The organism is Streptococcus suis, from assembly GCA_022354845.1.
In the GTDB taxonomy this organism is placed as follows: domain Bacteria; phylum Bacillota; class Bacilli; order Lactobacillales; family Streptococcaceae; genus Streptococcus; species Streptococcus suis_AA.
This window is the reverse complement of the sequence record CP031970.1, coordinates 865074-922744: the sequence shown is the minus strand read 5'-3', so window position 1 is coordinate 922744 and position 57671 is coordinate 865074. Positions and strand designations below refer to the sequence as shown.

Here is a 57671-nt window from a genome sequence, read left to right as displayed (position 1 = left end):
TTAGAAGCTGTTTTACCAACACCTTATCCGTCCGAATTGGTTGATCAATCAAATTATTAACCCTGACTGTTTTACCATTTTCATCTGCAATCATCATGTAATTCTCAAAGATTTCATCAAAATAGCTAGGTGGGACTTCAGCGATATCTAATTTGAAACCATCATCTCGACGAGCTAAATTCAGTAAATTCGTAGTTAACATACGCATATTACGAACTTCCTCTAGGCTTGATCCTATACTCTCACTACTTTCCAAAATGGTTGCATTTGGATGTCTAAAAAGACCTTCCAAACGATTCTGTAACACAGCTAAAGGCGTTCTCAATTCATGACTAGCATTCTCAACGAAATCCTTTTGTTTTTGATAGCTAATTAAGATAGGTCGCATACTCAAATTTGACAGATAAATACTAGCCAAGATGGAAATAAGCCAAGCAGATACCATGACAATAGCTACAGCAGTTTCATACGTCTCAATAGATGATTTTATCTGACTCACATTCACGAAAATTGTCGCGTATTTAATATCATAGGAAGAATAATAGCCAAGGTCATCTGGCGCCAATTCAATAGTAACATAACGATAATCTTCTGAACCCCCGAATGTAGAATCAACCGTTGCTTCCTTTATTTCGCCTAAATTTTTCTTGTCTAAGGATAAATCAGAAAGTCCTGTAAAGTTATCTGGATTAACGACTACACCATCATTTGAATAGAGTAATACATGTGTATTGTAACCAAGTTTCAACTGATCGTCTTTCTGATTTTTAGGAGAGTTTGGTGTATCTGAATTAGATTCTGCAGAATCACTTTCATCAGCAATATTTCCATCTTGAATAATGAATTCTGAATTTGGTTCATAGGTCCGTGCAATGGCAAAACCAACCACCAAAGCAGGGGCATCTTTGATACGAGCCAGTGTTGAATCAGAAGTCTGATACATAGTTGAGCGCATTAACTGGAAGATAATGGCGGTCATTAATCCGAAAATGAGTGTAAAAACAGCAAAATATCTGATAAAAAAGGAAAATTTATCTGTTGAAATGATTTTTTTAAATCGCTTAGACATTTTTCAAAATGTAACCGACACTACGAAGAGTTTGAAGATTTTCTCCAAATGCGGTTCCTTTCAATTTTTTCCTTACTTTCGATACGTAAACTTCAACAACTGAAATGGTTGTATCACTATCAAATCCCCAAATACGATCAAAAATCTGTGTTTTAGGTAAAATCACATTCTGATTCTGTAAGAAATATACCAACAAATCGAACTCTTTCCCTAACAATTCTACTTCTTGACCATTGACTGTCGTAGTATTTGTAGATAAGTCGACAGTAACATCTCCGTATGTTAGAGTATTTTCATTGAACTTCCCTGCTCGTTTTAACAAGGCTTGAATACGCATTTTGAGTTCTTCTAAATAGAATGGTTTTGTGAGATAGTCATCTGCACCCAATTCAAACCCATGTCCTTTATCCTCTAGGCCTTCCTTGGCTGTCGTAATCAGAACAGGAGTTGAGATCCCTTTTTCACGCAATTCTTTTAATACTTGAAAACCATCTTTCTCAGGTAACATTAAATCTAAAAGAATTAAATCATAAACCCCTGTTTCCGCTTCGTAAATACCTTCTTCACCATCAAAAACTTGCATAACGTCTGCAAAATCATCTAAAAAATCAAAGACTGAATTAGAAAGGCTTAAATCGTCTTCTACCAACAGTATCTTAATCATATACTACTCCTTTACTCTATCTAAGACCATTTATTACATGGAAATTATCAACATCATTATAACACGGAATTTTAAAAACCAAAATAATTTATTATTCTACTCGCTTGAGCTTTCCTCGTTTTCTATTTGTGCTTTTATTTCTTCATTCCGTTTCTTCAACTCATTCACTTCATCCGATGAGCTAGAATTTTCACTTGTAGTTGAATCCGATTGTGATGCCCCAATCGTTGCATCCGGTGGAGTCATACCTTGACCACCTCGACCGCCACCTTGCCTGGGCATTTGTGATTTATCAAAACCTTCAGGAGATTGATTTTGTACAGTAGTTGATTGACTTTGGGTAGAAGTAGAATTGGATAATTTGCCTACCCCCATTCCTCCAGCAAAGCCAAGGCTTGCTGCAGTAATCCCCACGGTCGCTAGTAAAATTAGTGGCTGTTCTTTTAGTTTACATAAGAGTGACATACAATTCCTCACATTTTAATTTTTTGGTAATTTTCCTCACACTTTCGCATTTACTGTGATTCTCTTTCCATACGATCATTATAAGTCCCTTTGCTTAAGGTTTGCTAAAATAAAGCCCAAAAAAAGAGATTTTCCTATGAAAACCTCTATCTTTTGAAATTTTTTATTACATTTACATGACAAACTTTGTCAAAGTGTAAAACAATTGAAATGATTTTGAAACAAAACAAAAGTCGTACTTTAACTAATAACCGCCTTACTTCTTAGTTTCAATAGCTATATATTGAATAAGATCTTTCAGTTTGAGTTCTAATTTGGCTTGCTTTAATGCAATACGGTACTGATTAACTATTAGTAAAAAAATAATAGCTAAAAACACGAAATTAGCAGGAGATTCGACCCCAATCCAATCCGATAATTGGCCAATGGCTTGGGGTACAAGTGCAAAAATAACTAGAATACCTGAAAAAAAGAACCAAAAGATACTATCTTCTATTTGAATATTGGATTTTCGAATATTCAATAGAATAACTGCCGAAGTCAAAACGGCTGTCACAATAAGTAATAATTGAAATTGAAGAGCCATCATTTCCTCCTAAAATTTTGTATCAACAAAATTGATGTGAACATATGAATCATATACTTAATTGAACGAGATAAAGTTAAATAGGATTGACCCGCTTGTCTTTCAAGCATTTTTACTTGGACTTCTTTTATCTTATAGCCTTGGCGAATCAGAAAAGAAATGGTATCAGGTTCCGGAGTATAGTTAACATTTAATGCAAAGTCCTTAATCAACTCTTGATTAAACATTCGCATTCCAGATGTTGGATCGGTAATCGTTTGACCTGTTGTTAATTTTATTGACCAACTGATTAGACGATTACCTAACATACGTAAAGAATTATTTTTAGGTTCAGATACGAACCGCGAACCAATGACACAATCTTGACCTTTTTGAATTTCGGCTACTAAGTCCCCAACATATTCTGGAAGGTGTTGACCATCGCCATCAAACTGAACTGCCTGTCTATACCCCATCTTGTAGGCATATTTAAAACCAGTCTGAACGGCACCTGTTAAACCTAGATTCACTGGCAAATCAATAATATTATATCGATTTCGGTGGCAAATTTCAGAAGTCGTATCTTTAGAACCATCGTTCACAACAACGTAATCAAATTCCTGAAAGTTCTTTTCTAGATTTCGCACAACCGCTTCTATTGAACCTTCTTCATTGTAAGCTGGAATAATAATCAGTGTATCTGATTTCTTATTAAACATATTCTCCCCTATCCATTAGACTCTTGACTTTTTTCATAGAAATAAATCAGAATTTTAACCATGAATTCCGGCCAAAATAGTCTATACATTTCCAAATCTTCTTTTGTCCTGACATTATCTCTAATTGTGTTTGATGTTTCAGAATCCTGATGAATACGGTGGCACATCAGTTTATCAGAAACATAACCAAAACTTCCGCGATAATGCGAACTAATATCGTACCACGCATACCAATCTAAATTTGTTCTCATTTTAGTTTCGAACTGAAAACCATTTAGTTTATCCATATCATAGGTCACGGCTGGGCAACAAATAGCATTGCCAAAAGCTAGAATTCTATTTCTCCAAAACATCCAATTTGGAAACAAGGACAGCACATTCAACATTAAAGTTTTAATCTTTAAATTTGTATTCGCTTCTATTTCTCGACCATCACGATACTCAACATAGTCAGAATACACAATTGTATGCTTTAAATCCCGACGGAACTCAGACAAAATTTTCTCAGCATAATTTTCTTTATACAAGTCGTCTTGATGTGCAATCGTAACAAAGCGAGTATTGGCAAATGATAGAGCATTATTCCAATCAATACCAATCCCACCACCTTGCTTCACATGATAAGGAATTGAATATTCCTGACACAAGTGTTCAATGTGCTCACTAGGTGTCGAGGTATAAAGAATAATAGTTGATTTTACTGTTTGATTTCTCAATGAAAGAATACATTCTTCTAAATATGGACTATCACCATAAGCACAAATCACAAAAGTGTGATTATTTTCCATAAATTTCTCTCCATACTACAATATAAATTTAAGTTTCAATAAAACTCAGTATCCACGTTCTACTTTATGTTTATTTCCATTTTCACTATCTTCCTATTAACAATATGATAAACCAGCAAACTTGACATGAAATAAACCAACATTGTCAAAGTAAAACTAATAGATGCACCTAAAATAGCAAACTTACTAATAAGCACTTTAGTTATTGCACTAGAAAATATGAACGCCAGTATAGTCGAGAATAGTAGATAATATTGCTTGCGATGAATTGTTAGTACATTATCAATCATCACCGAATAAACATTAAATCCAGCACCAACAAGTAAAATAATAAATGATAATAGATATGGTGACAAGTTTACTCCAAAAATAAAACTTAGTATTGGAATTCCTAGTAAATAGCCTCCAACTAAAACTAATAGATGTAAACCTATTAACGCACCAAAAATCTTTTTAACCTGTCTGTTATATGCACTAATTTGACCGTTATGCAAAAAGATTGATATTTCTGTTAACATTGGTCTTAAAAGCATTAGTAAAAGATTAAGGACAAATGTTGGCATAAATAATATATTGAAATCTCGTTGCAAACCTTCTCCAAGTTGTCCTACAGTTATAAAACTATCAATAATAATTTTTGGTAAATTAAAAATGTAATTGATGATAAAACTACTAATAAATAGAGACAAACATAATTTTAGGATATTCAAACTGCCTTGCCAACTAGAGTTAATTTTGAAGCTACTTCTGGAGAAGTTTAATTGATAATACCTAATATCTAAGAAATAGGACAATATTAAGTTGGTAAGAAAAAGTGAAATTGTAGCTACTAAAAGATTACCAGTAACTAACAAAACTAGAATAAACACAACAATAGTAGACAAGCTACGGTAGAATAAAACTTTCCCTGCTAGATCCGAACGCTGTTTTTGTTGAAATTCTCCTTGATAAACATCTGAAATGGCATCACACGCTCGATAAAGAACCATGAAAACGATTATCCAATATTTTTCATTAGTAAAGCCTGTCGCATTCAAATAAAGCATTAAACTAACTAACATTAGTAATATGCTCATTACTCTAGAAATAAAGTACGCACTAAATGAATAGCTCTCATTAACATCTGTTGCTTGAAAGTTTCTAACTCCAAATAAGCCTATCACTAAAAATTGTTGTCCCAGCGTAAAAGCAATACTAAAAGAATCTGCAATACTCGGAGATGTTAATCTTGATACGATTAAAAGTAGAACTATAGAAACAGCTGTCGAACTAATTGTCCCAAGCATATTCCAAAAATATTGATACTTAATATCTACTATTGGTTTAGTTTCTCCTCTCAAGTTATCTCCTTCTCGCCTTGTTAAATTTGAGTATAGAACCCAACACTTACTGTAAAGATTACTAAAAATGACAAAAGATATTGAATAGCAACCGTCAATTTACGATCCACTTCCTCACTTGGTTGGATAATCGGTATAAAAGAGTTCAACCAATTTCCCAAAAACAATGGGATTAGACAGATCATAAAATAATAGTATCTTCCTTGCACTCCACCGACAGAAATATTGCCAGGATTATATACACGAGGATCTCCTGTAATTGCATATACCATCAAAAAGGTAATCCCTAACATAAGCAACACTGTATATGTTCCCCATATCTTAGGTACTGTAATGCGTGTACAAAGAATAAGTACAAATAGTAACGATAACACAATTAGTGTTATAGCTGTAATTAGTAGCCCCGAATCATGACTAATATATTGAAGAGGACGTCGAATAAAGTTCTCTAAAATTGCCTCTGGTGCGCTAAGCATAGTTCTAATAATTGGTAACGGATGCTTCAAAAAGTAACCTAATCCAGGACTCTCTCCCGTCACAGAACCAGAAAAATTAAATATGTTTAAGATCCCTGAATAAATTACAGCAAATAGAATGACTGGAAAGAACGATACTACTCCTTGTATCCTTGCTTTCTTAGAGGCAAAGTATTCTTTTGGTAAGAAGGTTAATAAGGTTCCTAACAGAACAAAAGGAAACTTAGAAAAAACGAATAAAAGCACTAAACTTTGAAATTTGACAACAAACTTGGAGGTAATTTTTTCTTCTCGAGCCAAAACATTCGTAAGCAAAGCAACCAAAATAAGTGAAGCACCATAATATAAATAATCATAGTGGTAGCCAGAAACCACATAAAGAGCAGATGGTAGTGTCCCCATTAAATAAAGCATTTTTTGATATACTTTACTAATCTTAATAGAAAGGAACACTAATAGCGCATAGGTTAATACATGGACTATTCTCCCTATGTAGTACGAGATATAAACCTTATTTGAAACCAAACGACCAATATTCCAGCCTATTGCCCCTGGTAAAAAAGAAGGATTATCAAAAGATTTCGGAACACCTGCAATTTTGCTCGGTTGATGTTCTACATTATACCAGTAATCATCTCCCCTAAAGTTTGCTTGATTACGAATACCGTCATGTAAAAAGACAGAATCATAATCAGAAATTGTTTCATCACTGTATTCAAATAGAAAACTGTCAGAAATCCCAATTGTATTTTCTAAATGGGATTCTTCATCCAAAGCATATTGAACTGGTCGAATCAAAGCAATAACTATTCCAAAAGACAAAATGAGAAGAAAAGCATTTCGAGCTATTTTTTCAGGATTTTTGAAATCTACTAATAAAAAATAGAGAACAATAGCAATTACAATGTACCAAAAATTCAAATTGATTTTCCACTCAAATAGAATTGGCAAAGTAAGTTGTGCGAAAAAGACTAAGAAAATTCCAATGAAGATATTACGTAATTTCTCCATCACTATTTTTTGTATTTGCATACCACTTCTACCCTTTCTTCTTTTCTAAAGAATATTGCGAAATATCCTGGTTTAAATCAACACGATTCGCTAGACGAATACCTCGCCATTTTTCAATATGAAAGAGTGGATTAACCAAAAGCCAATATATTCTTCTTTTCCAATTATAATCTTTATCAGAAATAATTTTTACACTATCTTTCAAACTTGCTTTGAATACATTTGTAACAACCGAGAAAATAGAAACCTTATTTGTTAAGCCACTATTCAAACGAACATTATATGTTTCATCGAATATACGTTGTCTATACTCCGATAGTCGCACATCGTTCGAATGCTCAACAATTGCATTTGCATTATAAACCTTGATATAGCCTGCGTCTAATATATCCTTCCCGTATTCATAATCTTCTGAATAAGCTACAGGGCGATAACCAATTTTTTCAGTTAGAAATCGACGTGGTGCAGCAGAACACACATCACTATAAAAAGATTCTTTCGTATATTTTCCTCTTCGGCTCTCGTCTAATCTCTGCCAGAAAGTCAATGAATCAGATACGCCCTGTTCATTAAATACCTCTAGAATATCGTACTTCATGGCAGGAAAACAGTAATGACGTGGTTTTTGATTTCCTAATACGGCCACGATATCCGAGTGCATCGCAAAGGGTCTTACCATTTCCGCTAACCACTGCTCATTATGAGGAACTGCGTCTTGAGTAAGATAGACCATTATTTCACCTTGACTAATCTCAGCAGCCATTTGGCGAGTTTTCCCATGCGAAAATTCTTCCTTTGATAAATGAAGAAGACGGAGATTACCGTATTTTTCAGAAAAATGATTGATAATTGCAACCGAATTATCAGAAGAACCTGAATCTGTTATTAGAACATCCCACTTAAAATCTGTGACTTGACGGTATAAAGCAGATAATGTTTCTTCTAAATGGTCCCGTTCTCCGTTATAAACTGGAATAAATACCGTCGCTTTCAATTTATCAGCCATTCAAAACCTCTCGACGAATAATCATTTCAACTTTTTTATAACTCTCTTCCCAAGATAGACCCGTATATTTATCGCTCATTTCTTTAGCATGTTCATTGACATCGGAACGCTCAACAGCCTGGCAAAGTTTTTCCGCTAGGGCCACAGGATAGGCTTCTGTATAGAGAATATCATCAATTTCACCAAGTACCATACGATTATTATCCCCATCATTCATGACTGGTACACAACCAGCCACCAAAAGTTCCAATGGTAATAATGAAACATTTGTTAAAGAGAGAACAAGACAAGCTACACTTTCGTGATAAACCTCTGCTAATTGCGCCTTATTTAAAATACCGCGGTCAAGGAATTCAAAAGGAATATCATAATTAGACATATCTTGACCAAAGAATTCGATTTCGTATTCCGGATGACGTTCTTTAAAAATCTTTAAAGCCATTACTCCGATTTCAAATCCCCTACGCTCCGTATGGGCACGAGCATAAAAGGCAATTTTCTTCTTTTTAACGATAGGGGATTTTGGCTTATAAATATCAATATCCGCACCAAAATCAAAGTAGTCAGATTGCATCCCATATTGTCCAACTTTATTTACAAGCCATTTTCCAGCGGTAATACCATAAAAACCAAATTTATAGGTTGCTTCAGCCAACATATATCGCGACCCTACACCAAAGAAAACTGGTTCAAAATCTTGAACAAAGTAAAACTTATGAAGGCGTTCCCCTTGAAGATTGAAGACTGCATAAGCAGTTTCCCAACTTGTTGCAAACACAAGGTCTTGATTTTTAAAATCCTCTAACTCTTCAACATCAACATCAATACCATAAGAACGCGAAAAAATATCTTGTGCTTCTTTGGCTGATTGAGGAATTGTATTGTTATGATAGATATAAAATGTTATATGATGTCCTTGACTTTGTAAATATTTTACAAAACGTGAAATAGTCGTATGCCCACCTCCGCCTGGTCCAACTGGAGGAGATACCCAAGCAATATTTAGAAATTCTTTATCTAATTTTTCTGGTTTTATATATGGATAATTGATATAGTCTGCAGTAGCTAGATCGACAAATTGTGGCATTTGAGGCAGAGTATTCATATCAATTTTTGAAGGTACGCTTACTCCAACTTGGATGTTCTGTCCAGTTGAGGTCAACTGTTGATAAACTTTTCGACTAACAGCGCGCAAGCCTTCATTCTTATATGTCCTAAAGACTTTTCCGAAAATGTTCATATTTTCACCTATCTTTTTATATTTTTTTTCAATACACTCTTCATTTCTCTAAGAGGCTTAGTTAATTTCCATGAAAGTGAGTTTTCTATTTTTTTAATTTCATTTGTAAGATAGTCAATTTCAGTGGCTTTGCTAACAATCACATTATTCAAAGATTTAATATCCTGATGCAACTCCTGTTTCGTAGTATTCAAAATTGAAATTTCTTCTGCCTGCTCAGCTACTATCCGTTCAAAATCTGCTATTCTTTCCTCATCCCAAGCAACATCACCTTCTAATAAAGCTTTCTTAAAGGTGGAGGACCAAGTAAATGCGAAAATACGAATAGCCGAAATACTTAGTGGAAACTCACTCAATGGTAATGTTCGAAAAGTTGCATTATTTGAATAACCTGTAAACCCCTGAATCCGTTCTATCATTTCCTCACGAATAGTTTGAAATTCTGTAGGATTTGGAAAAGGGTTATCAAGTGGATACTTCTCAGGATGTTCAATATATTCTTTATCAGTCAAACTATGTGGCAAAGTATCTAAACCACCATAACGTGCAGGTTCATATTTTTCTGAATCCTTGATTAGAAGAACAGGTGTTTCAAATGCTAATGATGGCATAAAGCAATGCAACCTTGTCGTTACAACTGCATGGGCTGATTGGTAAAGAGCTAGTATGTACTCCGCCACTTTAAAACGTTCCTCATTTTCTAGAAATGGGTAATGGTATACCGATAATTCGATGACTTCACGTTTAGTTGATTCTCGCATTTTTTTAACGACATCTTTAGGAACATCTACAGCTAAAATGAAGTCTTGTTTCTTAATGTCCGGATCACGTTGCAAAGTTAAAGTGACACATCCGGAAAAATAGGTTTCTAATCCCTGTTGCTTGAAAAACTCTAGCGTTTGTTCATCACGCGCCCCAACAGGACCATTTTTTTTAAGAAAATCTAAACTTTCAGTCGTTTCAAATGCCTCTCTAACCGCATCATCCTTCACACTAACATGTATAGAAGTCAGAAGAGGTTTAAAAAGGTCACTATTCTTAGGTGGCCATCCCTTCGGATCTCTATTATACCAACCATTCATAATTAACTTTGTTGGTTGATTTGGTTCCCACTCCGCCAACTTATCCCTATCAACATACTCATCAATGCGTGGTAGGAAACGTCTAGCGGCGATGCTTTGAACTTCATCACCAATATTCTCTGTTGAATAATTTAATAGTGCGAACTTATATTCCATACTATCTCCTAAATTTCACTCCAAGTGCCTTGAGCATTAAATTGACCACTGCGAGCAACATTTGCTTCTACAATATTTATCTTAGGCGGATTTCCTTCCATTGTGATATCTTCATATCCAAGAAGTTCACGTGTATCACTCCAAAATGAAACATTTACAGAATATTCACCCTTGATAAATTGTGATGCTGGAATTCTGCACTCAGCTAGATATTCACCTTCTTCTTTATTCAGAAGAGCCATATCTGCTATACTTCCTATTCCTGCAACCAGATTATCACCATAATCTCTAAAAGAAGTTCCTATAGTAAAGGTTAAAGGCTTATTTACTTTATATTTCACCTCGACCAAAATATCATCCGTAAGATAAAAAGTATCGGTTGCTTTGCTCGAATTTTTGGTTCGAATTGATAAAACATCAATACTATTCTTCCGCTTTTCACCTTTTTCTACAGTTTCTCCTTCAACTTTCTTACTATCAGTTCGGTGCTCTACATTACGTAAGGTATATTTTCCAGCTACCATATTGGGATCGCCAATGATAGAAATTTCTCCCGAATCAATCATCATGGCCTTTGTACAAAAACGTTGCACAGATGCCATATCATGAGTGACCAAAATAACTGTTTTCTTTTGTTTTTTTAGACTGGCAAAATACTCAAAACATTTTCTCTGAAAAGCTTCATCCCCTACAGCCAAGACTTCATCAAGTACCAAGATGTCACCTTCTGCCTTTATAGCAATTGAAAAAGCCAAACGTACCTGCATACCGCTCGAATAATTCTTTAATTTCTGATCCATGAATTCTTCAAGTTCAGCAAACTCTACGATGTCATCATACATGGTGTCAATTTCAGACCGAGTAAAACCAAGAAGGGCTCCGTTCAAATAAATATTCTCTCTCCCTGTTAGCTCCGGATTGAAACCAACTCCTAGTTCTATAAAGGGAACAAGTGTACCATTTACGCTTACTTTTCCTTTTTCAGGAACATAGATTTGTGAAATAATCTTCAACAGTGTAGATTTCCCTGAACCATTTCTACCAACAATTCCAAAAAAATCCCCTTTTTCTACTTCAAAAGATATATCTTTCAGCACCTGCTGCTCTTTATAGCCTTTGATTCCTCTAAAATAGTTTACCAATGTTGTTCTCAAACTTTGAGTTGATTCGGTTGGTAGTTTAAAAGTCTTGCTTACTGACTCAACTTTCAATGCAATTTCTTTGTTTGACATTATAGAATCTCCGCAAATTTCTTAGAATTCTTTTTAAAGATTGTAAATCCAATAATAAATACTACAATAGATATGAGATATGGAACAGCTACCATCCATTTATTGTCATAAATATCCCATGAAATTGTTGCCCCATCAAAGACAATATGATGTCGAAGATCTTGTACAACTTGAGCAATAGGATTCATCATCATAATTTTGGCTACCCCAGTATGCCCTCTTTGTATGATATAGGTGATGGAGTAAATAATTGGTGTCGAGTACATCCCTGCTTGCAAGACTAGTTCCCAAATCGGTCCCATATCACGATATTTTACAAAAAAGCTAGACAAAATGAATGCCAGTCCAGTTGCAAAAGTAATTAACTCTACAAATGCTGGCAATAACATCAACACACCAAAATCAAGCTGTACACCATTGATAATGGCGAAAAGCATAACTACTGCAATATTTATTCCATAGTTGATTGCCGCACCAATAATTGATGAAATAACGATAATTTCTTTAGGAAAGCTAATTTTACGCAATAAGTCACCGCGCGCTGCAATGGAAAGCATCCCCATATTTGTAGCTTCTGTAAAAAAGTTCCAAGTCACCATTCCAAGTAATAAACTGACAGCATAATGGGGGGTTCCATCATCAAATTTTAGAAACTGCACAAAAACCAAATACATTATTGTAAACATCATAAATGGTTTTAAAATTGACCACAGGTGTCCAATGATAGACCCTTGGTAACGTAATTTAAAATCAGTTTTAACCATCTCTCTTAAGAGAATTTGGTTTTCTTTATTAAATAAATTCATAACTATTCCTTATATGCAAATTTTGTCACAATCAGTGTTGTGAATACTAATGTATGGAAGGCTTTGTTTTTTTTCAATCCATATTTTCTCAAAATCCTGAATCGTTCAAGCATTGGTTTGTCCATAATGGTTACAAATGCTTCAATTAACTCTCTATTTGACTGAGATAGAGGCATTTGTAGTAAATGACGGGCTTGTTTTTGACTATTTTTAATCAAGTCCCAATAAACCGCAAATAAAATATGAGGACGAATCCATTTTTTAAAGCGTTTTGAGAGAGTACGAGCCCCTAAAACATTATCAGAATGCTGGCGGTACAGTTCCGCTGGTTGATCAATAAACACCAAATTCCCAAAGGCTGAAGCAAGTAAGGCTAAGTACCAATCGTGCATGAGTATATCATCCGTCTCTTGCCACATTTCAGCGAGAGCATGATTGATCATGGCGACCCCACCTGTAACCGTGTTTTCGGTCAACTCTTGCACCAATTCTGTATTGGCATGGTGAGATTGAGATTTAACCATGCTTTCAGTCATAATCTCTAAATCTTGATTAACCACTTTTAAATCCATATAAACCATTAAGGGAAGGTCAGCTAGATAGTTTTGAGCTTCCTTTAGACTAAGTTCCAATTTATTTGGCAACCAAACATCATCCTGATCACTAAAAAAATAATAGTCAGCCCTATCATGGTTCACGAGTTTGTGAAAACTTTTTATAACTCCAAGATTGTCACTCTTATCACTATCAATAAGATGAATTCGACTATCTTGATGCTCAAAATCCTTAAGGATTTCTTTTGTATTGTCACTGGAACCATCATCACGGATGAAGAGAGTCCAGTCTGTGTATGACTGTTCTTGAATAGAACGAATTTGCTCAGCCAAGAACTGTTGACCATTATAGGTCGACATCAAAATATTGACTTTCATAGTAAAAATAATTCCTCGTACTCACGTGCGATTTTTTCCCATGTATAGGCTTCTTGCATGTGTTCTTTTGCAGTTTTTCCAAGCTCGATGAATTCTGCTTGTCCATCTATTTGATCAATCAAATGAGCCAAATTTCCTCCATCTTTGCTCCAATAATGAGCACCTTTCAGGGCAACTTTTTTATTAAAATCAACACCTAAAACCAAATTTTCATTGGTTTGTGCCAAGGCCTCGAGTAGACCAGGATTTGTTCCACCAACTTCATGTCCATGGATATAGGCACGACACTCCTGTCGAAGATACTTTAGTAGTTCTTGATCGTACACTGTTCCAACAAATTTGATACGTGGATCAGATGCAAAATCCGTCTCCTCTTTGAGCTTTTGGAAATAAGCAGAGCCTTCATGATTGGCTACAATGACCAAGTCACGTTTTGTCTTGCTGGCCATAAATTCCTTGATAGCTGTTACATAATTATTTTCTGGGACAAAGCGACCAACTATCAGGTAATATTCTTTCTCTTTTATTTTCCATTTTTCAAAATAGTGACGAACCTTCTCTGATTCGTTCGTCAGAGTTGTCGGTATTAAATCTGTACCATATGCTATAAAAGTTGTATTTGTAGCTGAGTATTCAGACTGAAGGTAATCTTCGATACCTTCATTGTCAGCGACAATCAAATCCGCATTACGAACCATCATTTTCTCAGAAAATTTTAGATAACGTTGAACTGGTTTAGCCCATTTTGCACGTTTCCACTCCAAACCATCTGGATTGACAAACAAGGTACCTCCAACAGAGTGAATCATTTTTGCAAAAGGCACTATGAAGCCACCTATGGTATTTCCCAAGATATAGAAAATTGGTCGCTCTATCTGCTGTTCCTTTATGATTTTAAGGGCATAAGTAATCGCCATCATATCATAAGCAATCACACGAGCAGGTCCAAGTTTTGGTGGATTAATGGTAAAGCAATCTGCACCCAGGTAGGTGGAATGCTGATGATGACTTGTATCAGACAAGCACGCTACATGGTACTGAATCTCCTCAGATTCCTGATGGCTCACCAATTGTTGGACAAAGGTCTCAAAGCCACCATATTTTGCAGGCAGTCCACGACTACCGATAATAAAAACGTGTTTCATGAATCCTCTCCATCAAATAGCAGTTCTTTTCATTATACCATTTTTTGAAATAATTTCCTAATTCTATCAGTAGTTTTGGTTTCAGTATCATTTAGGCTTCACACACATGCTTATTTTTTCCATATTCAACTTTTAAATTTAAAAAACAAATTTTGAGTAAATTAGAAAAATTTGTTATAATGTGTACTGGCTTTCACATAAAAATATAAAACTTAGAATTGTTAGTAAATATGAAATTAATCAAGCTTTTTTTTCATTGGATTATTGTTATACTCCTAGGCTGCTCGTTTATTAAATATATTGATTTGATTAAAAACGAGCTAGGAGTTGCGAATAACAATGGAAATGTTCGTATAATTGCAGAAGAAACTCAACAATATATCGATGGAATACAAATTAACGGAAAATACAATCTGGGTGAATTTGTTGTTAGGAATGATTGGTATACTGTATCTCAAAATGTTGTAAATACTTTTTATATTTCAGAAATTGAAGATAATGTGATGGAGTTCAATCTGCCAACACCTATTCAATCCATATCCTTTGAGTATAGAGTTAGTGATGAACCTAAAATAATCCATATATACATTGACGATAAACTTATAAAAACACTTGATACTTCTATTGGAAAAGACTCGAAAAATCTATTTTTTCTTGAGACGGCTCACTCAACTAAACTAAGCTCAGAAAATCATTTTTGGTACATTCATATTATAATTTTATTTATGGGCCTAATATTTTATACTCTGGGAAATGCCACTTGGAGGATTAGATTCAGAGACATAATTCTTATTTTATGTCTTATCGGAATTCAAAATTTTTTAACTTCAAAATTTTTTCCATTATTGTATCGAGATGAGTTAGCACTTTTTAATTCAAGTTTTAACAAAGCAGAGATAAACCTATTATTGACCACTTTTACGCTAATATTGTATGCGAGTTTTATCGGATATCGCCAATTGAATAATAAGCTATTTGTAGCATGTAAAAATCTATTCATTCTTTTTAATTTTGCATCTATTCCAATATTCTCCCTGTTTATTATAGAAAATAGTTATTCACAATTTTCTACATTATCAATTGAAAATATTCGTTATAATTTACTTATTATTAGTATACTATTCTTTATAGTTTTTCTTATGACTAATTTCAGGTTTGCAAGTATTTTTATACTTTCTATTTCTGCAATAATTGGAATAAGTAATCAAATTTTGATTACTAGCAGAGGAACACCACTTCTGTTCTATAATATTTTCCAAATTAAAGATGCTTTAAATGTTGCTTCTAGTATCACAATAACTCTCAATAATCGGATGTTACAAAGCATATTTTTTACATTATTTTTAAATACTTACTTTTCAATTCTTCCAAAATTAACACTTCCCAATTTTTTTCCCAAGGCAATAAATAAAACAATATTTGATTTTAAATGGTTTAAACGATTTATCCGCATAACAATCGGATATTTAGCGATAACACTTGTATTACCTACATCAATTCAATCTTTAGTTCACAATGCTGAAATTACTTTAGACTACTGGAAAATGCAAGTTACCTACGGTCAATATGGACTCCCACTCTCGCTTGTATCGTTCTACGAAGATAGCAAAATATCAAAACCAGAGGGATACTCGACATCAAACCTTGAGCAACTACTTGAGACATACTCCTCAGATACATATACAAGCACAACCAAACCAAATATTATTTTTATACAAAATGAATCTCAGAGTGATTTTTCAACTTTACAAAACTTAAGTATCTCACCGGATCCATTATTAAATCAACATGCTTTATTAGATAATGCTGTACATGGAACGCTTAACGTCTCGGTTTACGGTGGTGGTACAGCAAATACAGAATATGAAGTTTTAACAAGTAATGCAATAAGTTTATTATCATCAAATCTATTTCCTTACCAGCAGATAATCACGCAAGAACGCCCAAGTTTTGCTTCTTATTTAAAAGATAAAAATTATGACACTGTGGCACTTCATCCACAAACTGGAATAAATTATAATCGAAAGATTGTTTATCCTTTATTAGGTTTTGATCAAAGTTATTTTTCTGACTCTAATCCTGCTATTAATACTTTAGCAGATTTTACATCCGATAGAAGTTGGCCATCTGATCAATTTCTATTCAACGGAATAAAAGAACTCTATGAGCAAAAAGGAGATACTCCGTTATTTAGCTTTGTAGTTACCATGCAAGGTCATGGTGGGTATCTAAATTCAGAAGAAACCTATCCTCGCGAAGTTAGCATTAATGGTTCAACATCCGAATACTTAGCTGAAACAGAATTCCTGACAAGTCTAAAGAAAACAGATGAAGCTTTTGCAGATTTAATTACTTATTTCAGTTCTTATAAAGAACCAACAGTCATCGTTATGTACGGTGATCACCAACCAAGTTTAAGTCAAGAATTTTATTCACAGTTTGTGGATGAAAGTAATCCCGCCTCCAAATATTCTACTCCATTTGTGATTTGGGCGAATTTTGATATCAATGAACGGGAAGCTATAACGATAAGCCCAAACTATCTCGTTCCATATTTAATGAATATACTTTCCGAATCCGAGTATGCACTTCCTCGATCACCTTATCAGCAGTTTGTGAGTGATATGCAACTCGAGCTACCTATCATTACTAGCTGGGGTAATTTAGATGGTAGTGGCCAACAAATTGAGGACTTATCAAACCTATCGCTCTACCAAACATATTTACAGCTCGAATACAACAGTGCCGTTGATAAAAGACCTTTAGAGGACTTATTTGAATGATAAAACCTATTCTTTATAAACTGTAATGGGTTGATGAAAATCTGACACCTAGAGAGGACGAACTTCGTCCTCTCTTTCTTTATCTCTTTCTTGTTTTTAGGAGATAAGCTGAAAAGGGCTCTCCCCAGCCCTTTTCACTGTTCAATGCAATCAAAATCCGTTTTTTAAAGTTTTCAAAGTTCCTGAAACCAAAGACATTTCTCTTAATGACTTTGATGAGATTATTGGTAGCTTCCAGTTTGGCGTTGGAATAAGGCAATTCCATGGCGTTTACAACCTTGTCTTTATCCTTTAGAAATGTCTTCAATACCATCTGGAAAATAGGATTAACGATGGCTATTTCCTGTTCGATGAGGTCAAAGAAATGGTCTGAGTTCTTCTCTTGAAAATGAAATAAGAGAAGCTTATAGAGTTCATAGTGTTGTCGTAGTTCCTCGGAGAAAGACAGGATTTTTTCGAGTGTTTCCTTGTTAGTCAAGTGCATTCGAAACATAGGTCGATAAAATCGTTTATCGCTGAGTTTACGGCTATCTTGTTGTATCAATTTCCAGTAACGTTTCAAGGCTCGGTATTCCTGCGATTTTCTGTTGAACTGATTCATAATTTGAATACGGACACGGTTCATAGCACGACTAAGGTGTTGCACGATATGAAAGCGGTCGAGTACAATTTTTGCATTGGGGAGTGAAACAGTCTGGGAATAGACTGTTTCAGCCTGAGCTCAGAAATAGAAGAGCGAAGGGGTTAGCAAGTTGATAATAGGGACTAAACATATCCATGGTAATCACTTTGACCCGATTTCTAACCTTTCTAGGATAGCGTAGAAAGTGGTTTCGGATAGTTGCTTGAGTTCTTCCGTCGAGAATGGTTATGACATTTAGGGAATTGAAATCTTGTGCAATAAAGCTCATCTTCCCCTTTTTGAAGGCATACTCGTCCCAGCTCATCACCTCAGGTAAGGTATTCCAATCCGTTTCAAACTTGAACTCATTGAGCTTTCTCATAACTGATGATGTTGAGATTGATAGCCTGTGTGCAATATGTTTCATTGCTTGATTTTCGATGAGTAATTGTGCGATTTTCTGGTTAACAGCGACAGAGATTTGGTGGTTCTTCTTGACAAGAGGAGTTTCAGCGACCGCCATTTTTCCGCAATCTTTACACTTGAAACGACGCTTTCGAAGACGGATAAGTAAAGGGTAGCCAGCAGTTTCTAGGTAGGGGATTTTAGAAGTTTTCTGGTAGTCGTACTTAGCCATTTGCCCCTTGCATTTTGGGCATTTAGGGGCTGTGTAGTCCAAGTGACCGTGGAGTTCTAAGTGAGTCCCCATATCATATTCATCAGTGATAGTGATATTTTTGTCTTTAATTCTGAGAAAATTTGTGATGAGATTTAGTTGTTCCATATGAACCCTTTCTAATGTGAGTTTCGTCGCTTTTCGTTATAGGTCATATGGGACTTTTTTTCTACACTAAAAAAAGGCTCCATAATCTCTACAGTGGATTTACCCACTACAGAAATTATAGAGCCGGATTTACCCACTACAGAAATTACGGAGCCAAATTATGTCGCTTTTTTATGCACACTAATTTAAATCATATTGATCCAATCCATATCGCTGAATTAATGACTTTAATTTTTCAGCATATGCTGGATCTGTTGCATAACCTGATGCTAACAAGCTAGTTAATGCTGTTTCATAATTTGTTGCTTGCAAGAAACTTGCGTAGTTCTTTATTCTCCAAGCCGTTGAAGTAAAGAAACTACCATAATCAGAAATACTTTCTAAAAGAGACTTGTAAGCTCGGAATTGTTTTTCAACAGTTATTGTTTTTCCATTCACGACTTCTTTTGTTTGAACAGTATATGTATTCCCCTTCCAACTAGAATCTGCCTTGATGCCGAATATATTATAAGCATTTTTTGCCAGCTGAGAGGTACCCCAACCGCTTTCTAGAATGGATTGGGCTAACATTACACTCGTTACTATACCTTTTTTTTGAGAAACTTGCTGAATTGCAGGCAATATATTCTTGAAAAATGATTGTTCACTAGTTGTCAACTGACTTTGTTCAGTAGACTTTTTCTGTGTAGAAGTTCCTGATGTGGGTTTACTTCCAACAGCACCATACCAGTTATCAATACCCTGTGCTAGAGCTTTAGCCAATTTCGTTTGATAAGAATCCTGATTTATCTTCTGCAAATCAGATGGATTGTCCATAAATCCAAGTTCGACAAGAATAGCTGGAATTGCAGTTTCGCGCAATACAGCAAAAGTATCACGTCGTACACCTCTATTGACTGCACCAGTTCCGCTTATGAGACTTGTTTGAACTTGATTAGCTAAGATTTCACTTTCAGCTAATCTAGTTGGATCGTTATGCATCGCGGCATTAATTTTGGGTTGATATTCTGGATCATATTGATACCAATAAGTTTCAATACCAGTGGCATTCGAAGAAGCTAAACCTGTCGCATTAAAGTGAATACTGATAAATAAGTCTGCATTACTTTGGTTGGCCATTTTTGAGCGCTCTGTTTTGAAATCAACATTATAATCAGCTGTTCTGGTCATTAGAACCTGATATCCCAACTGAATTAAATTTGCTTTCAATTTATTTGCAACAGATAAGGCCAAATTCTTTTCATAAACTCCACCATAAGAGGCTCCGGAATCTACCCCCCCATGACCTGGGTCAATATAAACTGTATAGGAACGTGTTGATGGAACATCTACTGTCGTAGAGCCGATTAAATCTCTAGTATTTGCATATCGATAATACACTTCTATGTGGTACGTACCTGTATCGTTTCTATGTAGTCCTTTGGCTACCTCTACATGGTATGTTCCATCACTTTTACGATTTGCGCTATAAGATTTCAAATCATCTTGATTATTCTTTTCTGACCAAACTGCTACCTCTACATCTTTGATAGGCTCCGCACCAACAATATTAGAAACAGATACAGAAAATGTTCCCTTTGTTGCATCAACTAATTCAGCTGAAATTGTCCCCTTAGCTGATGATTGTGGTAGATTAGTGGTCGTTTGAGCAACATAGGTCATACTGCCATCGGTGCCACGATAATACAAGTGAATATTGTACTTACCTGTGCCATACTTATGCTTGCTATTAGGAACCGTTACTTTGTAACTTCCATCTGATTGACGATCTGCAGTATGGTAAATGATGTCATCTTGTCCATCGCTTTCCGTCCAAGTAGGAATCAAGACTTTGCTCAAACCTCGAGGAGCTGATACATTAGTAACATGGACATCAAAGCTACCTGATTGGGCATTGACATTCGAAACCGAAACATTACCACTTGTCTTTAATTCTGGTAAGGTAGTGGTCGTTTGAGCAACATAGGTCATACTGCCATCAGTGCCACGATAATACAAGTGAATATTGTACTTACCTGTGCCATACTTATGCTTGCTATTAGGAACCGTTACTTTGTAACTTCCATCTGATTGACGATCTGCAGTATGGTAAATGATGTCATCTTGTCCATCGCTTTCCGTCCAAGTAGGAACCAAGACTTTGCTCAAACCTCGAGGAGCTGATACATTAGTAACATGGACATCAAAGCTACCTGATTGGGCATTGACATTCGAAACCGAAACATTACCACTTGTCTTTAATTCTGGTAAGGTAGTGGTCGTTTGAGCAACATAGGTCATACTGCCATCGGTGCCACGATAATACAAGTGAATATTGTACTTACCTGTGCCATACTTATGCTTGCTATTAGGAACCGTTACTTTGTAACTTCCATCTGATTGACGATCTGCAGTATGGTAAATGATGTCATCTTGTCCATCGCTTTCCGTCCAAGTAGGAACCAAGACTTTGCTCAAACCTCGAGGAGCTGATACATTAGTAACATGGACATCAAAGCTACCTGATTGGGCATTGACATTCGAAACCGAAACATTACCACTTGTCTTTGATTCTGGTAAGGTAGTGGTCGTTTGAGCAACATAGGTCATACTGCCATCGGTGCCACGATAATACAAGTGAATATTGTACTTACCTGTGCCATACTTATGCTTGCTATTAGGAACCGTTACTTTGTAACTTCCATCTGATTGACGATCTGCAGTATGGTAAATGATGTCATCTTGTCCATCGCTTTCCGTCCAAGTAGGAACCAAGACTTTGCTCAAACCTCGAGGAGCTGATACATTAGTAACATGGACATCAAAGCTACCTGATTGGGCATTGACATTCGAAACCGAAACATTACCACTTGTCTTTAATTCTGGTAAGGTAGTGGTCGTTTGAGCAACATAGGTCATACTGCCATCGGTGCCACGATAATACAAGTGAATATTGTACTTACCTGTGCCATACTTATGCTTGCTATTAGGAACCGTTACTTTGTAACTTCCATCTGATTGACGATCTGCAGTATGGTAAATGATGTCATCTTGTCCATTGCTTTCCGTCCAAGTAGGAACCAAGACTTTGCTTAAACCTCGAGGAGCTGATACATTAGTAACATGGACATCAAAGCTACCTGATTGGGCATTGACATTCGAAACCGAAACATTACCTGAAAGACTAGTTGTCCTTGGCATCGAACGTAAACTGGTTCCAACCTGTGTCGATGAAGTTGATGAACTTGTTTCAGTTACACTGGAAATTACAGATTTAGTACTTGCTCTAGTGGACGGATTTGGAATACTAGCTTTAGTAGAAGACGCCGTAAAACTGGACGTGCTAGTGTCAGTGGATAGTTCAGAAACACCGGATGTCCCAGTGCCGTCGGATAGGTCAGAAAGATTGAATGTGCTAGCATGATTAGAACTATCAGCTTCCTCTGAATTACTCCTTACCTCTTCCTCCACCTGTAAATCAATGGAAGATGACGAACTTACTACTGTAGAGCTAGTCGAGTTAAGCTGTTCTGAACCTGATTCGGTTTCCTCTGTTACATTCTCCAAAGTAGTCGAGTAACTATTTTCTTGCTCGACCGATAGCTGTCCGCTAGTATTGGCTACAACTCCCACAATAGCATTCTGAGGCGTTACATTTTCAGCATCTGCATGAACAACATATCCCTTTAAAGCGACAGCGCATACGGATAAGAAAAATAATGTCCTTTTTTTCACTTTCTCCTCCTCAAATCTCATATTCAAATCTATATTCAAAACACAACCAAACGATAACTGGATCATTAGGAAAACCATAAAAATACTAAATCTGTAAAATAAATTATAGCACAATCTGGAGCATTTAAACAATATTGCAATTTTTCATTTTTGTGACAATTTATCCCAACTATAAAAAAGAAGACGACTTTTTGAAAAATCGTCTCGTTGGGAGTGGGAAAGAACTCGACTAAAATAAAAAGAGTTCGTCAACAATTTTTCGTTTCGAGTTGTTGAGCTGAAACAGTCTATCCCCAGACTTCAATTTATGTGAGCTGACTGCCGTCAGCTTATATCTCCCACTTTAAAAGGTCTCCCAGACCTTTTAAACTCCCACCCCCGCACAGCTCCAACAGTCAGAGTAGTGACTGTTGGAGGTTAGAAATGAAGCGAACTCGTTCCCATCAGCCGTAGTGGTTAGATTTGGAGTGTAAAACACGAACCTCAGAGATTTGTTTCACAAATCCTATCTCCAACCTTTAACAGTCCACTGGACTGTTAAAGCCAATCAACCACTGCGCTGAGATGTTGACACGAACTCTGAGAAGCGACCCTGGGCTTTATGCCCAGCCTCTATCCTATTTCTTCCCTTGCTTATAAAACTCTTCCAAGGCTTCTTGCCATGTCGGGATGACAAATCCTGTTGCCTTTGCCTTATCCAAGCTCATGGTTGAGTTGAAAGGACGCTTAGCCTTGGCTGGGAACTGGCTAGAGTCCACTGGCAATACCTTGGTGTTGGTATCCTTGAGGATCTCTGTTGCAAAGTCAAACCAAGTTGTGTCATCAGTCGCATCGTTTGACAAATGGTAGTAGCCAAATGCTTGCTTTGTATCCACCAAATAAACCATAAATTCGGCAAGAGTACGTGTCCAGGTTGGACGGCCATGTTGGTCATTGACTACTGTTAATGTGTCTCGAGTTTGAGCAAGATTTTGCATGGTAAAGACAAAGTTTTTGCCATAGTTACCAAAGACCCAAGCCGTACGCACTGTGTAGAACTTGTCTGCAAATTTCTCAACCGCTTCCTCACCCAAACGCTTGGTACGACCGTATTCAGATTGCGGATCTGGTTGGTCATCTACTTGCCATTCTTGACCGACTGGCAACTCACCGTTGAAGACATAGTCTGTTGAGATATAGACAAGGGTTGCACCGTATTTAGCTGCTGCCTTGGCAACATTTTCAGAGCCTGTTACATTAATTTTGTAGTTAAGCTCCTTGCCTTCATCTTCAGCCATATCAACAGCTGTGTAGGCTGCACAGTGGTAAACAACACTTGGCTTTACTTCCGCAAAAAATGCATCAACCTTTTCCGCATCCGTGATGTCCATTTCTGCTACGTCGGCAGCCACATACTCAACACCACGTTCATCTAATAAGTAACGCAATTCTGTACCCAACTGACCATTCGCACCTGTAATTAATATCATGTCTACTCCTTATTTTAAGAAAGGCTTGGACAAAAGCCCAGCCTTCCATTTCTTATTTAAGCACTTCTTGTGTCTTCGCGTAGTTAGCTTCAACAGCTTCTTTTTCAGCCTTCCACCAGTCTTGGTTGTTAGTATACCACTGGATCGTTTCTTCCAATCCTTCAGAGAAGTCTGTAAATTGTGGTGTCCAACCAAGCTCGTCACGAAGTTTGCTTGCGTCAATAGCATAGCGCAAATCGTGTCCTGCACGGTCAGTCACGTGGTCGTAAGCATCTTTTGGTTGACCCATTTTTTCAAGAATCAATTCAAGCACTTCTTTGTTGTTCTTCTCACCGTCAGCACCGATCAGGTAAGTTTCACCCATACGGCCTTTCGTCAAGATAGCCCAAACACCAGTCGAGTGATCGTTGGTATGAATCCAGTCACGGACGTTTTTACCTTCACCGTAAAGCTTTGGCTTGATGCCTGCCAAGATGTTGGTGATTTGGCGTGGGATAAATTTCTCGATGTGCTGGTATGGACCGTAGTTGTTTGAACAGTTGGAAATCGTTGCTTTGACACCAAATGAACGCACCCATGCTTTGACAATCAAGTCTGATGCAGCCTTGGTTGATGAATAAGGAGATGATGGGTTGTATTTTGTTTCTGATGTGAATTTCTCTCCTGGACCTTCCCCATGACCTGGTAAGTCTTCACGCAATGGGAGATCACCATAAACCTCATCTGTTGATACATGGTGGAAACGGATGTCGTATTTACGAGCCGCTTCAAGAAGAGTATAGGTACCGATAAAGTTGGTATGGATGAATGGGCTTGGATCGTTGAGAGAGTTGTCGTTGTGGCTTTCTGCCGCATAGTGAACAATGGCATCTGCCTTAGCAGCCAATTTGTCAACCAACTCAGCATCAGCAATATCACCAACAACAAGCTCAACTCGGTCACCAAGGATAGCTTCAATATTAGCCCTGTTTCCTGCATAAGTTAATTTATCCAACACAGTCACATGGACTTCTGGATGGTTGTTGTAAACATAGTGTACGAAGTTGGAACCGATAAAACCAGCTCCACCAGTTACGATAATATTTTTAAATTGAGACATTTTTTTCTCCGAAAAGTTTTTTCTTTTTTGTGTGTCATCTTATGTAGTGGGGTCGTAAGCAACCACCAAGGTGTTTCATTACTAAACCATGAGCCTAAGGTCTCATGGTTTCCCCCGCTCCTTAGCAAAGCAAAGGAGCTTCTCACTACGGCGATGACACACGGAGCGACTCGCTTTGCTCGCCCTCTTGCATTACCAGACTACTTCAATACTTCTTCCAAGTAAGCAATCTTGGCAAAGTCTTTTTGATTGTTATTTTCTGCTCGGTAGGAATCTTTTGAAGAGGCTTGGTAGATTTTCAGGTATTGTTCAAGTGTCGGTAGGTAATAGCGAACACCTGCTGTTTCTATCTCTTCCAAATCTTCTAGCTCTACACCAGCAAATTCAGGCAGTGAATGTAGGCCTCCGAACTCAACAGATAAGCCATCTTTATGAAATTCATGTTCGTGACGGTCAACTAGGACATAACCTACTTGGTTCATCATAACAATCAGCTCATCAGCACGATAGATCCGTTCGTCATCTGTGGCTTCCCAGCCACGTGGATCACTTGGAACATGAATATCTAAATCTCCTGCCTGCCAGTCCTTCCCTGTGCGCCTTTCCAAACCAACTGAGCCCATTAACAAGGGGGTAATTCCTAGCTTGTTTAACTGCTCTGCTATTTCCAAAAAGGTTTGAAACATTAGAGGTCCTCTTTTCTCAAAGGCTTAACGTCCTTGAGGAGTGGGTGGTTTTTATCTGCTTCTGAGACTTCTGCTTCTTCTAGGTTTTCCCATTTAATGTCGAGACTAGGGTCAGCGTAGTTGACAAAGGCATATTTAGGCTTAAGTTCCAAAGCCCAATAGTCATTAACTAAGTAACTGTATGATACAAAGTCTGATAAGACTTGGAAACCATTGGCTACGCCACGTGGAACAAAGATCCCTTTAGAAGCGTCTATAATAGTTTGATAGGCATTCCCAAAAGTCTCACCCTCTCGAAGATCGACCCATGTTCCCAAGACCTTACCACCGTCCGCCACAGAGATGTATTTATCCCAAGGCTCTGCGTGAAGACCACGAAGAACGTTTTTGCGAGAGAAGGAAACGTTATTTTGTAATTTTCCTTCTGCAAAAAAGCTTTCTGGGAAGCCGAGTGGCAACATTTTTTCCTTTTGGAAGTTCTCCTTGAACCAGCCACGGTTGTCGCCATGAACTGGAATGTCAAATTCTAACATCCCTGGAATGCCTTCAACTGGACGGGCTGCGAGTGTTTTTCCGAAAAAGTTTTCTGTCATTAAGCTTCTCCAATCAAACGGAGCAAGTATTGTCCGTATTCATTTTTCTTGAGTGGCTGTGCCAATTCGTACACTTGTTCTTTTGTGATGTAGCCCATGCGGTAGGCAATTTCTTCCAAGTTTGCCACTTGAACGTTTTGCAAACGTTGAACTGTTTCGATGTACTGTGCAGCTTCTAAGAGACTTTCATGTGTACCAGTGTCCAGCCATGCAAATCCACGTCCCATGAGCTCTACTGACAAATCACCACGATCTAGGTAAGCCTTATTAACATCAGTGATTTCCAACTCACCTCGAGGAGATGGTTTAATATTTTTCGCAATCTCAACGACATCATTGTCATAGAAATACAAACCTGTAACAGCAAAATTTGATTTTGGATTCTCTGGTTTTTCTTCGATAGAGATCGCATTCATATCTGCGTCAAACTCAACAACACCAAAGCGTTCTGGGTCTTTTACTTGGTAACCGAAGACAGTTGCTCCTTTATCTTTGCTTGCTGCACGTTGCAACATCTTGGTCAATCCATTTCCATGGTAAATGTTATCCCCCAAGATAAGAGCTACATGGTCATCACCGATGAATTCTTCACCGATAATGAAGGCTTGGGCCAATCCATCTGGGCTTGGTTGCTCTGCATAAGAAAGAGAAATTCCAAATTCAGAACCATCACCCAACATATCCTTAAATCGAGGTAGATCCTGAGGAGTAGAAATAATTAAGATTTCTTTAATCCCAGCCAACATGAGTGTTGACAGTGGGTAATAAATCATTGGTTTGTCATAAATTGGCATCAGCTGCTTAGAAGCTGCGCGTGTCAATGGGTAGAGACGAGTCCCAGACCCACCTGCCAGAATAATACCTTTCATATAAGAGTACCTTCCATCAATTAATATCAGTTCATTATACCATATTTTTCACTATGATGTCATAAGAAAAAAGTCTGGCAAGCAGACTCATTCATCATTTGTTGTATTTTACCCCAAAGCAACATCTAGAATCATCATGATAATAAAACCAGCCATGAGTCCCAATGTTGCAATATCCGTATTGCCATTTGTCTGTGATTCTGGAATAAGCTCCTCTACGACAACGAAGATCATTGCACCAGCTGCAAAGGAAAGGGCGTAAGGTAAAATAGGGGTCATAAAGGTAACTGCAAAGGCGCCAAGTATAGCTGCGATTGGTTCAACAATAGCAGACATTGAACCCCAATAAAAGGCCTTCCAACGCGATGCACCGTCTGTACGAATCGGAATAGCCAAAGCTGCTCCCTCCGGAATATTTTGTATACCAATACCAAGAGCCAATCCCAAAGCTCCAATTAATGCTGCTGAGCTATTATTAGTAGCAAGGGCACCAAAGGTGACACCAACAGCTAAGCCTTCTGGGATATTATGAATGGTAATGGCCAAAAATAAGAGGGCAGTCTTTGATAATTTTTTTCGCTCACGCTCATCTCCACCCTCAGCTTCCTCTTTGTCATTACCTAAATGCAAATGTGGAACACCTGCGTCAACCAAACGTAAAAAGATTCCACCTGCTGCAAATCCAACTGCCGCAGGAATCCATGCAAGATTGCCATAAGACTGCTCTGCATAACTAATTGAGGGAGCAAGCAAAGACCAAAATGACGCAGCAATCATAACACCTGCTGCAAAGCCTAGCATGATATCCAACAAACGCCGACTGACCGTTCTAAAGAAAAAGACAACTGCAGAACCGACAATCGTGCAAAACCAAGTAAATAGACCTGCCAAGAGAGCCTGTAAAACCACAGGCTGGTGTGTAAACCAATTCATAACGACTTCCATTCTAAATTAACCTAACATATTACAATAATTAGGATACCCTAATTATCAAAAAAAAACAAGCTTTTTTTCAAAAAAAGCCACGCAAAAACGTAGCTTGACTGTTTATTTTTGATGTAAGCTAAAGTCAAGACACTGATTATAAATGTCTGAATGGATTGGTCGAAACTGTCGATGCAAAAATCTCCACTTCCCAACCTTCTTCCTTTTTCCAAGTTTCCAATAAATCAGCAACTCGCTTGATAAATAATGCTTCGATATGATGCCCTGGATCAATAGCCAGCAACCCTTTTGTTAACATGTCTTGACCTGTGTGGTAATAGATATCACCGGTGATATAGACCTCAGCACCCTTATCAAGAGCTGTCTGATAATAAGAGCCTCCGCTCCCACCACAGATTGCAACTCGACTGACATATTGTTGTGCCTGATGGCCATAAGTCACTAGACGTACAGCATCAAGACCAAAGACAGATTTAACTTTCAAGGCCAATTCTTCTAGTGTCTGCTCTACTATAGTTCCAACACGACCAAGTCCTTGACCCACTGATGTCTCCAGTAAATAAGTTGTATCATGGATACCTAACAACTCGCAAAACCAATCGTTAAGCCCACCATTCACTACATCAATATCAGTGTGGCTAACATAGACCGCAATATCATGTTTAATCAAGTCCAGATACATCTTCGTCTGTGGATTGTCAGCCACTAAATCCTTTATTGGACGAAAAATTGGAGCATGCTTGACGATAATCAGGTCTATCTGTTTATCAATAGCCTCTGCCACAGTCGTCTCACGGATATCCAAGGTGACCATTACTCGCTGGATTTCCTTGTTCAATGTTCCAATCTGCAAACCAGTTACGTCACCCTCCATGGCAAAAAATGGCGGACAAAAGGATTGGTAACGCTCAATGACGTTCTTTGCTAACATGAAGAACCTCCTTTATTTGATCCATTTTTTGGGAAATAGCGGAGCGATCACCCTGGCGTTCATGAGGTACTTGTTCCAAAGCCATACTCAGCTTATCCAACTCCTTAAGCCACTTTTTCTGAAAAACAGGGGAATGTTTAATTGATAAGAAAGGACCAAAGCGCAATTGAGTAGCTGTCAAGTCCATTGAACCTTTTTGTGCTACCAGAATCTCATAAATCTTATCGTTCTCTTCTACAATCTCCTCAGCAATGAGCTTAAATTGATTCTGAACCAACCAATTCCGAACATCATCTTCTCGATTGTTCGGTTGTAAAATGAGCCGCTCAACCGAACCCAACTTTTCTTTTCCAGCTTCTAAAATATCGGCAATTAAACGCCCTCCCATACCAGCTATTGTCACCGCTGAAATCTGATCTTGTTCTTCTACGGCAGCAAGCCCATTGGCCAGTCGAACCTGAATCATATCAGACCGACCTGCCAACTCAACATTCTGGAGTGCTGACTGGTAGGGACCTTGGACGACCTCACCAGCAATGGCAAAATCAATGCGCTTCTGCTCTACCAAAAAAAGAGGGAGATAAGCATGGTCACTCCCTACATCAACTAATCGTGCCCCTTGTGGCACAAAATCTGCGACTGTTTCTAGTCTTTTTGATAATTTTGTTTCCATATTACTCTTTCCAGAGGTTCATTGCATCAAGAAAATCACTGGAGACAGTTACATTCTTAGGATTCTGGATGTCTCTTTCTATATTTTTAGCTTCTACCTGTGCCACTGTTGTTATTCCTTCACGTCGCCAGTTTCGCAAAATAGCCTGGATATATTTCCAATTGGTTTTGTTGTTAAAAACAGCTTCTTTCAAAGCAGCTCGAACCAAGTCAACAGAAGTTTTATCATCTTCAACCGTTTTTTGTAAATCTTCAATTTCAAATGGGGATAGGAAACGACCCAACTCCCTTTCAAAATCTCCAACCAAAGTTTTCAAATCATTTTCAGTCCGAACCATTTCAACAGGTTGTTTTGGTTCTAATAGTACATCTAATTTCTCAAGTGCAGGTAGTGCATCAAAAATCATTTCGATTTCTCCTGCGATACTGATCGTTTTAAATTCTAATAGCCCAGATTCTTGCAGGTTTTCAATTGCTTGATTGACTTGTGCCACTGTTTTTCCTGTGGCCTGAGCAACTTCACTAGGGGCTAAAGATTCCAAATGTGAGGTATTTTGATAAAAGAAAAACTGCCAGATGAGAAAATCATCTGCTGATGAAAATAATTCTTTGTAGTGAAACAAAAGAGCTGCAGGAATGACTACATTCCCTTGTCGAAATTGCTGTGAATAATTCATATATCCTCTTTATAGACTCGCTGAAAGGGCAGAATCTTCAAATAGTTTCCAGTCATACGGTGTTTCTTGATAGACCGCGTAGTTTATCCAATTAGTAAAAAATTGAGCAGCAGGCAAATTCCATGAAAGAGCAGGTCTGGTTGATGGGTCATCATTTCTGAAATAATTCTCAGGGATATGTGGATTTTTTCCAGCTAAACAGTCTCGCTGGTATTCTTTTGCAAGGGTATCGCGATCGTATTCCAGATGACCAAAACTATAGACTTCACGCAAGTTCTTACTTGCCAAAATCGATAAGCCGACTTCCTCACCACATGAAAGAATTTCAAGGTCATTCAAATGAGAAATATCAGCAGCTTTCACCTCTGTGTATCGCGAATGCGGCGATTGAAAATCATCGTCAAATCCACGCATCAATGGATTTGTATTTTTGACAACATCCTGTCTATAAATACCTGAAAGCTTGCGATTCATATTATGTTTTTGTACTCCGTATCGAGCATAGAGTCCAGCCTGCGCTCCCCAACAGATATGCAAGGTTGAAAAAACATGATTATTCGACCATTCTAATACAGATACAAGTTCAGACCAATAATCAACTGCTTCGAATGGCAGATTTTCTACTGGTGCTCCAGTTACAATCAAGCCATCAAAATAGGAATCCTTGACCTGCTCAAACGTTTTGTAAAATTGTTCTAAATGGTCTGAATGTGTATTTTTTGACTCATGACTCGCCATGTAGAGGAATTCCACTTCCAATTGCAATGGCGTATTAGCCAAAAGACGGAGCAACTGAGTCTCCGTCACAATTTTCTGAGGCATGAGATTTAGAATCAATATCTTTATGGGACGGATATCCTGATGGCTAGCACGATCGCTATCCATTACAAAAATATTCTCTTTCTTTAAAATATCTACTGCCGGTAATGATTTTTCAATTTTAATTGGCATACTCTAACCTCCTGAACGATCTTATCTCTATTATAGAACAGGAAGAACAGCATTTCAATTAGAATAAAACTAGGCTTAGTTATAAGTTTTAACTATAAGGTCTTAAAAATATTCAATCAAACTATGTTAATGACTTAGTAGTGCATCAAGACCTTGTAGTCGTAATTTCCGATGGCTTCACGACCTTTAAGATCATCAAGTTCAATCAAGAAGGCACAACCAGCAACAATCCCACCAAGTCTTTCAATCATTTCAATCGTTGCTTTAACAGTACCACCAGTGGCCAACAAATCATCTACGATCAACACGCGTTGACCTGGTTTGATGGCGTCAGCATGCATGGTCAATGTATCTACACCATACTCTTTTTCATAATCAGCTGAGATAACTTCGCGTGGTAACTTACCTGGTTTACGAACCGGTGCAAAACCAATTCCCAATTCAAAGGCAACTGGACAACCAACGATAAAGCCACGCGCCTCTGGACCAACTATCATATCAATTTGTTTATCCGTTGCGTATTGAACGATTTCACGTACAGCATAGCTGTAAGCATTTCCATCCGCCATCAATGGGCTAATATCACGAAATTCAATCCCCTCTTTTGGATAATCAGGAATGGTTGCGATGTAATCTTTTAAGTTCATTTCTTTCTCTCTTTAAAAAAATAATTTTTACTCTTCATTATACCATGAAATTGTCATTTGGTATATTTTCAGCCCTGACAAAGACCCTTGCTTTACTCATTGCGAATCTTTCTTTGAGCTAGACTTATTTTTTCTAAGAAACTGTATTCAGAGTCAGTGGCTTTTAATCAGTTAAAAGTGCAGACTAGGAATCCAACTTATGAATATCTGCCCTTAGTTGTCTACTCAACTGAGACACCAATCTCGCTCTGCTATTTCCAGCAAATGAAAAATCGCCATCTGGATTAAAATAAGATGTTTCCCAGCCGACAGGTATCTTTCCTCGCTGATAATGTCGAATACGGGTGGGAGATAAATAGCTGGCTGTCTTTGCGCGCAGGACTTTCTTCCGAAACTGTGGATCGTGAGGACCAACTGGTGCAATATCGAGCTGAGTATGACGCTTATTATTAGCACTGGCATAGTTAAATGAAGCCCCATTTACTACGCCATTTCGATGAGGAGTCTTATCCGAAATCAAGGCGAAATGCCCCTGCTGACTGAGGATAAACTCACTGTGAAAACCAATGAGTACCTTTATATTGACTGGTAATGGTTCCACCTTATGGTTGCCAAAGCCCCGTTTATTATGCAAACGAGCAGACTCATTGAGACGATACGACCAGCGAGGTAAATGATTCAAATAAGCCACCATAGCCTGCCAATCTGTATTTCCCTGTCCAAAATGCTTTCGAACCCAACTAGCCTGCTGATAGGAAATTAGATAGCGCAATTGATGAACTTGCTTGTTTAATAAATCAGTGCGCGAAAGCTGTTGACCTGGAAAAGCTCGGTCTACCAGTCTAGCAAAGTATTGCCAAAAGGGATGGTGGGGAGGACAATCACAATCCATCTTTTCCACCAAATATGACAAATGGCTCTGGTGTAATTCCTCAGGAAAGTCTACCACCCTCACACTTTGGGCTATAATCTTTACTGCCCTCTCTCGATCCAACGAGTGACTTTCAGCCCTCAGCAATCTATAGTAGCTTTTGGAAGCAAAGAGAGCCGATTCTGTTACGAACTGTTGAACATATTCAGGAATTTCTGCTTGGGGTAACTGAAGGATGGGCTTTAAAAAGACAGTTGCCAAAGCCTTTTCCGACCACCCTCTACCGCTCAATTCCATCAAGCCAGCGTGGACTTGCTCCGATTGCTTTATATGATGTAACAAGCGATTTCGCCTATTATTCCATGCAACAAAAGTCAGTATCCCTATCAGACTGAAGATCAACAGTATCCAAATAGTGATTAATTCTGTCCACATAGCCACTCATAAATTTCCTGAACGGTACCAAGCGCCATCAACTCTTGTTGCATTACAGTTTGTTTCAATTCTTGATAAATCTGACTTTCTGAAATTTCCCGTTTCTGCGCCTCTTTGTTGACCCGCATGACTCCATCCGTAATGGTAACAAATTCTAATTCTTGGAAAATCTGAATCATTTTGACCAAGAGACTGTCCTTAATTTTTAAGTAACCAGCCAAATCTTTCAGTTTGTAGCGGACATCAAACTCATCGAATTGGTAAATGGTCTTGTACAATTTAGCGAATTGGTCTCGACTACCATACCCCTCTAAATAGTATGGTTTCGCAATTTCGTTTTTAAAATAAATGGCCTCAAATTCTTTTTCTTGGAAATAGCTGCGCAGACTGCTGATATCTTCTGGCAAAGTCGCAAGGACAATAGCAGATTCACTAGTCACAGGATGATTAATGTCCAAAATAGGAACATCTGCAGGAATAGGATGTTGCTTTCCACGAATATTATAAAGTTGAACACCATTGACTCGAGCATCAACCAACATGAGCTGAAGACTAGTATTGCCATTCCATTGATTGACAGACAAGGTAACAGCTAATTCTAACCCCTTGGCCTGTGAGAATTCCAAGGCTAAATTGCCCTTACCAAACGCAACCACATCAAATCCAGCAGCCCCTTTTGTAATCCGTACTTTCAGGTGAGCATTGTTTTGTCCCATAGTTCTTACTGATTCCACCTGAAAATTCTTGAGATAGAAGACAGGCTTTTTATTGTCCATACCATAGGGTGCCAGTTTTTCAAAGGATTTTAGAGTATCTAAGGTTAATTCCTCTAAATCCAATTCTTCATCCAAAACCAGCGAAGACTTGCTAGATACATCCAATTTATTTTCGATAATGTAGTCAGCCAAGGTTCGAGCAAGCTCTTCAAGTTTGTCAACTGCCAAGGTCATACCTGCTGCACCAGCATGACCACCAAAGGCGATAAAAAGATCCTGATGATCTTTAAGGGCCTTGAAAATATCAACCGCTTCAACCGAACGAGCCGAACCTTTTGCCTTACCATCTTCAATCGACAAAACGACGACAGGCTGGTGCAATTCTTCTAGTAGGCGTCCTGCCACAATCCCTAAAACACCTGGATTCCAACCTTCTTTAGCCAGAACTTGAAGAGGTCTATCTCTTCGCAACATGGTTTTTGCTTCATCATAAATTGCTTGGACGACTTCTTTGCGTTCTACATTTTTACTGTCAATCATGAGAGCAATTTGATGGGCCTCTTCGTCATCAAAACCAGTCAGTAATTCGATGGCTGGATTTGGATCATCGAGTCGACCAAGGGCATTCAACCTCGGAGCAAGTTGGAAACCAACTGTTTCTTCATCAAGGCTATCCATATCAATGCCAGCTGTTTTCATCAATTCTTGAAGACCTGCACGTTCGGTCTGTTTGAGAAGCGAGAGACCATATTTGACCATGACACGATTCTCATCGGTCATGCTAACCATATCAGCGATGGTACCAATTGCGACCAAATCTAGCAAGTCTGCATCAACAGTTTCAAGAAGAGCGCAGGCCAATTTGAAGGCTACACCGCAGCCCGCCAAATGTTTGAAAGGATAATTTCCCTCTGGATGCTCTGGATGTACAATCGCATAGGCATTGGGAAGGGTTTCCTGCATGGAATGGTGGTCTGTCACAACAACATCGACACCCATCTCCTGGGCATAGGCAATCGCTTCATGACCCGCTACGCCATTGTCCACCGTCACAATAAGAGAAATCCCATGCTGCTCGATAAAATACTTGTAAACTGACTGATTCGGCCCATAGCCATCTGTGAAACGATTGGGAAGATAAACTTGGACTTCTGCCCCCATTTCCTCCAGAGTTTCTTTCAGAATCGATGCCGAGGTCATGCCATCAGCATCATAATCTCCATAAATCAAAATCTGTTCGTAGTCTTCGATTGCTCGGCGAATCCGCTCTACCGCCTTGTCCATATCGTGAAGCAGGTATGGGTCGTGGAGATCTTCTAAACTTGGTTGGATAAAGGAATGCAGTTCTTCTTGCGAATGAATGCCCCGCTCATACAACAATTTGGCCGCTACTGGATCCAGCCCTTCTTTTTTAGCTAATTTGATAAAGTGTTCATCAGAAAAACCGGTCAATAATTGCCAGTCATAATTGGGTTTGATCACGTTATTAACTCCTTTAATACTCATACTCAATGAAAACCAAAAGTAACCTAGCTTTAACAATCTTGGCGAAAGTTGAAAACTAGAAAAATAAAAAACTGAGTTCGCGTCATAAAGCCGAAGATAGAACTCTGTCACATTCACATTTCAAGGTAACAGGCTAAAAAGCTCTTGACAAGGGACAATTTTGATTTTCGAAGAATATCAAATAATTGCAACAATGTCCACACTGATAACATTGATTTTTTCGAGTATAAACTATCTTACTATTATACCATTTCCCAAGAAAAAAAGGAGCAGAGGAATTCAACGATTGATTTGAGTCGCCCTGCTTCTTTCTTTGAAACAATTATTATAGTAAAGGTGACAAGATATTTAACAACGCTCCTGCCAAACGCTTATACCACGGGTAATTATTTTCAAAACCAAGTAAAGTAATCCGTTCAGATTGTTCAAAAGAATGCATGAAATCTTTGTGAATATCTTCTAAAACTTGGCGATGGTTATATACATAAAGCCCACATTCAAAATTGAGATAAAAAGATCGAAAATCCATGTTTACTGTGCCAACTGTTGCCTTTTTATCGTCGACTAAAACCACTTTCGAATGAACAAACCCAGGAGTAAATTCATAGATTTCAATACCGGATTGTAAATAGGTTCTAAAATCTGTTCGTGCTGCCAGATAAGCCGTCTGCTTATCGTAAATATGAGGAAGAAGGATACGAACTGTGACCCCACGTTTCGCTGCATAAGTGATATTATCGATCATTTCATCATCCAGAACCAAATAGGGAGTCATAATATAGATGTAGTCAGTTGCTGACTGGATCATATCCAAGTAAACCCGTTTCGCAACCTCATCTCCATCAAATGGACTTTCACCGTAAGCTAAGAAATAGCCTTCTGTATCTGTAGTCTCTGTCTCAGCATCATGCGCTTCCTTCAAGTATTTCAAATCATCATTTGACTTTTTCTCATCATGATTCCACATTTGCAAAAACATCAAGGTAAAGTTTGATACGGCCTCACCTCGTATCATAATCGCTGCATCTTTCCAGTAGCCAAGTCGTTCCTTTTTATTGATATATTCATCAGCAATATTGACACCACCTGTAAAAGCAACTTTTCCATCGATTACTGCAATCTTTCTGTGATCACGATTATTATGAATAGTTGACAGAGCAGGGATTATTTGACAGAAGACCTTTGTCTGGATACCAAACTGCCGTAGGGTTTTATAATAATTATAAGGTAGAGTGCTTAGCGAGTTCATTCCATCATACATAAACCGAACCTCTACACCCTGAGCAGCTTTTTCTTTTAAGATATCTAAAATAGAATCCCACATATAGCCAAAATCGACAATGAAGTATTCCATAAAAATATATTTCTCAGCTTTTTTTAATTCTTCTAATAACGCCTCAAATTTCGCTTCTCCAGATGGAAAATAGACTGCGTCTGTGTTGGTGTGTAAAGGATAGCCCACATATTCACTCATATAATGAGCTAACTTAAGTTGCTCACGGTCTTCCTTAGCCAAACCTCTCATTACTTTTTCAGAAGTCTTCCCATACAATCTCAATATTTCAGCTTGACGCTGAAAAGTCCTGCGAAACCGTCTGGTTTCAATGTTTGACTGTAAAATAAAGTAAAACAGAGCTCCAAATACTGGGATTCCAACTACAAATACAATCCAGGTTAACTTAAAACTAGCATTCATCCGCCGATTAATAATCGAAACTGCTACAACTAGAGAAAAAAGTTGCATAACCGTCAAAAACGCTGGGAAATAAGTTGCCGCTGAACTAACTGTCCACAAAATAACAAAAATTGTTAAGGCAATCAAACTAAGAACAATAAATGTTCGACTATAAATAATCTTCCAAATCTTTTCCATGTCATCCCCCTTGCAAATTTCAACTATTATATCAAATTTTAGTTAAATGTCCCACTAAAATAATGATTTTTTCCTACACAATCTATGTTTCTTCATTTACATCTACCTATTGTATCTAGGTTTTGATAATAAAAAACAGATACTTTATATAGATTTTGCTCATAACGAAGAAATCTTTTCATCTTGTGCTCATTACCAGGTATAATATGTAAAGAATATGACTTCACTATTTGAGATATGGTTAAAACGCCGAACAAGAATTCAGCGTTTTTTCTATGTTTATTTTAAATTAAATACTGTACTGGCCAAGTAATCTGATATTCTTGGGAAAAGGGTATAGAGTTTATGAGCTGCAGCTAGTGACCACGGTAAATTGATATCACGCTTCTTCGTCCCCATGGCAGCCACAATTCTCTTAGCTACATAGTCGGGATGCAAGAGAAAGGCTTTGACACTTTCTTGATAGCTTCCATCAGGATCTGCTTGGTCGAAAAAGCCAGTCGCAATAGGTCCTGGGTTAACAGTTGTTACTGTCACACCATACTGGGCCAACTCCAAGCGAATGGTATTTGAAAAACCCATAGCCGCAAACTTAGTTGCAGAATAAACTGAAGACTTGCTTGAAGCGATTAGACCTGACATCGAAACAATATTAATGATTTGCCCGCTCCGTCTAGCCTTCATCCGTTTACCCACTAAACGGCACATGGTCATCAGAGCAAAAGTATTGATGTCAAACATAGCTTGAACCTGCTGACTTGAAAAATTTTCAAAGTCATCATAAATTGCATAGCCTGCATTATTGACTAAAATATCGATTTGACCAAACTGGCTATCTAATCCTTCAAAAAATGCAATTAATGCGGCTTCGTCTCGAATATCCACATTAAAAACTGCCTTTTTTTCATGATAGGCATAGAGCTTCTCTATCTTCTCTACATCCCGCCCCAACAAAATCAAGAAGTCATCTTTCAGCAAAGGAATCATTTCCTGTACTAGACCACCAGATGCCCCAGTTATTAAAATGGTTCTCATAGTTCTATTTCCTCTAAATCTTTAACGATATGGACCTGTCCGAATATAGTTCTCGCATCATTGCGCAATTGGCTGATATCCTTGGACAAAAAGCGCGGACTGATATGATTGAGTAAGAGTCGCTTGACACCAGCATCCTTAGCTACTTGAGCCGCTTCCATATTGGTTGAATGCCCATGCTTACGAGCAATCTGCTCATCACCCTTACCATAGGTTGACTCATGCACCAGCACATCAGCATTTATAGCTAGACGCACACTGGCATGACACTTACGCGTATCCCCTAAAATCGTCACTACCTTACCAGGCCTTGGAGGGGAAATATAGTCACTAGCGATAATTTCAGTTCCATCTTCAAGTGTCACATTCTGACCATTTTTTATTTTTCCAAAGAGGGGGCCAAATGGAACACCCGCCGCGCTCAGAGCATCCGCATCCAAGGTCCCTTCCAAATCCTTTTGGATGACACGGTAGCCGACGCAAGGAATGGTATGGTCCAGCTTTTCGGCGAATACCGAGAATTTGTCTGTTTCTAGAACCTGACCGACTGTATCAACATCAAACTCATGAAAATGAATGCGATAAGGTAAGTGTGAACCAGATGCTTTCAGACTAGCCAAAACAAAAGATCGAATACCCATAGGACCGTAAATATCAATATCTGTTTGTTCCTCACTCGATTGAAACGAACGGCTGGATAAAAAACCTGGCAAACCAAAAATGTGATCACCATGTAAATGTGTTATGAAAATTTTAGCAACTTTTCGAGGACGAATAGTAGTTTCCAAAATCTGATTTTGAGTTCCTTCGCCACAATCAAAAAGCCAAATTTGATTGATTTCGTCCGAAAGTTTTAAGGCCAAACTGGACACATTACGGGCCTTGGAGGGCTGACCAGCCCCTGTACCTAAGAATTGAATTTGCATTATTTACTTTCTAATCGATATATTATAGCTGAGCGACCCGACCAGGCAAAATAGCGCTGACCCGAATAACCATCCGCTACTTCTACTACTTCCTCCTGATTGAGACCCGAAATTTTGATAAAGTCAGCCGAGCTAGCCACCTCAGTTAGCAGAAAATCTGTTTCCTCATCTTTCAACTGACGTTCATCAAAGGCATTGGTCTCCATGAAAATCTTGCCGTCTTCTACAAAAACGACATAGTGGGGAAAAACTTGAGCTATCTCAAAGAGCAGATCTTCAGTGATCTCCTCTTCTCCTTCCGAAAAAACTTGAGCCAGACCGTCTGCCGACACATAGGCAAATCCGAAAGACTTACCTGATAAATTCAGGCGGACAAAGGGCTTGTCTTCTTCAAAGCTGGGATCTTTTGGAACAAGGCAGAGCTGCTGAGAAAGTGTCAGATAGTAGCCCGTCGCCTCTTCTGCTCCTTGTTTCTGGTAGATTTCCGCAAAATAAGCGTTGATAACCGAAGGCGGTGGTGTGATAAAGTCTAGTTTTTGTTGGTCAGTCAAATCAGCTAATTTCTTCGCCAGATAGACCTTGTCCAGACTGGTAAAGCCACCGTATTTGATTGCCAAATCAAGATAATCCGTCATAAAATTCTTCCAACTTCCATTTATTAGCGGAAGCAATATAGCCTGATACCACTTCCACATCCTCTTCGTAGGTCCGATTTTCTATCAGGGCAAGAGTTGCTAAATCATGCAATTTATAAGATTCAGCAAGTGGCACTCTGACCTCAAATCGTTCAAACATAGTCTTAATCTTAGCCAAGACCATCATCTGAATATGGCCTTTGGCATTTTCATCCTTAGCGGACAGCATGACATGCGGAAACTGACTAGGGGTAAAGCTGTCATCGGTCTTGTCCAGCTTGTTATATAGAGCCAGGCGAGGAATGTCCAGCATATCCAGGTCTTTCAAAATATCCAAGACCACCTGCTCCTGCTCACTGTGATTGGGGTCAGAAGCGTCGATGACATGGAGCAAGAGATCCACGTTCATGGACTCCTCCAAGGTTGATTTGAAGGCAGAAATCAACTCAGTCGGCAGGTTCTGAATGAAACCAACCGTATCGGTCAAGGTCACGTTGAACTTGTCTGCCAAGTTAATCTGCTTGGTCGTGGCATCAAGTGTGGCAAAAAGTTCATCTGCCTCATACTGTCGCTTATCCGTCATAGCATTCATGATAGTGGACTTACCAGCATTGGTATAGCCAATCAAGCCAATCTTGAAAACACCTGATTGCAGACGGCGTTCGCGGACAGTCGATCGGTTTTTCTCCACCGTTTTGAGTTGCCGCTCAATGTCATGAATCTGGTTACGAATGCTTCGACGGTTAAGCTCCAACTGGCTTTCACCTGGTCCACGAGAGCCGATACCACCTGCCTGACGGCTGAGCATGATACCTTGTCCAACCAAGCGTGGCAACATATACTTGAGCTGGGCTAGGTGGACCTGTAATTTCCCTTCGTGACTCCGTGCCCGCATGGCAAAAATATCCAAAATCAACTGCATCCGGTCGATGACCTTGACACCTAAAATCTCTTCCAAATTAACATTCTGACGGGGCGTCAGCCGGTTATTGACAATGACGGTATCAATCTCGTCAGCTTCAACCATCTGGGCAATTTCATCCAATTTCCCTGAGCCAACAAAGGTCTTGCTGTCGTATTTTTCACGTTTTTGAGTGTAGACTCCCTTGACCAGAGCACCAGCCGTCTTAGCAAGACTTGCCAACTCCTCCATGGACATGTCAAAATTTTCTGTCTGCTGTAATTCCACTCCAACCAGGAGGGCACGTTCTTGTTCTTTCTGCGTTTCAATCATTTAAAAATTCCTCCACGGCGGTGAAAATCTGCAACTTGTAATCTGGTTCGCCTACTGAATAAAAGGGAACCTGCATCCGATTTCTGAACCAGGTCAATTGGCGTTTGGCAAAGCGGCGACTATTTTGCTTGACCTTATCAACTGCTTCTTCTAGGCTGATTTGACCTGCTAAGTATGGGAAAAACTCCTTGTAGCCAATTCCCATAGCAGCTTGGGCTTCTGGATGTTCTTGGTAGAGCCAGCTAACTTCATCTAGTAAGCCCGCCACCATCATCTTATCCACTCGCTGATTGATGCGGTCGTAAAGAACCTGCCTGTCATCCGTCAGGCAGATGTAAAGAGGCTCATATTCTGACTCTGTATTTTCTAAGTTTTTGCCAAATTTTTTTAATTCTAACCCACGAATCAATCGCCGACGGCTGTTTCCCTCGAACATCAAACCTGCCTGCTCTGCCATTGTTTCCAAAACCTCGTCAGACAAGCAGTCGAGTTCCGCCCGATAAGCAAGAACTTGTTCCTGGTCAACCTGCCCGCCCAGATGGTAGCCTTCAAGCAGACTTTGGATGTAAAGACCTGTCCCACCAACGATAATAGGCAACTTGCCACGACTAGTAATGTCTGCAATTAGGAATCTAGCTTCTGCTACAAATTCATAAGCCGAATAGCCCTCGTTCACATCTCGGACATCAATCAAGTGATGAACCGCCACAGCCTGCTCTTCAGGGCTAGCTTTTGCCGTGCCGATATCTAGTTTACGATAGACTTGCTGGCTATCACCGCTGATAATTTCTCCATTGTAGCGCTGGGCCAAGTCTATGCCAAGGGCAGTTTTTCCTACCGCTGTCGGTCCAATGACCACAATAACTTTAGTTTTCATCTTTTTCCTTGAAAATATTTTGTTTTTTCGCTAAAATCTATTATAACATAAGTAAAGGAGAATTCACTATGGCTAAAGGTTTTGGCAAAGGTTTCTTGACAGGTATTCTTTCTACAGTCGCTCTTGCAGCAGGCGCAGTCTTCACCGTTCATAAAACAATCATTGAACCAGAAGAAAAGAAAGAAACTTTCATTGAGGAAAATCGTAAAAAAGCTGCACGTAAACGTGTAGCACACTAAAAAGCTGGTGAATATCCAGCTTTTTTTTGTTTTTATTATATCCCAAAATGAACAAGTGAATTGTGGGAAAATGTGACTAAATGATGATATCTTCTTTCTCAACCAGTACAATCATCCACATCATCACCAAGGTTACAGTAGCCAATGACAGAATCAAGGGTAACCAACTACCAAAAATTGGAAAACTATATCCTAAGAGACCTGGACCAAATGCTGCGATTAAGTAGCCACCTGTTTGTACCATACCTGATAAGCGAGCCGTTGCCTGACTGTTACTGGTTTTCATAGTAAAGCTGAGCATCATATATGGGAAGAGTGATGCATTGGAAACACTGAGTACGATATGTATAATTGTCCAAGCAAAAAAGTTTTTTGGAGTGATTACCATAAGGGCCAAGCCAACTAATGTAATCAAAGAGATGAGGAGCATGATGTTCCTGCGAGATTCTTTCGTCTGACGCGAAAGTAGAGTTGTAATGATTGAAGACATTGGTATGGCAGCCAAGTTATAAATTCCAGACATCAATCCTGCTTCTGCTTTTGAAAATCCAATAGATTGCGAAATGGTTGGTAACCAAGTGACTTCTGTGTAGAACAAGACGGATTGCAACCCACCAAAAATAAGAAAGGCAATGGCAGCCTTATTTTTCCATAGAGAACTTGTTTTCTCTGATTGGTTGCCAGTCACAAACATATGATTGTTCTTCACATTTGGTAACCAGATAAGTAAAGCTAAGAGGATGACTCCAGTGATTAAATAAATAAAAAATTTCCAAGAAGTAGCTGAAACAATTGGTACTGCAACCATTGACGCGACTGTTCCGGAAATCCCCATCAGAGTAATGTAGATGGTTGTATAAAGCCCAATCTTATGCGGGAAATTAGCAGCAACTAAGCTTGGCAACAAGACATTAATAAATGCGATACTAGCTCCGATCATCATCGTACCGATGAAAAGTGTTTGGAGGTTGAACACCCTCAATCCAGAACCAATAACCATAATCACAAGTACAATGGCCATTAGACGTTCCAAGCCAAATTTTGCTGCCATACGTGGCGCTATTGATGAGCATAGTGCAAACATGATCAAGGGAATCGAAGTTAAAATGCCGAGTGAACTCACTTCAACACCCAACCCAGAGGCAATATCTGTGAGGACTGCTGGCAAGGCTGTAAAGGGTGCCCTCATCACCACACCCAACATCATAATCCCTAATAAAATAAAACTAAAGTGTTTTTTCATTCTTCTCCCCTAAACTTTTTTCAAACGTTCGGATTTCTGCAAAGAAAATTATACCATAGTTCTGCCCCCAGAAAAAGCATTTTAGAAATCTAAAAATGAGATATAGCGGACAACTATATCTTTTGACTCAAAATAACTATTTTTCAAATAAAGCAAACTGGGGTAGAATTAGTTCAGTGATAAGTGAAAGAGAGATTTACAAATGACAACATCAAGATTTCAACTAGTGGGTTCCCTTCTACGTCCAGCAGAATTGCGTGACTACAAAACACAAATCGAACATAGAGATGATATCCATTATCCTTTTTATAATGACTTCTCTGGATATCAAGAAACTGAAACAGTAGCCATCGAATCAATCGTAAAGGAACAAAAAGAAAAAGGAATAGATATCCTAACTGACGGAGAATATTCTAAATCTATGTGGCACCTTGACTTTGTATGGGGCTTAAAAGGTATTGAACGGTATATTGCTGATCATGGATATACTTTTAAAGACCATGATGGCAGTCACTTTGAGACAAGAAAAGACATAGGTATCCGCATCACTGAAGAATTATCTGGTAAGAATCACCACTTTATTGAAATCTTTAAAAAAGTGAGTGAGCTAGCTGAAGATACGCAAACAAAATTGACTGTATGGGGCCCAGCTCATGCTTACACTGAACTTGCTGTTTTTAATGAATTGTATGGCAAAGGTCAAGTATATGCAACTGCCGATGATTTAAAAAATGGTCTCATTCAAGCTTATAAAGAATTCCTTGATGACTATAAAACTGCTGGTGGCACCATTATTCAGTTCGACGACTGTCTTTGGGAACTTTTTGATGAAAGTAATCCTGCAAGTTTCTTTGCTGAAGGCAATGCAGGACTAGCTGATTTAGCAGATGCCTTTGTCAAAATAAATAATGAAGTCGTTGACTATGCACATTCACTTGGTCTTACTGTTTGGACACACAACTGCCGTGGTAACTACGAAAGTCGTCATGCCGCTGGTGGGACTTATGAGGCAATCGCAGAAAAATTCTTGCGTGATCAGCACTACGACCGCTTTTTCCTTGAATGGGATGATGAGCGTGCTGGTGATTTGAAAGCCTTAGAAAGCTTACGCGATAAAAACGCAGAAGTTGTTCTTGGACTTCTGTCAAGTAAGACAACCGATTTAGATGATGAAGAGCGTGTCTATAAACTCTTAGAAGAAGCAAGTAAAATCATCCCTAAAGAACGTCTTTACCTTTCTCACCAATGCGGTTTTGCTTCATGTGACTCTGGTAATGAATTGGCCATTCCACAACAATGGGCTAAAATCAAACAAGGTCAAGATATTGCAAGCAAATTCTGGAATGAATAATAAAAAATCCCATGGAACAAATAGGAATTCCATGGGATTTTCATTATTAGAAGAATGCTATTTATAGCCGAATGAATTAGCTTTCAGACAAGGAACTGAGGCGCAGGTTGCTAGAACAGCCTAAAGGCTGTTCTAGGTTGGAAATAAGACTTGAGAAACAAGTCACTTTCGTAAAGTACGGCAAGACGAAAGTGACGAAGTATCAAAGCTAATTCAAATGACTATACTACCCAATAAATAGGGACAAGAAGCTGGTACCAACCATATCTGCCAGAGCATGTCCTAGAAAGTAAGGTAGGAGATTATCATTTTTATTTCTATACATATAATAGTAAAACAAACCAAACGGCACACCTATTACTAAGGCTGAAACCAATCCTTGATAGGTAAGGAATGAGGTTCGGACGATGGTTGAAAAAAGCAATACGAGCGAGCGTTTCTTTCTATCTGTACTTAACAATAAACCTAGGAAAAAGAATTCTTCGTAAAAGCCGTTAAACAAAGCATAAACAACTGTACTATAATCAACCGCTAAGAAGCGATTTTATCACCGTCATGATATCCAAATTATAATAAGGGAGATATACTAGATGGTTATACCCTCCAGTAATCCCTGGAAGGTAAGAAAAGTCTGAAAATGCCAAGTCACTAATCTAACCAGCACCGATAAAAATCCGTGGTCCCCAGAGTAAAACTGTTCATTCTAGTTTTACCTTTAGTTGTTTGAAATCAACATTCCGAATCAGCAAATAAACCAAGGCAAACAAAAACAGTTTTCCTTGATTGACCAATGCCCACCAACTGTCTGCTGCGGTAAAGGATTGCACTCCATTTTCCACTACTTCTGTCGCAGATAAAGATGCAATCCATTGCATGGTCGAGGTATAAATAGCATTTCCAAATAAAATTGCGGTCAGGACAAACACATCTAGCCAGTTTAATTCTTTCAGTGATTTTTGGGGTCGAATAGCTTTCAATATTCCCTTCACACTTTCTCCTCTGATACATTTTTCTCAACCATTTAGATGGGTATAGTCGATTTTATAACATTTCTAGTAATTCTTGATAACTGTGAATTGTATAGGTCGGAATAGCCTTGCTGTAGTTTATCAGGTTAGAAGGATTATACCAAACAGTATCCATACCAGCATTATTCCCGCCTTGGATATCTGCAGTAAGGCTATCTCCAACCATCAATGCTTGTTCAAATTGAAAACCTGCAATCTGCTCTGCTATTTTTTCATAAAAATCCGCCGAAGGTTTTTGCGTCCCCATCTGTTCTGAAATAAATACTTCTTTGAAATAAGGTTGAATCGGTGAGTGCAGCAAGCGTTTTTCCTGAATATAGGTCACACCGTTGGTCGCCGCATAAATCTGATACCCACGCTTGGTCAGCTCTTGCAATAGCTTATCTGCTCCTGCAAAAATTTGTCCCTGCCGTCCTATAAACTCTTGGTATCGCAAAGCCATCTCCGTCCCATCAACCTGACGACCAAAGTGAGCAAAGGTCCGTGAAAAACGAGTATTGATTAACTCTTTCTTTGTGATCAGACCTTTTTCTAAATCCTTCCACATGCCCTGGTTGAGCGGACGATAGACTTCTTTAAAAGATTGAATATCCTCAACCTCCATCGAAGCTAAAAACTGTGTCAGAGCCACCTCCTCACCCCGACTAAAATCAAGAAGAGTATGGTCAAGATCGAATAATAAATGTTTGTAGTGCAATTGTGAACTCCTTTTACTTATTGAGCATATTATATCACAGAATAGTACCAATTTTAGGAAATAAGGAAACACTGAAAACTTTGAAAATGAACAAAAATATTAATTACAGTGTTTTTATGATAATATTTTCGTATAGAATATGATGTTCTTATCTTATAACAAATAGTCCAGATGTAAAGTGAAATTAGTGATTAACTTTTTAATTTATTTAAAGCAATATTATACCTTGAAATTGTCACAATATCTATCTGTCAATTGCGATACAAAGCATAGATTCAAAATTAATGATATCACTTCAACTCAAAAATTCTATACAGATACAAATTACTTTTTTCGAGTTTATCAGTTAAAAAATAAAAAAAGCTCTCTAAACGCTGTCAAATCAATATTTAGGGAGCTTTTTTGAGTCATAAATTGTGTTGTGTATGCAATCTTTCCCTAACTTTTGAATATTTTCATATCTGCTATTCAACTGGTCCAACTATACCTAATAAATATAGTAACTATACACAGTAAATCACTCGTCCATGTTCGCAACTAACACAAAAAGAGGATTCGAACCCTCTTTTTAATCCCAATGTGCTATAATATATAATTTCTTCTACAATAATTTAGACAGACATTGCTTGCATCCCATCCATCAATATCTTTGTTGCTTTGTAGGGGTCTTCAGCATGGGAAATGGCTGAGATAAGAGCTATTCCATCTGCACCTGCTTGGAGAATATCCTTGCAATCTTTTGCAGATAACCCTCCTATCGCAACCATAGGAATATCGGAATTGAGTCTCCTTAGTTGCTTTAATCCATCCATTCCAATTGCTGGACTAGCATCATCTTTAGATAAAGTGGGAAAAACAGGTCCACTTCCGATATAATCTACTAGTTCAATAGGCGAATTGAGGTATTCTTCTTCTGTTCCAACTGATAGTCCAATTATTTTCCCTGGGAAGAGCTGTCTCGCTTCTACTACTGACAAATCTTCCTGACCAAGGTGTATTCCATCAGCATCAATTGCACATGCTAACTCAACATCATCATTAATGATTAATGGAACCTGATAGCGATGACACAGGTGTTGAACTTGTTTTGCCAACAGTAGTTTATCAGACCCTTTTAAACCTTGCTCACCTTTTTCACGAAATTGAAAACAAGTGATTCCTGCCTGCAATGCCTTTTCCAGTACATCCAAAAATTTGCCTTTTGGACAATCTGTCGTGCCACAAATAAAGTAAACTTGAAGGATTTTTCTATTCATAATGAATGACCTTTTTATTTTCCTCAACCTCTTCTGATTGGATTGCATAGAGGCTATTTAAAAACTCAATCTGGAAGGTTCCGGGTAGTAAGGTTTTCTGCTCTGCCATTTCTCCAGCGATCGAATAAGCCGATAGGACCTCTTCCAAACAATCCAATAATGAATCCTCATCAGCTAGGTGAATAGAGGCAGCCAAAACTGCTCCCAGTAGGCATCCTGTCCCTGTCACTAGGGTCATTAACTCACTACCGTTTTCCAAAATCCGAACCTGATGATTCACAGCGATAGCATCTTTTTTTCCTGTAATCACAACAGGAATTCCTAATTGTTGGTTGGCTCTGAGAGCTAGTTCACCAACGTTGTCAATCTGAGCAGAATCTACCCCTTTCGTTTCAATACTTTCACCAATCAAGGCTGCAATTTCTCCTGCATTCCCACGAACGAGTGAAATAGTATGATGATGTAACAGATCCAAGGCAACTTTCTTGCGATAGGCACCAGCACCTGCCGCGACAGGATCTAAGACAGTAGGTACACCATATTTCTCAGCAATATCCAAAGCAGATTTGTATAGTTCCCAAGTTTCATCGGTCAAGGTCCCTGTATTAATCAATAAGCCTTTTGCATAGGGAAGTAGATCCTCCAAATCTTCTGGATACTCGCTCATCGCAGGGGAGGCACCGAGAGCAAGCAAGCCATTGGCTGTAAAATTTTTGACTACATCATTCGTAATACAAATGGTCAAGGGATTTTGACTACGTAATTTTTCCAAATACATCTTGCTACTCTCCTCTGTAGGTGGTATGATTGACAGGACCATTTCCATGACCCAGTTCTGGAGCAGTCTGAATTGCTTCAGTAATAAATCGTTTGGCGGTTTCGACTGCTTGTGCTACTGTCCGACCTTTTGCCAACTCTGCAGTTATGACTGCCGCATAGGTACAACCTGTACCATGTGTATGGTTCGTAGCAATGCGTGCTGCACTGATGATCCTGACCTCACCATCTTCTAAAAATAAGTAGTCAGATGCCACATTTGCCAGATGACCACCCTTTATGACCACATTTTTTACCCCAAGCTCTTTCCGGATCCAACGGCCCGCATTCATGATGTCATTTTCACTTTTCAGTGTTCTACCGACTAAAACTTCTGCTTCTGGTAGATTCGGTGTAATGATGGTAGCAAGGGGCAGTAATTTTGTTTTCAGCGCTTGGATTGCATCCTCTTCAATCAAACGGTCTCCACTCGTTGCGACCATAACAGGATCCAAGACATATGGACACTTCTGTTCAGCAAGATAGCTTGCGACGAGCTCTATGGTCTCGACTTGTGCTAACATTCCCGTTTTTATTGCATCTGGAACAATGTCCTGAGAAACACTTTTCAATTGTTCTTCTAAAATTTCCTGATCAAGATGACGAATTAGTTGCACCCCTTTGGTATTTTGAGCAACGACACTCGTCACGACTGCCATACCATAAACTGATCTAGCCTGAAAGCTCTTCAAATCAGCCATAATACCTGCTCCGCCTGTCGGATCTGTTCCTGCTATTGATAATGCTACATGTAAAGATGTCATTTTTTATCCTCCAAAATTGGTATCAATTCACTTAATTGCTTGATGCTAACTATACCAGTGTTCTCAACAGAAAAAGGGGAATTTGGATGTTCTATATAAACTCCCGCTATTCCTAACTCATGTCCAATACAAAGATTGTTCTTATTATCCTCGACCATTACGATATTGGCTGGATCTATCCGTTCCTGATGTAGGATGAATTGGTAAAATTCCCTATTTTTATCGCTCCCAAACAAATCCAAACTGCTATATAGTTTCACAAAATAGTTAGACAGATGATGGGATGACAATCCTAGTTCAGCCAGCTCCAGATAGTTTGAAGTGACTGCGTACATGACTGCACCTTTTGCCTTCAATGTAGATAGGAGCTCATGCACACCTTCCACCAAGGAAATATCTCTATATAGTGATTGCAGTTGATTCATTTTTTGCCTTTCAAATTCATTCTCATCTAAGGAATTCTCCACAAGTTGCAATAAATACGCGTTGACATCTTCCATTGAAATCCGCCAAAGTTCTTCCCTTATCTGCTGGGTATACGCAACTCCGTGATGTTTCAAAATCCCTTGAACCACCAGATCCCAGACCTCATAGGAATCAAAAATAACTCCATCAAGGTCAAACCAAATGACCATTTTGTTCATCAATGTCTCCTTTCACTTTTTCTCGTTAGGAAATGTAAAATGAATCAGCTGAGACTATTTGTGAAAATATTCTTAATTGTATTAGATTTATCATCACTTTCGGCTTGCCGAACTCTATGAAAGTAACTGGTTGCGCATATCTTATTTCCAAGCTAGAACAGCCGCTAGGCTGTTGTAGCTACCTGCACTCAGTTCCTTCTTTCTGAGAACTCTTCATTCGATTATAGAAAAAACTCCATCTGATGGTTTATCAAATGGAGTTACACCTACGATGATTGATGTCCAGTAAATACAGTATCCTATACTAGAATACGAATATAATACTTGTCAACAAAATTTGTTGATACACATTTCCCTTCGACAGTCCTAACTGCATCAGGTTCGATGGGTATAATCTCAGCCTCTTGGCACCCCAAATGTTCTATTCAATTTTACAAAAATATTTTATCATATTTTCGAGCTTAGTGCAATTGTTTTTTTACTAAATTTAATCTTCTTTACTTATCGGCGCTAAACTTGCCAAAACTTTTTTGAGTCCCATGTCGGGGAAATTGATTTTGAGTTCTTGATTGCTGCCTGAACCTGATACTTCAAGGACTGTTCCGCGGCCCCATTTCTTATGGACTGCGATGTCTCCAACTGACCAGTTGGTGCCTGAGCTTGACGATTGGTTGCTTGATGCGAAGGGCATACTGCCTCCGAGCTTGGCGGATGGTTGTACGGCTGCTTTTCGACTTTGTAGGGCTTGTTGCAAGCTCATGCCTTGTCCAAACTGTGTCGATTTGCCATTGACATAAGAAGCCTTAAAGCTAGTATTAGCTGGACGAGCAAGCCCTTGGTAGTCAAGGAGGTCACTGGAAATTTCACGTATAAAGCGGCTAGGTTGGTTGTAATTACTGCGACCAAAAAGAAGGCGTGAATTAGCATTTGTCAGGTAGAGAGTCTGCTCAGCACGGGTAATGCCTACGTAAGCCAAACGACGTTCTTCTTCCAATTCGTCCTCTTCTTCTGCTGCACGGCTGAGCGGGAAGACATTTTCCTCCATACCAATCAGGAAGACAACAGGAAATTCCAGACCCTTAGCCGCATGAAGAGTCATGAGGGTCACTTCTGAAGATTCGCTATCGCCATCATCTGTGTCAGCAATCAGTGCCAAATCAAGCAGGAAGCGCGTCAACCGATCCAGACCTGTCTCTTCTTCCTCAGCATCCTTTTCGTCAAATTTTTTGGTAACAGAAAGGAATTCCTGGATGTTTTCAATGCGAGCATTGGCTTCCAACGTATTTTGTGCTGCAAGGGCATCAATGTAGCCTGTCTCCTGTAAGACAGTTTCTACCACTTGAGTAACTGTTAAGCTGTCCAGTTGATTACGTAGCTTATAAAGAAGATTGGCTAGGTCAAAGACCGCCTGTGCAGCCTTGCCTTTGATTGGTGACAGAATAATATCTTGTGATGCTTCCAGCAAGGACATGCCAAGACTGGTCGCAAAATCACGTATCTTTTCAACCGTACCGGGGCCAACACCACGCTTTGGCTCATTGACAATGCGTTCATAAGAGATATTATCTGATGGGTTGGCAATGAGGTTCAAGTAGGAAATGACATCCCGAATTTCCTTACGGCTGTAGAACTTAGTACCGCCAACCATTGTGTAAGGGATATTGGACTTGAGCAGAGCTTCTTCAATGGTACGGGATTGAGCATTTGTCCGGTAGAGAACTGCAAAATCCTTATAGCCCTTGCCTTCTCGGCGCAACTGGTCGATCTGACTCGCTACAAATATTGCCTCGTCATTTTCATCCCGAGCACGATAATAGATAATCAAATCCCCTTGGGCATTCTGTGTCCAGAGTTTTTTCGGACGGCGATTGCGATTGTTTTCTATCACTTCATTTGCTGCCTGCAAGACGTTCTTGGTCGAACGATAGTTTTCCTCCAAAAGTACGACCTTGCTCTCTGGATAATCCTTTTCAAAGTCCAGGATATTTTGCATATCCGCACCACGCCAACCATAGATAGACTGGTCCGCATCTCCGACCACGCAGATATTCTTGAAACGAGATGCCAGGAGCTTAACCAATTGGTACTGGGCATGGTTGGTATCCTGATACTCGTCGACATGGATGTACTGGAATTTCTGCTGGTAATAGGTCAGGACCTCTGGATTTTGGTCAAAAAGGCGGAGCGTCAACATGATCAAATCATCAAAGTCAACGGCCTCTGACTGTCTTAGCTCCTTTTGATAAGCCGTGTAGCATTTAGCAACAATCTGCGTATATAGATCGCCTGCCTGGGCTTCAAATGCCTTGTCATCAATCAAATCGTTTTTGGCATTAGAAATGGTTCCCAGGATAGAACGTTCACTCCACTTTTTCGGATCTAAATTAAGATTTTTCAAAATCCGTTTCATAAGGGTGCGTTGCTCACCTGGATCGACAATCGTAAAATTGCGATTATAACCAATATGGTCAGCATCACGACGCAAAATCCGTACGCACATGGAGTGGAAGGTAGCTATCAAACAATCTTGAGTAGCAGGATTGAGAGCATAGGCCCGCTCTTTCATCTCACGCGCCGCTTTATTCGTAAAGGTAATAGCTAAGATATTCCAAGGATTGACCATTTTTTCTTCAATCAAATAAGCGATACGGTGAGTCAGAACTCGCGTCTTACCCGAACCAGCCCCTGCCATAATTAATAGCGGTCCTTCTGTCGTCTGCACCGCTTCTGCCTGTCTGTCATTCATTCCGTTTAATAATGGGTTCATTTTCTCATACTTTCTTAGAACTTGTATTTACAAGTAATTTACTTTCAAATAGGAGATCGTTTATAGCTAATCAAGTTATTTTTTTGAGGAAATACCGACTGTATTTTTGGAAAAAGAAACGATGAATAGCTGAAAAACTAGCCTAAGATGGAAGTACTACACTGTGAATACAGGTTCGTTTTAATCATACCCTCCATTATACCAAAAAAACTCTAGATAGGCAGTCGATAACGTGAGAACCACCGCCCAAAAAAGCCCAGAGAATATCTCTGAGCCATATTTATCAGCTTAAATTGATTATTCAGCACCCAAGGCAGCTACTGTGATGTAGTTATAAGGTTTGTTGAAGTGTGGCAAGAAGAACAAGTCTGTCAAGGCCAATTTTTCGATTGTTACACCTTCTTGGATTGCCAATGAGAAGAGGTGGATACCCAATGAAATATCTTCACGAGCAGCCATTTGTGCACCAAGAACACGACGTGAATCTTTATCGTAAACAATCTTGAGAGTTACAGGGAAATTACCATGTTCTATGAATTCTGGTTTTTGGTTATCAGTAACTTCAGTAACTGCTGCGTTAAAGCCAAGACGAGTAGCTTTTTCAAGTGTCAAACCTGTTGATACAAGGTTTAATCCGTAGATAGAGATACCGTTAGAACCTTGTACACCGATACCTTCAAGGTCAGTGCCACAGATGTTGTGAGCTGCAACGATACCAGTACGTACCGCGTTTGAAGCCAATGCGATATAGCTTGTGTCGCCAGTAGCGTTGTCGTAAATTGTTGCACAGTCACCAATAGCATAAACGCCTGGGATTGAAGTTTCTTGGCGTTTGTTTACAAGGAAAGCACCATTGCGGAAGCGCTCAATTCCTTCACCTGCAAATGCAGTGTTTGGACGGAAACCAACTGCCAAGATAACCATGTCAACATCGTATTCGTTCTTGTCTGTGATAATTTTTTCAACTTTGCCATCACCAGCAACTTCTTTAACAGTTTCACCGAAAGCAAGTTTGATACCATTGTCTTCCAAGTTTTTAGCCATAAGGTCTGACAAGTCGCGGTCATAGTAACCAGCTAAACATGTATCAACTACATCGATAAGGACTACTTCTTTACCTTTACGTTGGAATGCTTCCGCAAGCTCAACACCAATATAACCAGCACCTACAACTGCTACACGATTGATATCTTTGTTTTTCAATTTTTCGATAACATCAGCTGAGTTTTGGTACAATTTAACAAATTGCAAGTTTTCAAGAGTTGCTTCAAATTCAAGAGAACCTTCTTTAATTTCAGCGCCTTTGATTGGTGGCAAGATAGGTTGTGAACCAGTTGCAAAAAGAAGTTTGTCAAATGATTCAACATGTTCTTGACCATTTACAAGCGCAGTAACTGTTTTAGCATCATAGTCAATGTTTGTAACAGGTGACTCCAAATAAACTGTAGCTCCCAAACTCTCCAACTCTTCTTTGTTTGAGTAGAAAAGTCCTTCTGAACCAGCAATTTGCTCACCAATCCATAGAGCCATTCCACAACCCAAGAATGAAATGTTTGAGTTTTGGTCAAATACAACGATTTCATTTTCTTGACCATAATTTGTTAACATAGTTTTGATTGCGGCAGTACCAGCGTGGTTAGCACCAACAACAACGATTTTAGACATAGTAAAATCTCACTTTCGAAAATATATTTTTTTACAAATTATATTATACAATATGAATGTTACCGATTTCAAAAAATATGCTCAGAATATCACATTTTTTAAATTTAATTGATTATTGCCAAAATATGTATTGATTGATATGCAAAAAACCTAGATTCCTCTAGGTCTTAGCTTAACGTACTTGTTCAAAACGCAAATGCACAATAATCTTATCAGCATAACCATTACGTTCCAAATCACGTTGCAAGCGATATGAAATATAATGTTCTGCGATTGAGATATAACCCGCATCAAGCAAACGATGTTCAACCTGAGATTGAACCATACTAATGGTAGGTCGCTCTGTATGAGCTTCTTCCAAGTCAAGAACAACTTTTTTGGTTACCTGAGCAAGATTCTTCCGCCAAGTTTCATCAATAACATAAACTGTTTGGGCTGCCTTGAGAATAGCTTGATAAATTTTTTCTGGATCAAATTCAACAATTTCTCCGCTACGTTTAATGACTTGCATAAAAGCTCCTTCCTGGTTTTCAGTAAACCCTTTCATACTTCTATTATCTAGGTTTTTCACGGTTTTGTCAAGTTTCTTTTTTCATTCTGTGATATAATGTCAATATTACAACATGAAGGAGAATACCATGTCTAATGCAATGCCAAAGCGTCATGAAATTGACGTTCAACTTACTTGGAATACCAATCTGATTTTTCCAGATAATCAGGCCTATAAAGATGCCTTGGTAACCTATAAAAAACAAGTTGAGAATTTTGAAGCAAATTACAAAGGAAAATTAACAACACATGAGACCATTGTGGCAGCTCTAAAAGAATACGAAGGCTTAGCTATTTTAGAGAGTAAATTATCACACTACGCTTTCCTACCGCTTGAAGTTGATAAAATGAACACCGAGTTAGCCAGTTTGTCAAATGATTTTGACTTGACAATTGCCTACACAATTCCAAAATTGTCTTTCTTACATACAGAACTGAGTTTACTAGACCAAGATGTATTGGAAAGTGTGATTACTGACCAACCTCAGTGGAAATCATACATCCAAAATATTATTCGTCAAAAACCATACCAGCTTCATCCTTTACAAGAAGAGCTTCTTGCAAACTTTGCACCAACATTTGGTCAGCCTTATAACAATTACGGTGTGACCAAGTTTGAGGATATGACCTTTGATAGTTTTGAAGCCAATGGTGAAACACTTAGAAACAGCTATGTTCTCTTTGAAAATGATTATGAACTCAGCCATGATACCGAAATCCGTCGCAATTCAGCTGCTGGCTTCTATTCAACCTTGAAGAAATACAAGAATACAACTGCAGCGACTTATTTGTCTCATATCAAAAACGAACAAATCGAAGCTCGCTTGCGTGGATTTGACAATACGATCGACTTCCTCTTGCATAGCCAAAATGTCTCTCGCGACCTCTTCGACCGTCAGATTGATGTCATCATGAAAGAATTGGCTCCTCACATGCGTCGCTATGTGAAATTGGTTGCTAAGGCTCATGGTTTAGATAAAATCACACACGCTGACTTGAAAATCAGTCTGCCATCTGAATACAACCAACGCATTACTCCTGAAGAATCCAAACAATTCTTGATTGACTGCTTGGGCATTCTTGGTGAAGATTATGTGAAAATGATTGAACAATCATTTGATGAGCGTTGGATTGACTTTGCTCAAAACAAAGGCAAGGCAACAGGTGGATTCTGTGCTACCTTGTATGATGGACCATCTTACATCTTACTTTCATGGACAGGTTTGATGAATGAGGTCTTGGTATTGGCTCACGAATTAGGACATGCTGGTCATTTCCAATTGGCTAAGAAACAAAGTGTGCTAAGCTATGAACCATCACTATACTTCATCGAAGCTCCATCTACTGCAAATGAGGTCTTGACATGTAATACCCTCTTGAAAAACAATCAAGATCCTGGTTTCCAAGCCTATTTGATTAGTGAATTGATTAGTCGCACCTACTTCCACAACATGGTGACTCACTTGCTTGAAGCTGCCTTCCAACGTGAAGTCTACACTCGCCTTGATAATGATGAATATCTAAACGGTGACATTCTCTGTCAAATCAAGCTAGACATCATCAAAGAATTCTGGGGTGATGACTTTGAAATCGGTGACGATGCAGGTCTTATATGGATGCGTCAACCACACTACTACATTGGTTTGTATCCATATACCTACTCAGCTGGTTTGACCATCGGTACTGCTATGGCAAAGCAATTGGAAGAAAATCCTGAAGAAGTTGTTGAAAAATGGTTGGAAACCTTGTCACTCGGTGCAAGTCTTTCTGCCCAAGACCTTGCTAAACACGCTGGTGTTGACGTTTCAACAGATCAACCTCTTAAAGAAACCATCGCCTATGTAGGTTCATTGGTTGACAAATTAGAATCCTTAATCTAATAACCCTTAAAGGCTTGAACAACTTGTTCAGGTCTTTTCGTTTATTTTTTCCTGATACCAATTTCTAACATAGGTCAATTCGTCTTGACTTAGAAAGTGGCCTTTTTCAAAACGAGCTAGGTTGGCTTTGGGAAAGGCTGACGCTTGCCAATCATCTACAAGATTTTCAAGAGCAACTTGGTCGACGAGTTGGTCATTCTGCCCTAGTGTAAACAAAATCTCTGCTCTGCTATTTTCCATAGGAAAAGCATAATCTAAGGCTGAAGGGTGGAGCAATATATAATTGTCCGCCAGATTTGACTGTTTGGTTAACAAGCCCATGATGAAGTTGGTACCATTTGAAAAGCCTACGAAGGTAACCTGGTGATAGGGCTGAATGTCTGAGTCCTGCCAAAAATCCAGAAAAGCCGACAAGCGCATTTCAACATCGACAAGATCCAGCTGACCATCAATCAGCGGGGCAAAGAAACGCCTTTTCCTGCCTTGTCCCCAACTTCCATCCAAGGAAAGGATAAAAGCTTCTGGA

At 38.7% G+C, this 57671-nt stretch carries 49 protein-coding genes, 3 pseudogenes and 1 riboswitch (1 of these 53 only partly in view); of the genes and pseudogenes, 5 read left to right on the top strand and 47 right to left on the bottom strand.

Annotation, left to right across the window (positions count from 1 at the left end; genetic code table 11):
• The 15 genes from D2A30_04855 to D2A30_04785 form a co-directional block, all read right to left on the bottom strand.
• On the bottom strand, positions 1-1069 hold the 5' portion of the coding sequence (locus D2A30_04855; protein ID ULL20967.1) for a sensor histidine kinase. 305 nt of this gene lie to the left of the window's left edge; 1069 of the gene's 1374 nt are visible here — the first part of the coding sequence; it begins with the start codon at positions 1067-1069; its stop codon lies off the left edge, out of view.
• Positions 1062-1733 carry a DNA-binding response regulator gene (locus D2A30_04850; protein ID ULL20966.1) on the bottom strand — a complete coding sequence of 224 codons (672 nt, stop codon included), beginning with the start codon at positions 1731-1733 and terminating at the stop codon, positions 1062-1064. Before D2A30_04850 ends, D2A30_04855 begins: the two co-directional genes overlap by 8 nt.
• A gap of 96 nt (positions 1734-1829) precedes the next feature.
• Positions 1830-2198 (bottom strand): hypothetical protein, encoded by a 369-nt coding sequence (locus D2A30_04845; GenBank protein ID ULL20965.1) that lies wholly within the window; start codon positions 2196-2198, stop codon positions 1830-1832.
• A 256-nt stretch (positions 2199-2454) separates the two neighbouring features.
• Positions 2455-2784 (bottom strand): DUF2304 domain-containing protein, encoded by a 330-nt coding sequence (locus D2A30_04840; GenBank protein ID ULL20964.1) that lies wholly within the window; start codon positions 2782-2784, stop codon positions 2455-2457.
• Entirely contained in the window at positions 2784-3482 is a 699-nt protein-coding gene (locus D2A30_04835) for a glycosyltransferase family 2 protein (GenBank protein ID ULL20963.1), read from the bottom strand. The genes D2A30_04840 and D2A30_04835 overlap by 1 nt, the downstream gene beginning before the upstream one ends.
• An 8-nt stretch (positions 3483-3490) precedes the next feature.
• Positions 3491-4270 (bottom strand): glycosyltransferase family 2 protein, encoded by a 780-nt coding sequence (locus tag D2A30_04830; GenBank protein ID ULL20962.1) that lies wholly within the window; start codon positions 4268-4270, stop codon positions 3491-3493.
• A 59-nt stretch (positions 4271-4329) separates the two neighbouring features.
• Positions 4330-5610: a lipopolysaccharide biosynthesis protein gene (locus tag D2A30_04825; GenBank protein ID ULL20961.1), complete on the bottom strand. Its 1281-nt coding sequence runs from the start codon at positions 5608-5610 to the stop codon at positions 4330-4332.
• Between the two features lie 20 nt (positions 5611-5630).
• Complete coding sequence (locus tag D2A30_04820) at positions 5631-7118, bottom strand: DUF2142 domain-containing protein (GenBank protein ULL20960.1); 1488 nt, start codon at positions 7116-7118, stop codon at positions 5631-5633.
• Between the two features lie 7 nt (positions 7119-7125).
• Positions 7126-8103, bottom strand: a complete 978-nt coding sequence (locus D2A30_04815) for a glycosyltransferase family 2 protein (GenBank protein ULL20959.1) — start codon at positions 8101-8103, stop codon at positions 7126-7128.
• Positions 8096-9337, bottom strand: a complete 1242-nt coding sequence (locus D2A30_04810; GenBank protein ID ULL21988.1) for a glycosyltransferase family 1 protein — start codon at positions 9335-9337, stop codon at positions 8096-8098. The genes D2A30_04815 and D2A30_04810 overlap by 8 nt, the downstream gene beginning before the upstream one ends.
• 14 nt (positions 9338-9351) lie before the next feature.
• Entirely contained in the window at positions 9352-10581 is a 1230-nt protein-coding gene (locus tag D2A30_04805; GenBank protein ID ULL20958.1) for a hypothetical protein, read from the bottom strand.
• Between the two features lie 8 nt (positions 10582-10589).
• Complete coding sequence (locus D2A30_04800; GenBank protein ID ULL20957.1) at positions 10590-11813, bottom strand: ATP-binding cassette domain-containing protein; 1224 nt, start codon at positions 11811-11813, stop codon at positions 10590-10592.
• Positions 11813-12619: an ABC transporter permease gene (locus D2A30_04795; GenBank protein ULL20956.1), complete on the bottom strand. Its 807-nt coding sequence runs from the start codon at positions 12617-12619 to the stop codon at positions 11813-11815. Before D2A30_04795 ends, D2A30_04800 begins: the two co-directional genes overlap by 1 nt.
• 2 nt (positions 12620-12621) lie before the next feature.
• Positions 12622-13551, bottom strand: a complete 930-nt coding sequence (locus D2A30_04790) for a glycosyltransferase family 2 protein (protein ULL20955.1) — start codon at positions 13549-13551, stop codon at positions 12622-12624.
• A complete protein-coding gene (locus tag D2A30_04785) occupies positions 13548-14696 on the bottom strand; it encodes a glycosyltransferase family 1 protein (protein ID ULL20954.1) in 1149 nt (382 codons plus the stop codon). The genes D2A30_04790 and D2A30_04785 overlap by 4 nt, the downstream gene beginning before the upstream one ends.
• Positions 14697-14926: 230 nt before the next feature.
• Here D2A30_04785 and D2A30_04780 point away from each other — a divergent pair, with 230 nt between their 5' ends.
• Positions 14927-17479, top strand: a complete 2553-nt coding sequence (locus D2A30_04780; GenBank protein ID ULL20953.1) for an LTA synthase family protein — start codon at positions 14927-14929, stop codon at positions 17477-17479.
• Between the two features lie 79 nt (positions 17480-17558).
• Here the strand turns inward: D2A30_04780 and D2A30_04775 are convergent.
• The 21 genes and pseudogenes from D2A30_04775 to miaA form a co-directional block, all read right to left on the bottom strand.
• Positions 17559-18885 (bottom strand): annotated as a pseudogene (locus D2A30_04775) (transposase).
• Between the two features lie 705 nt (positions 18886-19590).
• Positions 19591-22665, bottom strand: a pseudogene (locus D2A30_04770) (N-acetylmuramoyl-L-alanine amidase).
• Between the two features lie 551 nt (positions 22666-23216).
• Entirely contained in the window at positions 23217-24068 is an 852-nt protein-coding gene (gene rfbD / locus D2A30_04765; GenBank protein ID ULL20952.1) for a dTDP-4-dehydrorhamnose reductase, read from the bottom strand.
• 52 nt (positions 24069-24120) lie between these two features.
• Positions 24121-25167, bottom strand: coding sequence for a dTDP-glucose 4,6-dehydratase (gene rfbB / locus D2A30_04760; GenBank protein ULL20951.1), 1047 nt, complete (start codon positions 25165-25167; stop codon positions 24121-24123).
• Positions 25168-25367: 200 nt separating this feature from the next.
• Positions 25368-25853: a phosphoribosylanthranilate isomerase gene (locus D2A30_04755; GenBank protein ULL20950.1), complete on the bottom strand. Its 486-nt coding sequence runs from the start codon at positions 25851-25853 to the stop codon at positions 25368-25370.
• Entirely contained in the window at positions 25853-26446 is a 594-nt protein-coding gene (locus tag D2A30_04750; protein ID ULL20949.1) for a dTDP-4-dehydrorhamnose 3,5-epimerase, read from the bottom strand. Before D2A30_04750 ends, D2A30_04755 begins: the two co-directional genes overlap by 1 nt.
• Positions 26446-27315, bottom strand: coding sequence for a glucose-1-phosphate thymidylyltransferase (gene rfbA, locus D2A30_04745; GenBank protein ID ULL20948.1), 870 nt, complete (start codon positions 27313-27315; stop codon positions 26446-26448). Before rfbA ends, D2A30_04750 begins: the two co-directional genes overlap by 1 nt.
• A gap of 108 nt (positions 27316-27423) precedes the next feature.
• Positions 27424-28248 (bottom strand): ZIP family metal transporter, encoded by an 825-nt coding sequence (locus D2A30_04740; protein ID ULL20947.1) that lies wholly within the window; start codon positions 28246-28248, stop codon positions 27424-27426.
• Between the two features lie 148 nt (positions 28249-28396).
• Positions 28397-29191: a Nif3-like dinuclear metal center hexameric protein gene (locus D2A30_04735; GenBank protein ID ULL20946.1), complete on the bottom strand. Its 795-nt coding sequence runs from the start codon at positions 29189-29191 to the stop codon at positions 28397-28399.
• A complete protein-coding gene (locus tag D2A30_04730; protein ULL20945.1) occupies positions 29169-29864 on the bottom strand; it encodes a tRNA (adenine-N(1))-methyltransferase in 696 nt (231 codons plus the stop codon). The genes D2A30_04735 and D2A30_04730 overlap by 23 nt, the downstream gene beginning before the upstream one ends.
• A 1-nt stretch (position 29865) precedes the next feature.
• Entirely contained in the window at positions 29866-30540 is a 675-nt protein-coding gene (locus D2A30_04725) for a DnaD domain protein (GenBank protein ID ULL20944.1), read from the bottom strand.
• Between the two features lie 9 nt (positions 30541-30549).
• A complete protein-coding gene (locus D2A30_04720) occupies positions 30550-31491 on the bottom strand; it encodes a homoserine O-succinyltransferase (GenBank protein ULL20943.1) in 942 nt (313 codons plus the stop codon).
• 134 nt (positions 31492-31625) lie between these two features.
• Positions 31626-32138 (bottom strand): adenine phosphoribosyltransferase, encoded by a 513-nt coding sequence (locus tag D2A30_04715; GenBank protein ULL20942.1) that lies wholly within the window; start codon positions 32136-32138, stop codon positions 31626-31628.
• 184 nt (positions 32139-32322) lie between these two features.
• Positions 32323-33450 (bottom strand): DUF3114 domain-containing protein, encoded by a 1128-nt coding sequence (locus D2A30_04710; GenBank protein ULL20941.1) that lies wholly within the window; start codon positions 33448-33450, stop codon positions 32323-32325.
• Entirely contained in the window at positions 33429-35642 is a 2214-nt protein-coding gene (gene recJ / locus D2A30_04705; GenBank protein ULL20940.1) for a single-stranded-DNA-specific exonuclease RecJ, read from the bottom strand. The genes D2A30_04710 and recJ overlap by 22 nt, the downstream gene beginning before the upstream one ends.
• Before the next feature lie 349 nt (positions 35643-35991).
• Complete coding sequence (gene cls, locus D2A30_04700) at positions 35992-37539, bottom strand: cardiolipin synthase (GenBank protein ULL20939.1); 1548 nt, start codon at positions 37537-37539, stop codon at positions 35992-35994.
• 279 nt (positions 37540-37818) lie between these two features.
• Positions 37819-38574 carry an SDR family oxidoreductase gene (locus tag D2A30_04695; protein ULL20938.1) on the bottom strand — a complete coding sequence of 252 codons (756 nt, stop codon included), beginning with the start codon at positions 38572-38574 and terminating at the stop codon, positions 37819-37821.
• Positions 38571-39500, bottom strand: a complete 930-nt coding sequence (locus tag D2A30_04690) for a ribonuclease Z (GenBank protein ULL20937.1) — start codon at positions 39498-39500, stop codon at positions 38571-38573. The genes D2A30_04695 and D2A30_04690 overlap by 4 nt, the downstream gene beginning before the upstream one ends.
• On the bottom strand, positions 39500-40135 hold the full coding sequence (locus D2A30_04685) for a cystathionine beta-lyase (GenBank protein ULL20936.1): 636 nt from the start codon (positions 40133-40135) through the stop codon (positions 39500-39502). The genes D2A30_04690 and D2A30_04685 overlap by 1 nt, the downstream gene beginning before the upstream one ends.
• Complete coding sequence (gene hflX / locus D2A30_04680; protein ID ULL20935.1) at positions 40119-41369, bottom strand: GTPase HflX; 1251 nt, start codon at positions 41367-41369, stop codon at positions 40119-40121. Before hflX ends, D2A30_04685 begins: the two co-directional genes overlap by 17 nt.
• Entirely contained in the window at positions 41362-42246 is an 885-nt protein-coding gene (gene miaA / locus D2A30_04675) for a tRNA (adenosine(37)-N6)-dimethylallyltransferase MiaA (protein ULL20934.1), read from the bottom strand. Before miaA ends, hflX begins: the two co-directional genes overlap by 8 nt.
• A gap of 68 nt (positions 42247-42314) precedes the next feature.
• Here miaA and D2A30_04670 point away from each other — a divergent pair, with 68 nt between their 5' ends.
• Entirely contained in the window at positions 42315-42485 is a 171-nt protein-coding gene (locus D2A30_04670; protein ID ULL20933.1) for a DUF3042 family protein, read from the top strand.
• Positions 42486-42561: 76 nt separating this feature from the next.
• Here the strand turns inward: D2A30_04670 and D2A30_04665 are convergent, their stop codons facing one another.
• On the bottom strand, positions 42562-43728 hold the full coding sequence (locus tag D2A30_04665) for an MFS transporter (GenBank protein ID ULL20932.1): 1167 nt from the start codon (positions 43726-43728) through the stop codon (positions 42562-42564).
• Positions 43729-43930: 202 nt separating this feature from the next.
• Here D2A30_04665 and D2A30_04660 point away from each other — a divergent pair, with 202 nt between their 5' ends.
• A complete protein-coding gene (locus D2A30_04660) occupies positions 43931-45079 on the top strand; it encodes a 5-methyltetrahydropteroyltriglutamate--homocysteine methyltransferase (GenBank protein ID ULL20931.1) in 1149 nt (382 codons plus the stop codon).
• Positions 45080-45305: 226 nt separating this feature from the next.
• Here D2A30_04660 and D2A30_04655 read toward each other — a convergent pair.
• Positions 45306-46068: pseudogene (locus tag D2A30_04655) on the bottom strand (CPBP family intramembrane metalloprotease).
• A 52-nt stretch (positions 46069-46120) separates the two neighbouring features.
• Positions 46121-46804 (bottom strand): noncanonical pyrimidine nucleotidase, YjjG family, encoded by a 684-nt coding sequence (locus D2A30_04650; protein ID ULL20930.1) that lies wholly within the window; start codon positions 46802-46804, stop codon positions 46121-46123.
• Positions 46805-46982: 178 nt separating this feature from the next.
• Here D2A30_04650 and D2A30_04645 point away from each other — a divergent pair, with 178 nt between their 5' ends.
• A complete protein-coding gene (locus tag D2A30_04645) occupies positions 46983-47210 on the top strand; it encodes a hypothetical protein (GenBank protein ID ULL20929.1) in 228 nt (75 codons plus the stop codon).
• 205 nt (positions 47211-47415) lie between these two features.
• On the opposite strand, the gene D2A30_04640 is transcribed toward D2A30_04645, so the two are convergent.
• The 7 genes from D2A30_04640 to D2A30_04610 all read right to left on the bottom strand — a co-directional run bounded on the left by D2A30_04640 (position 47416) and on the right by D2A30_04610 (position 55227).
• On the bottom strand, positions 47416-48060 hold the full coding sequence (locus D2A30_04640) for a thiamine phosphate synthase (GenBank protein ID ULL20928.1): 645 nt from the start codon (positions 48058-48060) through the stop codon (positions 47416-47418).
• Complete coding sequence (locus tag D2A30_04635; GenBank protein ID ULL20927.1) at positions 48053-48838, bottom strand: hydroxyethylthiazole kinase; 786 nt, start codon at positions 48836-48838, stop codon at positions 48053-48055. The genes D2A30_04640 and D2A30_04635 overlap by 8 nt, the downstream gene beginning before the upstream one ends.
• Positions 48839-48842: 4 nt before the next feature.
• Positions 48843-49640: a bifunctional hydroxymethylpyrimidine kinase/phosphomethylpyrimidine kinase gene (gene thiD, locus D2A30_04630; GenBank protein ID ULL20926.1), complete on the bottom strand. Its 798-nt coding sequence runs from the start codon at positions 49638-49640 to the stop codon at positions 48843-48845.
• Positions 49637-50284 (bottom strand): HAD family hydrolase, encoded by a 648-nt coding sequence (locus D2A30_04625; protein ID ULL20925.1) that lies wholly within the window; start codon positions 50282-50284, stop codon positions 49637-49639. Before D2A30_04625 ends, thiD begins: the two co-directional genes overlap by 4 nt.
• A gap of 335 nt (positions 50285-50619) precedes the next feature.
• Positions 50620-50709, bottom strand: a riboswitch (TPP riboswitch).
• Positions 50710-50771: 62 nt separating this feature from the next.
• Positions 50772-53051: a DNA helicase PcrA gene (pcrA, locus tag D2A30_04620; protein ULL20924.1), complete on the bottom strand. Its 2280-nt coding sequence runs from the start codon at positions 53049-53051 to the stop codon at positions 50772-50774.
• A 297-nt stretch (positions 53052-53348) separates the two neighbouring features.
• A complete protein-coding gene (locus D2A30_04615) occupies positions 53349-54716 on the bottom strand; it encodes an NADH oxidase (protein ULL20923.1) in 1368 nt (455 codons plus the stop codon).
• Positions 54717-54888: 172 nt separating this feature from the next.
• A complete protein-coding gene (locus tag D2A30_04610) occupies positions 54889-55227 on the bottom strand; it encodes a hypothetical protein (GenBank protein ID ULL20922.1) in 339 nt (112 codons plus the stop codon).
• A gap of 127 nt (positions 55228-55354) precedes the next feature.
• Here D2A30_04610 and pepF point away from each other — a divergent pair, with 127 nt between their 5' ends.
• A complete protein-coding gene (gene pepF, locus D2A30_04605) occupies positions 55355-57145 on the top strand; it encodes an oligoendopeptidase F (protein ID ULL20921.1) in 1791 nt (596 codons plus the stop codon).
• Between the two features lie 27 nt (positions 57146-57172).
• On the opposite strand, the gene D2A30_04600 is transcribed toward pepF, so the two are convergent.
• Positions 57173-57565 (bottom strand): hypothetical protein, encoded by a 393-nt coding sequence (locus tag D2A30_04600; protein ULL21987.1) that lies wholly within the window; start codon positions 57563-57565, stop codon positions 57173-57175.
• Between the last annotated feature and the right edge of the window lie 106 nt (positions 57566-57671).

Excerpts from the sequence above, each read along its gene's own strand:
- D2A30_04670 (ULL20933.1), top strand. The coding sequence starts at position 42,315 with ATGGCTAAAGGTTTTGGCAAAGGTTTCTTGACAGGTATTCTTTCTACA.
- D2A30_04615 (ULL20923.1), bottom strand. The coding sequence starts at position 54,716 with ATGTCTAAAATCGTTGTTGTTGGTGCTAACCACGCTGGTACTGCCGCA.
- D2A30_04725 (ULL20944.1), bottom strand. The coding sequence starts at position 30,540 with ATGAATTATTCACAGCAATTTCGACAAGGGAATGTAGTCATTCCTGCA.
- miaA (ULL20934.1), bottom strand. The coding sequence starts at position 42,246 with ATGAAAACTAAAGTTATTGTGGTCATTGGACCGACAGCGGTAGGAAAA.
- D2A30_04740 (ULL20947.1), bottom strand. The coding sequence starts at position 28,248 with ATGAATTGGTTTACACACCAGCCTGTGGTTTTACAGGCTCTCTTGGCA.
- pepF (ULL20921.1), top strand. The coding sequence starts at position 55,355 with ATGTCTAATGCAATGCCAAAGCGTCATGAAATTGACGTTCAACTTACT.
- D2A30_04830 (ULL20962.1), bottom strand. The coding sequence starts at position 4,270 with ATGGAAAATAATCACACTTTTGTGATTTGTGCTTATGGTGATAGTCCA.
- D2A30_04660 (ULL20931.1), top strand. The coding sequence starts at position 43,931 with ATGACAACATCAAGATTTCAACTAGTGGGTTCCCTTCTACGTCCAGCA.
- thiD (ULL20926.1), bottom strand. The coding sequence starts at position 49,640 with ATGACATCTTTACATGTAGCATTATCAATAGCAGGAACAGATCCGACA.
- D2A30_04850 (ULL20966.1), bottom strand. The coding sequence starts at position 1,733 with ATGATTAAGATACTGTTGGTAGAAGACGATTTAAGCCTTTCTAATTCA.
- D2A30_04815 (ULL20959.1), bottom strand. The coding sequence starts at position 8,103 with ATGGCTGATAAATTGAAAGCGACGGTATTTATTCCAGTTTATAACGGA.
- D2A30_04690 (ULL20937.1), bottom strand. The coding sequence starts at position 39,500 with ATGCAAATTCAATTCTTAGGTACAGGGGCTGGTCAGCCCTCCAAGGCC.
- D2A30_04695 (ULL20938.1), bottom strand. The coding sequence starts at position 38,574 with ATGAGAACCATTTTAATAACTGGGGCATCTGGTGGTCTAGTACAGGAA.
- D2A30_04800 (ULL20957.1), bottom strand. The coding sequence starts at position 11,813 with ATGTCAAACAAAGAAATTGCATTGAAAGTTGAGTCAGTAAGCAAGACT.
- rfbB (ULL20951.1), bottom strand. The coding sequence starts at position 25,167 with ATGTCTCAATTTAAAAATATTATCGTAACTGGTGGAGCTGGTTTTATC.
- D2A30_04610 (ULL20922.1), bottom strand. The coding sequence starts at position 55,227 with ATGCAAGTCATTAAACGTAGCGGAGAAATTGTTGAATTTGATCCAGAA.
- D2A30_04835 (ULL20963.1), bottom strand. The coding sequence starts at position 3,482 with ATGTTTAATAAGAAATCAGATACACTGATTATTATTCCAGCTTACAAT.
- D2A30_04790 (ULL20955.1), bottom strand. The coding sequence starts at position 13,551 with ATGAAAGTCAATATTTTGATGTCGACCTATAATGGTCAACAGTTCTTG.
- rfbA (ULL20948.1), bottom strand. The coding sequence starts at position 27,315 with ATGAAAGGTATTATTCTGGCAGGTGGGTCTGGGACTCGTCTCTACCCA.
- D2A30_04625 (ULL20925.1), bottom strand. The coding sequence starts at position 50,284 with ATGAACAAAATGGTCATTTGGTTTGACCTTGATGGAGTTATTTTTGAT.
- D2A30_04640 (ULL20928.1), bottom strand. The coding sequence starts at position 48,060 with ATGAATAGAAAAATCCTTCAAGTTTACTTTATTTGTGGCACGACAGAT.
- D2A30_04785 (ULL20954.1), bottom strand. The coding sequence starts at position 14,696 with ATGAAACACGTTTTTATTATCGGTAGTCGTGGACTGCCTGCAAAATAT.
- cls (ULL20939.1), bottom strand. The coding sequence starts at position 37,539 with ATGGAAAAGATTTGGAAGATTATTTATAGTCGAACATTTATTGTTCTT.
- D2A30_04755 (ULL20950.1), bottom strand. The coding sequence starts at position 25,853 with ATGTTTCAAACCTTTTTGGAAATAGCAGAGCAGTTAAACAAGCTAGGA.
- D2A30_04840 (ULL20964.1), bottom strand. The coding sequence starts at position 2,784 with ATGGCTCTTCAATTTCAATTATTACTTATTGTGACAGCCGTTTTGACT.
- D2A30_04720 (ULL20943.1), bottom strand. The coding sequence starts at position 31,491 with ATGCCAATTAAAATTGAAAAATCATTACCGGCAGTAGATATTTTAAAG.
- D2A30_04635 (ULL20927.1), bottom strand. The coding sequence starts at position 48,838 with ATGTATTTGGAAAAATTACGTAGTCAAAATCCCTTGACCATTTGTATT.
- D2A30_04735 (ULL20946.1), bottom strand. The coding sequence starts at position 29,191 with ATGTTAGCAAAGAACGTCATTGAGCGTTACCAATCCTTTTGTCCGCCA.
- D2A30_04820 (ULL20960.1), bottom strand. The coding sequence starts at position 7,118 with ATGCAAATACAAAAAATAGTGATGGAGAAATTACGTAATATCTTCATT.
- D2A30_04665 (ULL20932.1), bottom strand. The coding sequence starts at position 43,728 with ATGAAAAAACACTTTAGTTTTATTTTATTAGGGATTATGATGTTGGGT.
- D2A30_04845 (ULL20965.1), bottom strand. The coding sequence starts at position 2,198 with ATGTCACTCTTATGTAAACTAAAAGAACAGCCACTAATTTTACTAGCG.
- D2A30_04730 (ULL20945.1), bottom strand. The coding sequence starts at position 29,864 with ATGGAAACAAAATTATCAAAAAGACTAGAAACAGTCGCAGATTTTGTG.
- rfbD (ULL20952.1), bottom strand. The coding sequence starts at position 24,068 with ATGATATTAATTACAGGTGCGAATGGTCAGTTGGGTACAGAATTGCGT.
- hflX (ULL20935.1), bottom strand. The coding sequence starts at position 41,369 with ATGATTGAAACGCAGAAAGAACAAGAACGTGCCCTCCTGGTTGGAGTG.
- D2A30_04600 (ULL21987.1), bottom strand. The coding sequence starts at position 57,565 with ATGCGCTTGTCGGCTTTTCTGGATTTTTGGCAGGACTCAGACATTCAG.
- D2A30_04750 (ULL20949.1), bottom strand. The coding sequence starts at position 26,446 with ATGACAGAAAACTTTTTCGGAAAAACACTCGCAGCCCGTCCAGTTGAA.
- pcrA (ULL20924.1), bottom strand. The coding sequence starts at position 53,051 with ATGAACCCATTATTAAACGGAATGAATGACAGACAGGCAGAAGCGGTG.
- D2A30_04685 (ULL20936.1), bottom strand. The coding sequence starts at position 40,135 with ATGACGGATTATCTTGATTTGGCAATCAAATACGGTGGCTTTACCAGT.
- D2A30_04795 (ULL20956.1), bottom strand. The coding sequence starts at position 12,619 with ATGAATTTATTTAATAAAGAAAACCAAATTCTCTTAAGAGAGATGGTT.
- D2A30_04805 (ULL20958.1), bottom strand. The coding sequence starts at position 10,581 with ATGGAATATAAGTTCGCACTATTAAATTATTCAACAGAGAATATTGGT.
- D2A30_04780 (ULL20953.1), top strand. The coding sequence starts at position 14,927 with ATGAAATTAATCAAGCTTTTTTTTCATTGGATTATTGTTATACTCCTA.
- D2A30_04715 (ULL20942.1), bottom strand. The coding sequence starts at position 32,138 with ATGAACTTAAAAGATTACATCGCAACCATTCCTGATTATCCAAAAGAG.